This is a genomic window from Dactylosporangium sp. NPDC051485, assembly GCF_040682015.1.
Lineage (GTDB): Bacteria > Actinomycetota > Actinomycetes > Mycobacteriales > Micromonosporaceae > Dactylosporangium.
The window spans coordinates 1-42,031 of the sequence record NZ_JBFAZW010000095.1 but is presented as its reverse complement, the minus strand read 5'-3'; the positions used below and the strand labels follow the sequence as shown (position 1 = coordinate 42,031).

Here is a 42,031-nt window from a genome sequence, read left to right as displayed (position 1 = left end):
GGACAGCCGATGATGAGAGCGATCCCGTCGGCCACCTCGACCCAACCTGGCCGGGTTGAGGTCGTAGATCAAATTCTATAAGTAGCCGATGTGCGCGCACCCGAACGCGCTTGATATAGGTGATCTCATTACGGGGTGATGCTGATAAGAACCGGTTGCGAGGAGGGCATGTGGAGCGCGGCGAACTTTGGTGGGCTCAGATCGACGAAAAGCGGCCCGTCGTGCTGCTCTCGGGGGGCACGGGGCCGGAATTCCTGGCCATGCAGATCGTCGAACCCGCCACTCCGTCGCAGAAGCTCGGTTTCGTCTTGATGTCTGGCGAGCAGGCGGTCGATGTCGACGAGCGACGCCGGATCGTAGAGGAGGCCGGGCCGGACGCACGCGCCATCGGCATCGAGGTCTTTTTCGGAGCCGAGGAGGGCCTGGGGGAGAGCGGCGTGGTTCGCGTGGCGCTGCCCAAGGACGGCAAAATTTTCTGCACCTGGGAGATGACTGTCAGCGTGGAGTTCCTGATCGAGAAGATTGGCGTCCTATCCCCGGCCAAGCAGCACGAGCTGGACATCGCCCTATCGCTCACAGGCGCCGACCGATGACATGATCCTTGGGACATCGAGCCACGTCCCATCTTGGTGACGCGACGACCCGAGCCGGGACCGCCTTGTTCGTCTCCATCTACTTGTCGCGGGCCAGCTCACCGCATCGTCATCCGACATGATTTCTGAGACCGGACAGATCCTCCAGGAACGCCCGGTCGCCGCCCGATACTGCGCCGAACGTATCCATGGCGCGATCGAACAGCCGAACGTCGCACGCTGCCACTCGACGAATCACGCGTCATTTTGACCCGCCAAATGCCAAGATCGCGGGCTGTGAGCGTGCACGGGCCTGCGCCGTGCCAGCTTCGATCTCGGAACCATAACGGATGACCTCGATCGATTGGTCTCGGGTCTGGCCGCCGAGCTGTCTGCGACATAATCCGGCCCATGCGGGGGAGAGCGAAGTGGACCGGGCTCGGCGCGGTAGTGGTAGTGCTAGGCCTCGCGGCGGCGGGCGCGTGGCGGTACGAGGAGCACGTCCACCGTCAGCCGGACTGGCAGATCCACCATACGGCGGTGCCCGACGCGGCAAAGAAGGTCGACGATGTGCTCGCCCAGTTCGAACGCGACCACCTCTACAAGGCCGACGACTACCTGCACTCGGCCGGCCAGCACCCCGACGTCCAGGTCCTCTCGGTTACCGGGCAGACCCACTGGCAGACCGGCGTGACCCTGATACTGAAGGTGACGGGTCACGGTATGGCGCGCGGCTTCGATCACGTGGTGCTCCAGCAGGGCGACGTGCCGATCTGCTTCCGCCTGCAGATGGGCCCGAAGAAGGACAGCCGCGACGACGACGTCGACTGCCCGGCGGGAGCGCCGCTGTCGGTTCCCAAAGACCCGTCCCTGCAGGGCGTCGACGAGCGCCTCCGGAGCGCGCTGAACCCCGTCGGCCCGAACGAGGCCGCCGTCCGCTCCGCGGTGGCCGGACTGAAACTCGACCCGGCCATCCATCAGGATTTCGCCGTTCAGGACGGCGTTGTGGGGGTGGCGCTGCGCGCCAGTCAGTACGATTGCGTCGTCGCTCGCGTCGCTGCCCCGGGGGACGTGACACTCTGGCGGCCGTCGCACACCCAGCTGGCCCCGGGCGAGTTGGACTGCTCCGCCGGGCTGGCATTGAGCAGCGAGTTCAACACCTCCCCGCACTGAGAACTCAGCCGGCGCACTTGATCGGCGCGTAGGTCACCTGGCGAGGCTCTGGAACGCGCTGCAGACCTCGTCGAGTGGGCGCCGGCGCGGTCAGGGTCATGCCCGCACTGTACCGATAAAGCCGCCCCGGACCATCTCGTGGCCGGGCCGGGGCGTCGGTCAGGAGTTCGGACGGTGCGGTGGGTCAGGCCGGGCAGGGGCGCGCCCGATCCCCGCGGGAGTCATGCGTGATCCGTCCATCGAGGACCGTGAGCACCACCCGGTGTTGAAACTCGCGACCCGCGAAGGGCGTGTTCGCCGAACGACTGACCCGGTCGGCCGGATCTACCCGCCACGGGCTTCGCCGTACGACGCAGAATGTGGCCGGCCCGCCGGCCTCCACCGGGCGCCCGGCCTGCCCGCCGATCTGGCCGATCTCGGCCGGACGGGTCGACAGCACGCGTGCCACCGCCGCCCAGTCGACGCTCGTCCCATCCGTGCAGACCTCGGCCGTGACGGCCAGCGCGGTCTCCAGGGAGGTGAGACCGAACGCGGCCTCCTGCCAGGAACCCGCCTTGGTGCGGGCGGGGTGGGGCGCGTGGTCGGTGGCAACGATGTCGATGGTCCCGTCGAGCAGCGCGGCGCGTACGGCGCGCACATCGTGGTCGGTGCGCAGCGGCGGGTTCACCTTCAACGCCGGACCCTGCCGCACCGCATCCGTGTCGGTCAGGACGAGGTGGTGCGGGGTGACCTCCGCGGTCACCGGCAGCCCGGCGCGCCGGGCCGCCCGAACGAGTTCCACAGCACCGGCGGTGGAGACGTGGCACACGTGCAAGCGTCCGCCGGTCGCCGCGGCCAGGGCCAGATCGCGGCCGATCACGGCCTGCTCGCCCTCGCCCGGCCAACCCGGCACGCCGAGGTCGCCGGCCACTCTGGCGTTCACCACGCCGTCGCGGACGATTGAGTGGCTCTGCGCGTGCTGGGCGAACACGCCGCCGCGGCGCGCCATCGCCCGCAGCAACGAAAGGACGAGGGCCGCATCGTCGACGCATCGCCCGTCGTCGGAGAACACGGTGACGCCGGCGTCGGCCAACCTGTCCACGTCCACGAGGTCGCGGCCGGCGAGCCCGATGGTCGCCGCGGCCACGGGATGCACCCGTGCCGCGGCCGTTCGAGCCCATGCACGCACCCGCTCGACGCGGTCGACCGAGTCGGTCACCGGCGAGGTGTTGGCCATCGCGAAGAGGTCGGTGAAGCCGCCGGCCGCCGCCGCCCGTGTGCCCGAGTCGATGGTCTCGGCCTCCTCGCCGCCCGGCTGTCGCAGGTGGGTGTGCAGGTCGACCAGGCCAGGTAGTACCACGTCCGCTTGCGGGCCGGACGATCCGGCTACCGTCGCCGGCACGGGTGTGATCGCCGCGATCCGCGCGCCACGGACGAGGATGTCGACGAGGCCCGGGCGGCCCGCGATGGCGACGCCGGTCAGATGCAGTTCCGGCACCGTGCTCATCCCTCGGCGTCCAGGCGGATCATGGTCTCCAGCACGACTCGGGAGCCGCCCGCGATGTGTGCCGCCGAGGTGAACTCCTGCGGCGCGTGGCTCAGGCCGTTGCGGCTGGGCACGAAGACGAGCGCCGCCGGAGCGATGCGGTTGATCTGCTGGGCGTCGTGGCTGGCGCCACTGGGCAGCACCCGGTAGGACAGCCCGAGCGCGGCACACGAGTCGCGCACCTGTCCGGCGATCGCGGCGGACAACAGCACCGGGGACGTGTCGGCCAGAACGTCGATCTGGGCGCTCGTCCCGTGCGCCCGCGCGATCCGGTCGAACTCGGCGGCCAGCCGCCGGGCGACATCCCGCTGACGCACGGTGTCCACGTCACGGATGTCGACCGAGAAGTCGACCGCTCCGGGGATCGTGGTGATCGAGCCCGGTTCGACCTCGAGCCGCCCGACGGTGACCCTGGTGCCGTGATGTTTCTCGTCGCGAGCCAGCCGGTCGCCGAGCGTGACGCACTGCGCGGCGACCACGAGTGCGTCGTGGCGCAGGTGCATCGGCGTGCCGCCGGAGTGGGTGGCGCGGCCGTGCACCGCGACCCGCAGCCGGGTGCTGCCGGAGATCAGGTCGACCACGCCGATGTCGGCGCCGCGGGACTGCAGCACCTCGCCCTGCTCGATGTGCAGTTCCACGAACGCGTGCCAGTCTTCGGGCCGCCAGCGCGCGTCGTCGATGCGGTCCGGATGCAGCCCGACCGCGCTCATCGCCTCGGCCATGCTCCGACCGTCGCGGTCGACGAGCCGGTCCAGGTCGGCCCGGCCGGTCAGACCGGCGACCATCCGGCTGCCGTTGCACGCCTGGCCGAACCGGGCCCCCTCTTCGGCGGCGAACGCGATGAAACGCCACTTCCTCCGGTGTGTCACGCCCCGGCGGGCCACCACCTCCGCGATCTCCATCGCGGCGGCCACGCCGGCGATCCCGTCGAAGCCGCCCCCGTGCGGGACGGTGTCCAGATGGGAGCCGGTTCCGATCGCGCCGAGGGTGTCGTCGTCGCCGGGCAGCTCGGCGATCGTGTTGCCGGCCGGGTCGGTGTGCACGAGCAGGCCGAGGCCGGTCATGTGCCGGGTGAAGACGGCGTGCGCCTCCCGCTCCAGCGGGGTGTAGGCGAGCCGGGTGCAACCCTCGCCGGCCTCGGTCAGCTGCGCGAAACGGGCCAGGTGCGCCGCGATCCGGCCACTGTCCACAGTGTCCGGTGCCGCCGCGCTGTGGACGGTCGGCGGTGTCATGGCGTGTGGTCCAGACTGGCCATCGCGACGCCGTCCAGGGCCGGGTGGGCCGACGTCACCGGCCTTACCGAGCAGACCGCGACGACCCGGCCGCCGCCGCGCATCATCGCGGCTACGAGCGGTCCGACCGGCTGGTCGGCGGTGACGTCGTTGGCGATGAGGACGGTCCGTTCGGAGGCGATCCACTCGGACGGCTCGTTTCCGTCCAGCAACAACCGACCCAGGTCGATGTCCGCCTCGACGCGGCGGATCCCCAGCTGCCGGGCCACCACGTGGGCGAGCAGCACGTCGAGCGTGGCCGACCAGCTCACCAGCAAGGTCGGACGGTACGCCGCGGCGAGCTGCGCCAGCGCCGCACCGGCACGTTCCACACTGGACGGGTCGGCCCGATTCGTCATGGACATGAAGCTTCTCCTGTCAGGCTGGGAAATATCCGTGCGGCTTGCGGCGCACAAGCGCGATGGTGCGCGGCTCGCCGGCACGGTCGCATCGGCCCGGTCCGCCCGGCTGGTCCAGATGGTCGTCGTCGGCGACTACGACGGCCACCGCGGCGATCACGGCTTCGTGCGCGCGCAGCCGCGGCACGAGCTCTTGCGCCGTCGCCACGCTCACTGCGACGGCCACGACCTGATCCCCCCGGTCGAGCTCGCCGAGTGTCGGCTCGTCGCGCCCGGCGGGGAACGAGACGAAGGGCAGCCCGGTCCACAGTGACACCGCGGCACCGAGCGCCGCGGCGCCCGGCCCACCGGCCGCGATCCGGTCGGCGGTCGCGGGGATGTGCCGGGCCAGCCCCGCCGCCAGCCGGCGCAGGAGCGTCGGCCGGGACAGCCACCGAGCCGCCACGTCGTCATAGCCCGCGCCGGCGGTGCTCGCGGCCCAGAGATCGGCCGCCAGCTCGGCGTCGAGCTCGTCGGGGGACCGCTCCAGTGCGGTCAGGGTGAACGGGCTCATGACTTGGCCCTGGTGTTCGGCGCGCGCCGGGCCCAGCTGGCGTCCAGGCCGGGCAAGCCGATCACATCGGCGTCGCCGGCGAACAGGTCGGTCAGCTCGGCCTCGCTCGGGTCGGCCGTGAACGGCTTGTCGTAGCCCTGTTCCCGGGAGATCCGCTGCGCGGCGTCGAGCACCACTCGCGCCGCCGCTGCGCGTTCGGCCGCGGTGGTGACCCGCGACCAGGCGGCGCAGACGGTCACGGCGGTGCTGACCCGGCCCGCTGGCCCGCTGTAGACGGGCGCGGCCACGGCCCACACGCCCTCATCGAGCTCGTTGTCGCAGACGTCGAACCCGCGCTCGCGAATCAGCGCCAGGTGGTCGATGATCCGATTCAGCTCCCGCACCGTCCCGGCCGTGAACGACGGCCGGGGGAACGATGAGAGCAGCGCCTCGGCCAGGGCCGGGTCCTGGTAGGCGAGGATCGCGCGGGCCGACGCCGCGGCGTGCAGCGGGACTTCCTGGCCGAGGCGGACGAACAGGCGCAGCGGCCGCTTCGTGCCGGCGATGGAGACGGCCACCACCCGGCCATCGATGAGCTGGGTGAGTATGACGCTCTCGCCGCAGCGCCGTTCGGCCTCCATCAGCGCCGCCGGCGGCTGGATCAGGAAGGGCTCGTAGTCGTCGCTGTGGCCCAGCTTGAGCGCGTTGGCGCCGAGCACGTAGCGCTTCGTTGTCGGCGATCGGCTGACGAAGTCCTCGTGCTCCAGGGTGCTCATCAAACGGTGCATGCTGCCGACCGGGATCTCCAGTTGCTGATGCAGCTGCTGCAGCGTCAGGCCCTGCCGGTAGCTCGAGAGGTGATTGAGCACGGCAAGCGCGCGCACGACGACGTGCATCGGTTTCTCCTCACCAGTCTTGCCCATCAGCCTTCCCCATCCCTCGTGTCAGACATGTTTCCGCTACACGAAATAGTTGTTTCCGCACTTCCCGAAGTATCGAAGGCGCTGGACGAGGTTGTCAATGGCCTGCTTACAGCATATTTGCATCGCCTCTTGACAGCCGCTGAACACCTTCCAATACTTGCCCGATCAACGGTGGAAAACTGATTTCCGCCACACGGAAACATGCTTGAGGAGGCCCGGCTTGGTTGACGCAGTCCTAGCCGAACCCACCACCGCCACCCGCCCCGGTGGCTGGCGGCTCGGGCCGATCGCGCTGCTCGCCGGCAAGAAGATCGGCGGTGCGCTGCTCGTGATCTGGGGCGTGGTCACCTTCACCTTCCTCGTCGTCCGGGTCGTCGCGCCCGACCCGATCGGCCTGCTCGTCCCGCCGGGCGCCGGGCTCGAAGCGCGGGAGGCGGTGCGCAGCGAGCTCGGGCTCGACGGCTCGATCCTTCGCCAGTACGGCATCTACCTCCGCGACCTCTCCCGCGGCGACCTGGGCATCTCGTTCGGCACCAACCAGCCCGTCACCAGTGACCTGCTCAACCGGTTCCCAGCCACGCTGGAGCTTGCCGTGCCGGCCCTGATCATCGGTGTCGTGCTCGGCACCGGCCTGGGCGTCGTCGCCGCGCTGCGCCGCGGCAAGCTCGCCGATCACGCCGTGCGCGTCGTCACCGTGGCCGCCCTGGCCATGCCGCCGTTCTGGCTCGGCCTGATGCTGCTGTCGGTGTTCTTCGTCAACCTCGGGGTCCTGCCCGGGCCGATCGGGCGAATTCCCGCCGGCGTCGACCCGCCACCCACGGTGACCGGCTCGTACGTGCTCGACGCGCTGCTGGCCGCGGACACGCACACGGCCGGCCTCGCCGCAGCGCAGCTGGTGCTGCCCGTGATCGTCCTCGCCTGCGGCATCTTTGCGCCGATCACGCGGGTCGCCCGCTCCGGCATGGTGGAGGCCCTGCGCAGCGACTACGTCCGCACGGCCCACGCGTACGGATTCACTCGGCGCCGGGTGCTGAGCACCCATGCCCTGCGCAACGCGCTCCTGCCGGTCATCACCATGATCGCCAACGGGGTCGCATTCGCGTTCACCGGCGCCGTGTTGGTCGAGGGGGTCTTCGGCTGGCCGGGCATCGGGCAGTACGCCCTCACCGCCGTGCAGCAGTCCGACTTTCCGGCCCTGCAGGGATTCGTGCTCTACGCCGCGGTCGTCTACGTCGTGCTCTACGCGCTGGTCGACCTCGCATACTCGCTCGCCGACCCGAGGGTGCGGTCATGACCATTCCAGTACCCACCGCCCCGGCGGGCAGCGCATCCGCCCGGCGCAAGGCCGGCCTGCGCCGATGGTGGCGGCACGGTCCGATCTCGGCGCGGCTCGGCGCGTCGCTGATGCTGCTGCTGCTCGTCGCGGCGATCGCCGGCCAGCTCTGGACGCCGTACGACCCGCACACCCCCGGCGTCGGGGATCCGTTCCTGGCCCCTGACGCCCGCTACTGGTTCGGCACCGACCAGGCCGGCGCCGACGTGTTCTCGATGACCCTTGCCGCGACCGCGACCGACGTCTGGCTGACCGTGGTCGCGGTGGTGCTCGCGTTCGTGCTCGGCGGCCTGCTCGGTGCCGTGGCCGGATACTGGGGCGGCTGGGTCGACTGGCTCATCATGCGCACCACCGAGATACTGCAGTCGTTCCCGGCGCTCCTGCTGGCCATGCTCCTGGTCGCGGCGCTGGGCAACGGGCTGGGCAACGTCATCGTCGTGGTGGCCTTCGTGGGCCTGCCCGGCTACCTGCGGCTGATCCGGGCCGAGGTGATGGCCAGGCGCGGCTGGGAGTTCGCCGACGCCGCGATCATCGCCGGCAACAGCGGCGCCGGCGTGCTCGCCCGTCACCTCGTGCCCAACAGCCTTACCCCGCTCGTGTCCTACGCCGCCATCAACGCCGCCTGGGTCGCGATCGTCGTGTCCAGCCTCGGCTTCATCGGCGTGGGCATCGAGCCCGGCAGCCCGGAATGGGGATCGATGATCGCCAGCGGTCGTGACTTTCCCGATGAATATTGGATATCGCTCTTTCCCGGCGTCGGCATCCTGTTGCTGTCGACCGCCTTCTACCTGCTCGGTGACGGCACCGTCGATCGGGACGAGCGATGAACACTTCCGCGCTGCTCGAGGTGCGAGGACTCTCCGGGGTGTTCCACCACCCGGAGGGCGACACCCCGGTCCTGCACGACGTGTCGTTCGACCTTCCGCAAGGCGCCATCACCGCCGTCGTCGGCGAGACCGGCAGCGGGAAGTCGTTGACCTCCCTGTCGATCCTCGGCCTGCAACCGCCGGGCCTGGCCACCGAAGGCTCGATCCGCTTCGACGGCCGGGAGCTGATGGGCCTCGACGAGACCGGCTATCGCGCCCTGCGCGGGTCGCAGATCGCGATGGTCTTCCAGGATGCCCGCGCGTCGCTCAACCCGGTGCTCACCGTCGGGCGGCAACTGCGTGACGTCGCACGGCTGCACCGGGGACTCTCCCGCCGTGACGCGGACGCGCTCGTCGAGCAGAACCTGGCCCGGGTCGGCATCCCCGAGCCCCGCCGCCGGATGGCCCAGTACCCGCATCAGTTCTCCGGCGGCATGGCCCAGCGGGCGATGATCGTCATGGCCCTGCTCTGCGAGCCGCGGCTGCTGCTGCTCGACGAACCGACCACCGGGCTCGACGTCACCACCCAGGCCGACGTGATGGAGCTCATCGTGGCGCTGACCCGGGAGGCCGGCCTCACCACCTGCCTGGTCACCCACGACCTCGGCCTGGTCGGCGAGGCCTGCGACCGGGTGGTGGTGATGCGGCGCGGGCGCGTGGTCGAACAGGCCGACGCGGCCACCTTCTTCTCCGCCCCGGCCACCGAGTATGCGCGGGCCCTGCTCGCGGCCAACCGGGACATCGATCTGGAGGTGCCATCATGACGAGTCAAGCGAAGCCTCTCCTGACCGTCACCGGTCTGCGCACCGAGTTCACCGTGCGCAGCCGCGGTTCCCGGCGCACCCTGCGCGCCGTCGACGGGGTCGACCTGGTCCTGCGGCCCGGCCAGACGTCGGCCGTGGTGGGTGAGAGCGGCTCCGGCAAGTCCACCCTGGCCCGGTCCATCCTGCGGCTGGTGAAGCCGGCCGCCGGCACCGTGCTGGTCGACGGTCGCCCGTTGTCGGCGTTTCGCCGCCGCCGCGACATCTACAAGGACATCCAGATGGTGTTCCAGGATCCGCGCTCCTCGCTGGACCCGCGCCAGCGCGTGCGCTCCATCCTGGACGAGCCGATGCGGCTGCACCTTCGCCTCTCACCCGCCGACCGGGCCCGTCGCATCCGGGAACTCCTCGCGTCGGTGGAGCTGGACGAGGCGATCCTCGAACGGCGGCCGGCCGCGCTCTCCGGCGGCCAGCGCCAGCGCGTCGGCATCGCACGGGCGCTCGCGGTCGAGCCGAAGGTCGTCATCCTCGACGAGCCGACCGCGTCGCTCGACGCCTCCACCCGCGGCGTGGTGCTCGACCTGCTGGCCCGGCTGCAGCGGGAGAACGACATCGCCTACCTGCTCATCTCGCACGACCTGCACACCGTGCGCCGGATCGCACACACCGTCGCGGTGATGTACCTCGGCCGGGTGATCGAGACCGGCCCGGTCACGGAGGTGCTGCGGCATCCGGCTCATCCGTACACGCAGGCCCTCATCGACGCTGCGCCCGTTGCGGCGCACGGCGGGCACCAACGCACCATCCGCCTCACCGGCGAAATCCCGAGCCCATTCGACCTCAACCCCGGCTGCGTGCTCGCGTCACGCTGCCCGCTCGCCGAGGCGAGCTGCACCACACAGCAACCCTCCCTGGTCGAGTTCCGAACCGACCACCTCGCCGCATGTCCGGTGACCCACCGTCGACCGCGTGGCGATCTCGGTACCCCTCACTGAGAAGAGGATCGATGCCATGGCCCGTTACAGCTTACGCCGCACCTTGGCGTGCTCGATCGTGCTCGTGCCGATGCTTGCCGCGTGTGGCGGCAACGCGGCCGCGCCCAAATCCGCACCGACCAGCCTCGTCGCCGCCTGGCCGAGCGACGTGTCCACGATGGACCCGGCGGACACCCGCACCGACCAGGACAAAGAGCTGGCGATGAACGTCTACCAGAACCTGGTCGGCTACCAGCTCGATGCCTCGGGCGACCACTCGGTGTCCCACGGCCTCACCTCGACGCCCGCGGTGGCGTCGTCGTGGTCGATCGCCGCCGACACGGTGACCTTCACGCTGCGCCAAGGGCTGAAGTTCTACCCGAGCGGCAATCCGCTGACCGCGAAGGACGTGGTCTGGTCGCTGCAGCGCGCGCTGCAGCTCAACGGCGCCATCGAGCTCAACAACAGCGGGGTCTTCAAGCCGGAGCAGATCACCGCGCCCGACGACTCGCACGTCGCGATCCGCTACACCGACAGCGCGGGCGCCGCGATCAAGGCCAGCGACGTCAACCTGGCCACGCTGCGGACCTGCTGGTACGGGATCGTGGACTCGGCCGTGGCCCGCGGCCACGCCACAGCGGACGACCCGATCGCCAAGGAGTGGCTGAAGAACAACTCCGCCGGCAGCGGCCCCTACTACGTGAAGAGCCGCCAGGTCGGGCAGACCGTCAACCTGGCCGCCGTGCCCGGCAACGAGATCAACAAGGCGGCGTTCGAGAGCGTGACGCTGCGGGTCGTGAGCGACGGCAACGTGGCCACGCTGCTCAAGGGCAAGAGCGTCAACGTGGCGCTGTACGGGCTCAGCCCGCGGGACACCAACTCGCTCAAGGGTGACGCGTTCCGGGTCGCGCACGCGGAAACGTCGAGCTATGTCTACCTGCAGCTGGCCTCCGACACCGGGCCCTTCGCCGACCAGCGCGTGCGGCAGGCGGTGGCGCACGTGCTGCCGTACGACGGCATCGTCAAGAACGTCTACTTCGGACAGGCCACCCGCGCCGACTCGTACGTGGCGGCGGCGGCACCGGGCTACGAACCGGCCTGGAAGTCCTACGCGGACAAGGCGGCCGCCACCGATCTGATGGCGAAGGCGGGCAACCCGAAGATCAACACCAAGCTGCGGTACCCCAGCGAGGACCCGACCTACGCCACCGAGGCCCAGCTGATCAAGGACGCCCTCAAGCCGCTGGGCATCGAGGTGACGCTGGAGCCGCAGACGTCGGCGGCCATGTTCAAGCTCATCGTCGGGCGCGCCACCAGCAAGTCGCCCGGAGCGCCCGACGACGGCATGGTGCTGTTCGGCCTGTCGACGTACGTCGAGGACGCCAAGACTCCGGTCAAGCTGTGGAGCGTCACCGGCGGCGTGGTGAACTTCGCCCGCACCAGCATCGCCGAGGTCGACTCGCTGCAGTCGCAGTACGCCATGGCGGCGCCGAGCGACGAACGGACCGCGGCGTACCGGAAGATCCAGCAGCTCGTCGCGCAGGACGCTGGCTTCCTGCCGCTGGTGCTCACCGGCCGGACCATGGTCAGCGCCACCGCGGTGACCAACCTGACCTTCACCCCGGAGCCGGTGATCCTCTACTGGGCGCTGAGGCCCACCACGTGACCTCCGCCGACGGGTGGCGTAGGTCGTCGCGAGAGCTCGCGGCGGCCTACGCCGAGGGCTCGTCCACCCCCACCGAGGTGGTCGAGTCCGTCATCGAACACGCGGCCCGCGTCGACGGGCGCCTCAACATCTTCGCCCACCGGGCGTTCGACGCCGCCCGCGCGCAGGCCGAGCAGAGCACGCGGCGGTGGCGTCGCGGCGAGCCGCTCGGCCCGTACGACGGGGTGCCGATCACGGTGAAGGACAACATCCCGGTCGCCGGCATGCCGTGCGAGTGGGGCAGCCGGGTCTTTGAGGGCAGGCTTGCGCAGCGCGACGAGCTGTGCGTGGCCCGGCTGCGCGAACGCGGATGGGTCATCCTCGGCAAGACCAACGTCTCGGAGTTCACCCTCGGCCGGGGCAACGTCAGCACGCCACTGCACGGCACGACCCGCAACCCGTGGGCCCCGGCCCTGACCACCGGCGCGTCCACCGGCGGCAGCGCGGCCGCGGTCGCCTCCGGCGTGGGCCCGGCCGCGCTCGGCACCGACGGTGGCGGATCGATCCGCTGGCCCGCTGGCTACTGCGGACTGGTCGGCCTCAAGCCTTCGCTCGGCCGGGTGCCGCGGGTGGACGGGCTGCCCGTGGTGCTCCACGACCTCGAGGTGGCGGCGCCCCTGGCGCGCAGCGTGGCCGACGTCGAGGCGCTGCTGCAGGCGATGGCCGGGCCGGACCCGCGGGACCGCGCCTCGCACCTGCTCGCCGCGCCCGCGGAGGCGGATCGCGCGCTGCGGATCCGCTACGTGCCGCAGTTCGGCGAGCACCCGGTGGACCCGGAGATCACCGCTTCGGTCAACACCGTGGCCGAGCGCCTCCGCGCCCTCGGCCACGAGGTCGACACCGGCCCGGCACCCCACGACGTCGCCCGCTTCGACGCCCACTGGCCGACCATCGGCACCGCCGGGCTGGCCTGGCTGCTGCGCGACCACGACGGCTGGCGCGACGTCGTCGCGGACATCTACCCGCCGATGGTGGCGCAGGGTAGCTCGGCGAGCGCGATCGACTACGTGGCGGCGCTGAACGCCTTTCGTGAGCTCTACCTCGAGCTGGCCGAGTTCTTCCGCACCGCCGACCTGTTGCTGACCCCGGTCGCCGGTGCCATGCCCTGGCCGGCCGAGCAGCTCGCGCCACCGCACCAACGAGTGTTCACCGGCATCGCCAACGCGACCGGTGTGCCGGCCATCAGCCTTCCCGGCCCGGCGTCGCCGCAGGGCCTGCCGATCGGGTTCCAGCTCATCGCCGCGTTCGGCGCCGACCAGCTGCTGCTGCGCCTTGCCGCGCAGTACGAGCTGGCCTACCCGTGGGCCGACCGCTGGCCTTCCCCGACACCGCCGACAGCAGAGGATTGAGCACGATGACCGTAGTAATCGACACGTTCGACACCGCCGGACCGGGCGACGTCGACGGCCTCGCCGCGGCGCTGCGGGTCCATGAGGCGGCCTCGATCCGCCGGCTGGCCCTGGTGGTCAAGACCGAGGGCAGCGCACAGATCGACGACTTCTCCCGCGAGTACGCCTCGTACCGGGCCCGCGAGGTGGTGGCGAGCCACGGCGGGGCCGCGCTGCTCGACCGGTCCGTCTTCCTGCACTCGACCGGTAGTTAGGGGGCGATGACGCCGTTCGGCTACCTCATGGTGGACGTCGAGCCGGCCTCCGGCGCCGCCGCGGCCCCGCCCGCGGGCACCGCCCTGGCCCTCGGCATCGGCCGCAGCCGGCCGATCCGTGGTCCGGAGATCGGCACCGTGTCGCACGCCGGGCTGGTCGAACAGGCGGTCCGCGACGCGATGGCCGACGCCGGACTCACTCCGGACGCGGTGGAGCTGGCCGTGGTGAAGACGCCGCTGGTGAGCCACGACCCGCCGGCGGCCGACGCGCCGCCGGCCAGGGTCACGTCCGCGTACGCGAAGGCCGTCGGCGCGCTGGGGTCGGCCGTCGCGCTCGGGGAGGTGAGCCGCGAGCGGGTCGTGCCCGCGGCGTTCGGCACCGACCTCGAGCTGTACTCCCGGCGCACCATGGTGTTCTCCAGCTCCGAGGCCGCCTACGTGGAGGTCCTGGTGCTCGGCAACCGGGCCGGCGCCACGGGATCGCTGCGCATCGCCTCCGGCCTGCTCGCCGACGTCCTCGACGCCGACGGCGTCCGTGCGGTGCTGGCCGCCGCCGGCGCCGAACTCGTCGACGGCGTGGTCGCCGACCCCGGCCGGGTGGCGGCACTGCTGGTCAAGGCCGGATACCGCCATGACGGGACCCTTCGCGGCGCCCGCACCACCGTGCACACGAGCCGCATCGACGCCGACACGCACACCCGGGCGACGATGAGCGGCGTCGCGGGATCGGTGCTGGGCACCGGCCGCATGTTCATCTCGGCCAACTCGGTCCACCAGGCGCCCGACGGGGGCGGCCTGTGCGTCGCGATCGTAGAACCCGCAGCATCACAACCCGCAGCATCCGAAGGAGCCTGAACGTTTCATGCTGCCCCTCGTCACCGACGCACAGGCCCGAGATGCCGTCTCCGCCCAGGACGCCATCCGCATCGTCGAGCAGACCTACGGCGACCTCGGGTCGTCGCGGGCGTCGCTCAGCGATCCCGAGCTGATGCGCCTGGACCACGACGCGCGCGGCTTCGCGCTGAAGGGCGCCGTACTGGACCGGTACGGTGCCGCAGGGCTCCGGGTGATCCCGTCACACCTGGGCGGCGGCAACGGCTGGTGCCTGCTGCTGGAGACCGCGTCCGGCCGGCCGCTGGCCAGGGTCGAGGAGACCTGGCTGCACCGGCTGCGCACCGCGGCCTCGGCCGTGGTCGCCGCGCGGCTGCTCGCCCGCGCGGACAGCCGGGTGCTCACGCTCGTGGGCACCGGCCGGATCGCCGACCTGGTGCCCGCCGCGTGCGCGGCCGGCTTCGCGGTCGAGGAGATCCGGGTGGTCGGCCGGCGGGCCGGTGTGGCGACCGACTTCGCCGCCCGGCACAGCGCCGGCGGCGTCAAGATGGCCGCGTACGACAGCCTCGACGAGGCGGCCGCCGGCGCCGATGTGATCGTCGCGGTGACCTCCGCGACGCAACCCGTGATCCACGCCAGGCACCTCGAACCGGGCTGCGCCGTCATCGGCCTCGGCGGCGGCGCCGAGATCGCCGGTGGGGTGTTGCTGCGCTCCGACCGGTTCTACGTCGACGAGCTCGGTTTCGCCCGTACCGTAGGGTCGGTGGCCGGCTGGCTCGAGGACGGCCTTGCGCTGGGCGAGTTGCGCGCCCGGCTCACCGGCAGCCTCTCGGCCGTCGTCAACGGCGAAGTCCCGGGCCGCACGAGCCCGGACGAGCGAATCCTCGCCGTGGTTCAGGGCGTGGCCGCCTGCGACGTGGCGCTCGCCTGCCTCGTCATACAGCGTCTCGGCCTCGGCTGAAGGGCCCGTGCGGGATTCGGCACCCGTCACCGATCCTGCACGGTGCAAGCGACGCGGGCCGCTCGGCGTCTCCGATCGGCCCGCGTCGGCACCACTCACCCGGCTCGGCCGAGCATCAGGCCGGCTGCCCAGCGACCAGGCCGGCTCCAGCGCACCCTCGGGCTCGGGATCGGGCTTGCGCAGGCGGCGCGGCGTCCAGTCCTTGGTCGTGCGGGCCGCGGCCTCGTTGATCTGCGCCGGGCGGGTGTCCGGTACCGCCCGCCGCGTCGTTGGCATTCGCCGCGGCTTGCTCACCTTCAACGCCGGGTTCTCGCCCTCCGACAACAGCCCATCGGCGACGGCCCGCCGGTACAGGCACCGCAACGCGGAGATCAGATTCTCCGCCGAGCCATGCCCACCGCGAGCGTTACGCCGCTGCACCCGGTTGGCCTTCACGTGCTCGGCCAGCCGTTCGATGTCCGACGGCCGGACCTCATCGATCCGCCGCTGCGACCAGTGCTCGAGAACACGGTTCCAGTACGTGCTGTAGGCCTGGCGACTGCCCTTGCTGACGGCTTCCCGCACGATCGGGATGTACTCGGCGAACGTCGGCGCCGCGGGCCGCCCGGCATCGACGAGATCGGCGGGGGCGGTGCCCATCCGTGCCAGCAGTAGCCGGGCGGCTTTCAGCTCCGCCGGGCCGACCGCGGCGGTCATGACGCGTCTCCGAGACGAATCGCGTGCAGCTGCTCGACCATCGCATCGACGGCCTCCGGTGGATGCACGACGATCATGTCCCGATCCGGGTCACCGGCGAGCAGAACCCGGTCACCAGGCCGCAGACCGCACCGCCGCCGTACCGCGATCGGAATCAGCAGGTGGCCCGGTCCGGCTGATCTGGAACACGCCCTGCTGGCCACGACCAGGCGACCCTGCTCGCGGACGTTCAACCGGGTCCCTGGCACCCAGCCGAGCCCCGCACGACTGACGCGTCGGCGATCCGCCCGCGGTTGTCGAGCGTGGAGACGGTGTACTGCCACAAGCGCCGCCGGCCCTCCGGCAGCGCCGCAACGGGCAGTGGTGGCCGGGCGAGCGGACGCTGCGGCTCACCGCCAGGAGATGACAGGATGAGGGGAGCGACCGGACGCGTCATGACGCACACCATCAGGTGTGCAGATATGCGTATGGCGAGTGTCCAGACCACTTGAACACTCGCCACCAAAGTAGGGCAGGTATGCCACAAAAGTGTGTCGAAGGGGGGACTTGAACCCCCACCCATAGCATCCCTGCATGAAACAGGGATGCATGCGTTTGATGCTATCGACGCAGAGCCATTTCGCCAAGCGGAAAGACGGCTGGTCATCCTTGCGTTGCTGTGACCTGGCCAAGGGCAGGTCGGTCGTTCGAGTGTCTCGCATGCGACGCTCGGGGCGAGGCACACGCACGGCTAATCAAGCTCGTCCGGTCGCACCTTCGCTCAACTAACATCTGTCGCGTGAGCGCCCTCGGTTCCATCGGCTCGGCCGGGGACGGCAGCCCCGAAGATGCCGCTCGACTGCTCTTCGCCGACCCGCGGGCGACGGTCGCATTCAGTCCTAGTGTCCCGCGTCTGAAATCCGTTGAGTAAGTCTATGCTTGGTGTATGCCACGAACGGGACGGCCCAAAGCTGAACTGACGTTGACCGATGCTGACCGGGCCCAGTTGCTGCGTTGGGCGCGACGGGCGAAGTCGTCGCAGGCCCTCGCCTTGCGGGCGCGGATCGTCCTGGCGTGCGCTGAGCCGGGTTCCAGTAACAAGCAGGTGGCCGTCGAGTTGGGGTGTTCAGCGCCGACGGTCGGTAAGTGGCGGGCCCGATTCGTGCGTGACGGCCTGGACGGGCTGGTCGATGAGGACCGTCCAGGCCGGCCCTCATCGGTGGCCCTGGACCAGGTCGAGGAAGTGATCGTGGCGACGCTGGAGTCCAAGCCACGCAACGCCACGCACTGGTCGCGGACGTCGATGGCGGCCCGGTCCGGGCTGTCGCCCTCGACGATCGGCAGGATCTGGAAGGACTTCGGCCTCAAACCCCACCGTGCGGATACGTTCAAACTGTCCACCGATCCGCTGTTCGTGGAGAAGGTCATCGACGTGGTCGGGCTCTACCACAACCCGCCCGAACGGGCAGTGGTCCTCTGCGCCGACGAAAAATCCCAGATCCAGGCCCTGGACCGGTCCCAGCCGGTGCTGCCGATGATGCCGGGCATGCCCGAACGGCGCAGCCACGACTACGTCCGCAACGGCATCACCACCCTGTTCGCGGCGTTCAACATCGCCGACGGCACCGTGATCAGCGAACTGCACCGCAGCCACCGGGCGGTCGAGTTCAAGAAGTTCCTGACCACCATCGACAAGACCGTGCCCGAAGGCCTGGACATCCACGTCGTCTGCGACAACTACGGCACCCACAAGACCCCGGCGATCAAAGCCTGGCTGGCCAGACACCCCCGCATCCACCTGCACTTCACCCCGACCGGCTCATCGTGGCTCAACCAGGTCGAACGATGGTTCGGGTTCCTCACCGACCAGCTGATCCGCCGCGGCGTCCACCAGAGCGTCCAAGCCCTGGAACACGACATCCGCGAATGGATCGCAACGTGGAACGAAGACCCGAAACCGTTCGTATGGAAGAAGACCGCTGAGGAGATCCTGGACTCCCTGGCCCGCTACCTCCAACGCGTCATTGGCGCGACAGCCCAACCTCAACTTATTCAACGAACTTCAGACGCGGGACAATAGACGAGTAAGTCCTAAGTCTGGGTCAGTGGTCGTAGGCGATCAGTGATCTGGTCACGGGTTGGCCGGTGGCGCGGTTGTGCCAGATTGCGGCGGTCATGGCCAGGAGCCGTTGGGCGACGCGGGCGGCGACGCCTTCGATGCTGCGCCCGCCGTGCAGTTCCAGGTCGAGTTGGCCTTTCAACGTGTCGTTGACGGACTCGATGAGTTGCCGGATCGGTTTGAGCAGGTGTTCGCCTGGTCGTGGGGTGCGGTTGCGGTGCGATGGTCGCAGCAGCCGCACTCCACGCTCGGCCAGCCACCGGTCCAGTTCCGCGGAGACGTAGCCCTTCTCCGCGACGATCAGCAGCCCAGGCCGCTCGGCCATCAGCCCTGGGTCGTGCTCCAGGATCGCGGTCAGGACCTGCCGCTCATCGACCTTCGGGGTCGCGAGGGCCCACACGATCGGCAGCCCGGCCGGCGTGCACACCAGGTGCAGACGCAGTCCCCAGAAGAACCGGGAATGCGACGCGCAGTAGCCGTAGCCGGCCCACCCCGCCAGGTCCGAGCGTTGCACCGTCGGCCGGGACCGGCCGCACTCCACCGGCGTGGAGTCCACCACCCAGGTGGTGTCGTCCCAGAGGTCGGTGTCTGCCGCGACGACCCGGATCGCCCGTTTCAGCAGAGGCAACGCCGCCCGCAGCCGCTTGTTGTACCCGGACTGCCCCGGCAGATACGGAAACGCACCGGGCAGATGCCCCGGCACAAACCGCAGCCAGCGGGCCTCGGACCGGACCCCGAGCAGTGCTTGCGCCACGGCTAGGGTCAGGAGTTCCGCGTCGGACAACCGCGGTGGCCGCCCACCTCTGCGTGGCCGTCCGAGCCAGTCGTTGATCTTCACGTACAGTGCGGTCAGAAGGGTGTTGAGGTCTGTCGTCACAAACGGATCTTCAACACCCTTCACCCATGCCCACACCCCGGGGCCAGATAGGACTTACTCGTCTAGGGACGACGCGGAGGCGCGACGCGCAGTCGACGAGTTCGCGCGGCTGTTCGAGACTGCGCTGGGAGTCTTCAAACAAGCCCTCGAAGGAGCGCGCGCCGGCGCCGAGACGCTCTCGGGCGACCGCCTGCAGGGGATCTCCGAGATCATCCAGAATGCGGATGACGCGAACGCCTCATATGTCCGGTTCCGACTGATCGGCGACCGGCTCACGGCGGTGCACGACGGCGGCGAGGTCACCTTGTCAGGTGTCCTGGCGCGTGCCACGCCGTGGCTGTCCAACAAGACCGGCAACGACATTGCTACCGGCGGTTCGGCATCGGGCTGATGACGCTGCGTGCGTTGTTCGACGACCTCGACGTGCAGAGCGGCGCTCACCACATCCGCCGGGGCGAACCCACGATTTCGGCCACCGAACCGGATGGCCTGCCGAGCGACCTGACCGCGCTGTGCCTGCAACTGCGGTCCGGAAGCCTCGGTACGGCCGACCTCACCAGTTGGCTCGACCGGTGGGACGACAGCGCGCTGTTGTTCCTGCGCAGCGTCCGCGAGGTCACGGTCTTGGACCAGCACGGTCAGCCGGCCCGCACACTGCGTCTGTCGTGGCATGACGACCAACCGGCCGGCTGCCGGATCGCCGGGCGAGATGCGGTGGTGCAGCTGCTGATCATCACCCCGCTGCAGAAGATCCACGTGATCGAGCCGTTCGTGTCGTCCCGGCGCTCCTCGAAATGGAGGTACCCGTCCTAGTCGAGACGGCCGAAGTCACCAGTGCGCAGGACTCTCTCTGGACGTCGGGCTCGATCGGCTACCCCAGCCCGAGCTGGCAAAGGTAAAGTTGAAGATTATTCGCTACCGGCTCCCGTGCACCGCCGCCCGGATCACCCGCTCCGCCCGACGCATCCGGCTGCGCCTGCAGCACGGTTGGCCCTGGGCCCTCGCCCTGACCCGGGCCTTGGAGATCCTGCGCCGCATTCCCGTCCCGGCGGCCTGACCCTCGTCGAAACCGCCTCGTCCGCGTTATCGCGAACCACCAACAGCACGCCATCAACCGCACGGGAGACGCCGGCCACCACGCCGGCAGAACGGCCGTGCTCACATCCCGGCACCCTGCGCGCCTCAGGATTTTCAGCAGCCTTCATGAACGATCGGGGCCAGGGAGGTGAAGTTCGCATGGTGGACAGAGGCTCAGGCGGGCTTGACGGCGAGGATTACCTTGGTGTCGCCGGGCCAGTCCCAGAAGGTGCCCTCCGGGGATCGCGCCGTCAGCAGATCCCGCACCTCCCTGGCGAACGACTCGATGCGGTCGCCAAACAAGTGTGGCGCCGCCCAGGACATGGAGAAATAGCCAGACAACACACTTTCTGTGTCCCGTATCAGGTCCGGGATACCAGCAGCGTAGATCACGCGCGGGGTGCCGAAGCGGGTGCGGGCGAGCGCATCCTCGACACGGTGAGCCTGGGTAGGTGGGGAGCCCTGGCCCGCCCGCCTGTCCGGCCCTAGATACTTGCGCACCAACGCCTCTAGCTCATCGTGCGGTATCCGCGGCGGCCCAGGGCTCGGCGGGACAGGTCGCCCATCAGCCATGTGCAGGATCAGGGCCACGGCACCGCCCGGCTCAAGCATGTCGTAAACGGCCTCGCCCACTCGGACCCCATCGGTCCACTGGAACGACTGGCCGAAGGTGACCAGTCGGTAGGGTCCGGGCGCCGCCCCTGGCAGGTTCTCGGCCATCGCCTGGACCCAGGTGATGTTTCCGATGCCCTGCTCCTCCGCGGCCTTGCGGCCTTCGCCGATCATCCCGGCGTCGGGATCAAGGCCGACGGCTCCCTCGAACAGGTGGGCGAGCCGCACCGTCAAGATGCCGGGGCCGCACCCCACGTCCAAAAGCCTGCCGCGGCCATCCAGCCCGAGTTCCTTGGTAAGGAGCGCCTCGAGCTCCGGGGAGTACGCGGGCCTACCGTACCGATAGTGCGCGGCCGCACCGTCATAGATCGAGGGGTCATATCGCACCGTCAGAAGGTACCAGCGCGGCAGCGGCGCCGTTGAGCGTGTCAGCCAGATCTGGATGGCCTAACCTCCGTGAGGGAACCGCCCCCGGCTGTCCTACGAGAACGGCGCCTGTCCTGCGTTGAGGTTCGCTGAGCAGATCCCTGCCTCACCTGCCGGGACGCCCGCCGTCCCCGCCGCTGAACGAGGAGCTCGCCTCGATCGGCATTGGCCGGACCCGCCGAGGCCCGGTTCGCCGGCGCCTCGGGGATCTGGACATGCCGCAGCACCCTGCTGCGCCTGCTCCGCGCACTGCCGGTCCCGATCCCGCAGGCAGTGCCGTCCCGCGGACGTCCTGCCCGACCGCGAAATCCCAGCGTTCACACCGCTGCTGCAACAGGTCGCGGCCCGGCTGGGCAGCCTCAACTGTCCCGCACCGGGTTTGATGGAGACATCGAAGCCTGGAAGGAACATCAGCGATGCTCGTACCGAGGAAGTACCCGGACGATCTGCGTGAGCGTGCGACCCGGTTGGCGGTCGAGTCCCGTCGGGATCCGGCCAGCGCGGTCGGAGCGATCCGTCGGATCGCCGGTCAGCTCGGGGTCCATCCTGAGGCGCTCCGAGTCTGGGTGAAGCAGGCCGAGACCGACGCCGGCGAGCGGCCGGGCACGAGCAGCAGCGACGCCGAGGGTATCGCCGCCCTCAAACGGGAGAATCGTGAACTGCGGCGGGCGAACCAGATCCTGAAGTCCGCAGCAAGTTTCTTCGCGGCGGAGCGGGACCGTCCGTCGCGATGAGGGTCGCCTTCGTCGACTCCCAACAGGTCGAACACGGTGTCCAGCCGGTCCTGCAGGCCCTCCAAGACACGCCGGCACAGCTCAAAACGGCCGTGCACCACACCGGCAGCCACGCGAACGCCGTCGTCGGCATTCAGAACGACGGCTATTCTCTGGGGATCCGTCCGGCGGGAGCAGATTCATCTCCGCGTTTCAGCAGCTCAGACGCTGGTTCCTTGACTGCCTCAGCTTCATCATCTGGACTGGCGAACTGGCGGTGAACAGCGATCACATAGCGCGGCGCTGAGCACTGGAGAGGGCCGAAGCCGTGCAGTGACCTCACTGACCTTAAGAACACGAACATTCGGTTCGGCCGATGCTTCACCCGGCCTGCCTCACGGTGAGCCTCTGGGGACTCATGACGATACTCGTCAGCTTGAAAGTCCTGAGAAGGCCCAAGTTCGCGGAGCCGGCGAGCGGAATCGCGTGGGCTATAGAGCAGTGTGTCAAGTGAGCTGTCATACTCCGCGGGAGTGAGGTAGATGAGCTGTTTCATGAATGACGCGGGATGATCGGTGTGCGGGTTGAAGAAGGCCCCAGCAGTGGTGCAGTCGAGCCTGACCTCACGGCGGAGCGAACGCTCGAGTGCCGACGGTGGGATCCACGGCAGGAACCTGTCGATGATGGCCTGTTCGACCTCGTGATCCAGCAGAGCCTGCTCGACCGCCTGCCACAGGCCAGTATTGTCCACCTGTAGCTCGCTGAAGAGAGAAGTGCGGTGGCCCTCATACTTCGCCACGCTCGCCCAGCCCTTCTCCGCCGCGCTTGGCATCGAATCCGGCTTGGGCAGGTCGTCCACCAATGCATCGAACACCGGCACCGGCAAGATGTCATCCACGATAAGATGCGGAAATGGCACCTCCGTCACATCGGTGCCCCGGATCGACTTCACCAACTGCTCCACCATTGCGCCGTGCGCGACGCGAGCCGACTCGTCGCTGTGCAACCGGTCCTTCTGCTGCATGGTGATCTCCTCCTGCTCTCGCACGGGCGCCTGTTCGAGTCATATGACGCTGCGGTCTGTGCGTACCCGGATGGCCAACGACCATCGGGACTCAGTGGATCGGTTCGGGCCGCTGGCGTGCAGGCAGGGTGTCTCGCTGGCGCAGGGCAAGCCCCCCCGGCGCTGAGGCCGCACGAAAAGGACCTGCTCAACAGGCACCTCGCCGTGCCGTCGACCCTACGCACTGGATCCGCGACCTGGATCCGCGACGTGACCTTCCGCGAAGACGCCCACCAGGCGCACACCGGCAACGGCCCCGCCGTTGCCGCCGTCCTGCGAAACACCGCTATCGGCTACCACCGCAGCAACGGCGAACCCAAGATCGCCAGAGCCACCAGACGCGCCAGCCGCCGCCCCGACGACCTCATCGACGTCGTGACCAGGAGTAACCCGACTACGCAATAGCCCTGCGGACCGCACGTCCCTCGGAGTCTTACCTGTCCTTACGTCCGGAGGCGGCAGGTCGCGGCAAGGAATGCAAGACTAACACGGGTCCGTCCAAAAGCCTGCCCAAATGGGCGAACCTCCACACCCGCTCATCTCCCATTTAAGCCTCCGAAAAGTCCAGGATTCTAGGATAGGAAAAGTCCAGGATTTCTGGGATAGTTTAGCCGCTCACGGGCATGGATGTCAATGTACGAGCTTGAGGGTTGACAGGAGATCTAGGACATGGGAACATCCAGGGAAATGGGGGAAAGCAATTAAGGAAATCTGTAGGATGGCTTGGGAGCTTCTTTAGGATTGTTCTCAAAGACGCCCTCCCGGGTCCGCGATATGATGATTATATGAAGATGGCCACGGCTTCTTGTGTGGAGTTGGTGCGACGGTGGGTCACCGCATTCATCACCATATAATTTTATAATCAGGTGGAAGATCGGGCGACTTCCCTCTAACCTAGGTGGCAAGCGCGGATCTGGAGAGCTGTCGCTTCTCAGGGCCCCGTATTTCGCTCATCTTGGCGTCCCCTACAGGGTCACCCCCCATCGGGCTGCACCCTCGAAGACATTTTTCCGCATTATCGCGCTCATCCATCAGCACGAAACCTTGCGCACTAAGTTTTCGGTTGATGAGCACGGGAATCCGGGACAAATCTTGTCCGCCGCAGGAGAATTTGTTATTGAAATATGGGATCAGAATGGGGAATCTTGGCGGGAGTTGCCGATGAGCTCGAAACTGAACTGACGCAATTTCCCTTCACAGGTTGTGGTGCTCGCCCCGGATCAACCGCTACTGCCTGACCCGCTTCACGAAGCGTGCTCGCAGTGGGGCCAGCTCAACCGTGAGTTCACGCCGCTGCACCGGCAGACCGCAGCTCTGCGGTGACCAGACGATCGAGGACGCTCTCAACAACGCAAAGAGACGTCAATGACGTCCGCAGGAAATGACCGTCCGGACCGCACGAGGCAGAAATGGACAGGTGGATATGGCGCGTGACATCAGGGTGTCGACGGTCGTAATGGCCCATCCCTCCCGACGGCATCAGGCCGAGCAGCTTCAGCGACGCCACGCCGATCTGGACATCCAGATCGTGCTGGATCCTGAACCCGACGGCGAACCGGCGACGCTGCGCACCGCGAAGCTGGCCTGGAACACCGTACGCGAGGACGCCACCCACCAGCTGGTGCTGCAACAGGACGTGCAGCTCTGTGTCGGCTTCACCGCGGCCATGCACCAGGCGCTCCGGGTGGCGCCGGAGGGTGCGATCGCCCTTCACGGCAACTGGGTCATGCCGACGGCACAGGCCGTCCGGCTGGCTGCATTCACCGGCGCATCCTGGACGCAGGTGGTCGACCCACGGTCGCCAACCCAAGCGCTCATCATACCGGCTCCGCTCGCCCGGCAGTTCGCCGGATACGCGGAACGATACTCCGACGACATGCCGGACAACCGCGCCATGTTCGAGTTTCTCATGGAGCACGGCCTGAAGACCTACATCGCGGTGCCCAACCTGGTCGAGCACCGCACGGGACAGAGTCTCCTGCTCAATGACCTGTTCCACGGCATCCGCAGCTCGGCCGTGTTCCCACTGGGACACGACCTCGGCGCAGAGCCGTTCAGCGGTGCCATCGCCGCGCCGCCCGCTGTGGCGCACATGGGCATGGGCGACTTCGAGTCGCTGTGCCACTACGAGCCGCTCGGCCGCGCGGAGCGGTCCACCATGAACATCAACGAGGTCCTGTTCCCGGCCGGGATGACGACACTTGAGCTCGAGGAGGCATTCGCCAGCGACCTCAACTACCATCCCGAGGCCGTCAAGACCGGCTTCGGCCCGAGCCTGCTGTTCCAGTTCTGGCTGACCAGCTTTACGCAGGGCATCATCGCCCGTGGCATGCTGGAGCCGGCCGGTACGACGACCTTCGACAAGCAGCTCGACACCGCGCCCTGGGCCAGGCTCGCGCTGGGTTCGTTCGCCGCCAGTTCGCTGCGGAGGACGTGCCCCGGCGAGACACTCCTCGACACTGCCGCGCGGATCACCCCGCTGTGCATCACGGGGATGCGCGCCGGCTTCGCCGCGATCGAGTCTTGGCCGGGTCTGCGGGCGCTGTGGGATCCTGACGAGAATGCCATCCGTCCAATGTGGAACGCCGGCACGAGGAAGAAGGCATCATGAACCTGAGCGTCGTCATCCCGACGTACGACGCCGGTCCGCAGGTGAGGCGGCTGCTGCTGTGCCTGGCGCAGTGCGAGCTCGACGCTGGCGACTCGCTCGAGGTCGTCGTGGTGGACGATGGCTCCGCCGACGGCACCGAGCACCTGATCGCCCGCCTGACGCTGCCCTACTCGCTGACGTACCTGTTCCTGCCGCGGACCCCGACTTCCGGCCGAGCCGCGGCCCGCAACGCCGGCATCAGCAAGGCATCCGGCGAGGTCGTGGTGATGGCCGACGCGGACCAGATCGTCGAGCCCGGCTTCATCGCCGCGCATGCCCGCTATCACCGGCTGCGCACCGACCTGGTGATGGCCGGTCCGCGGGGGGACCTGGGCGAGGGCGTGGTCGACGATGAGCGCCTCGCCCGAGAGTTCTCCCTCGATGCTATGCCCGAGATCGTCGGCTGGGACGGCCGCGAGCGCGTGATGGCCGAGTTCTCGCAGAACTTCAACAACCTCGCCACCCGCTGGCACTACGCGTTCAGCTGTAACCTGTCGGTGCGCCGTGAGCACCTGCTCGCGGTCGGCGGCTTCGACGAGAGGTTCGTTGGCTGGGGCCTGGAGGACTCGGAGCTGGGCTATCGACTGTATCGCCGAGGGCTGGCGTTCGCGTTCAACCCCATGGCGCTGGCGTACCAGACTAGGCGCGACGTCAACCCGGAAATGTTCACGCAGTGGCGCAGCAACCTCAATTACTTCATCGACAAGCATGAGCAAGCTGCCGAGGTCGCGATCCAGCAGGTCATCTGCCGGGCGTTCGACCCGGCGGACCGCAGCCTCGACTGGCTGGACTGCACGATTCGCATGGAGTTCGCCGCGCGGGCGCTGGCGGGCCGCCTGCGCGAGCCGATCGGCTACGAACTGGTCGAGGTTGACGACGCGAACGCCGCCGCGACGCTTGCCTCGCTGCCGGAGCTGGCAACCGAGCGTGACCTGGTCGTCATCGACGACACGGCCCAGGCGGTGCTGGCCGGACCGGTGCAGTGCATCACGACGGCACGCGAGCTGGAATACTTCCACCGCCCCTCCGCCGCCGCCCGGCAGCGGATCCTTACCTGCTACCGGTCCACCTGACCACCGACCGTGGAGCGTAGGCACGGCAGCGACCTGTCAGCAAGGTAGGCCGCACGGCGAGGTGCCCGTGGCCCGGCTCCGCCCATGACTGGCGACTGCGGAGTCCGGGGAACATCCCACGGCAGGCTTGATGCTGTGGGTGAACCGCAACAGGTCCAGCGGTGGGGGAGTGAGCACCCCCGCCGGACGCCAGCACGCGCTGCCAGTCCGGCGGCGTCATGTCCGCGGCGATGAGCCGGGCGGTGAAGTCGGCATGGTCGGTGAACGCGATGTACGGCAGCCCGAGCTCGACGGCGCGCCGGCAGGCGAGCGTCATGGACGTATAGGGCGCATCCCAGGAGCACTCGCTGTGCACGTGGCTGTCCGCGGGCGGTGGTACCGGAACGATCATTGGCGTCACTCCGCGATTCGCTGCCGGCGCAGGTCGGCCTGCGTGACCAGCCTCGCCCACATTCGGCCCCGTGTGCACCCCGGCAGCGGATCCGGTCCACAGTGGACATCGGCACGTCCGGTGTTCCGTTTGACGCTCCGCCGGACATGGTCGAAGATGCAAGTGAGCCCATGTATGGTGGTCGATTGAGGCATGCGCGCGACAGGGCGGGCGGCTCATTGAGCGACATCGGCGCAGCGCGGCAGTCGCTGCCGCGTGCCATCCGCCGCGACGACGCGGAAAGGCAGGCACAGGCGGACATGGCGCGTGACATTAGGGTGTCGACGGTGGTGATGACGCATCCGGACCGGAGGCACCAGGCCGAGCAGCTGCGGCGACGCCACCCCGATCTGGACATCCAGATCGTGCTCGATCCGCAGCCCTACGATCGGCCGGCGGCGCTGCGCACCGCGAAGCTGGCCTGGAACACGGTGCTGGCAGGCGCCACCCACCAACTCGTGTTGTAGCATGACGCGCAGCTCTGCAAAGGGTTCATCGATGCGCTGCACCAGGCCCTGCGGGTGGCGCCGGAGGGCGCGGTCGCCCTGCACGGCAACTGGGTGATGGCCACGTCACAGGCCGTCCGGCTGGCGGCGTTCACCGGCGCGTCCTGGATGCCGCTGGTCGACTCGTGGGTGCCGACCCAGGCACTGGTCTTGCCGGCTGCGTTGGCCCGGCAACTCGCCGGATACGCGGAGCGGTTCTCCGCCGACAAACCGGACAATCGCGCTGTGTTCGAGTTCCTCAAGGAGCGCGGCGTGCCGACCTACCTCGCGGTGCCAACCTCGTCGAGCACCACACATCGCAGAGCCTCCTGCTTAACGATCCGTTCCACGGCGTCCGCAGCTCGGCCGTGTTTCCGCTGCGTCACGAGCTCGGCGTTGAACCGTTCACCGGCGCGGTCGCCGCGCCGCGCGCCGTTGCTCACATGGGCATGGGCGACTTCGAATCGCTGTGCCACTATGAGCCGCTCGGCCGCGCGGAGCGGTCGACCATGAACATCAACGAGGTCCTCTTCCCGGCCGGCATGACGACGATCGGGCTCGAGGAGGCGTTCGTCAGTGACCTCGACTACCATCCCGAGGCGATCAGGACCGGCTTCGGCCGGAGCCTGCTGTTCCAGTTCTGGCTGACCAGTTTCACCCAGGGCATCATTGCCCGCGGCATGCTTGAGCCGGCCGATGCAACAACCTTCGACAAGCAGCTCGACACCGCGCCGTGGGCCAGGGTCGCGCTGGACTCGTTCGCCCCCGGAGCGCTGCGCAGGACGTGCCCCGGCGAGGCGCTCCTCGACACAACCGCGCGGGTCACTCCGCTGTGCAGCACCGGAATGCGCGCGGGTTTCGCCGCGGTCGAGTCCTGGCCGGGTCTGCGAGCGTTGTGGAACCCCGACGAGAACGACATCCGGCCGCGTTGGAACGCCGGCACGAGGAGGGAGACGCCGTGAACCTCAGCGTCGTCGTGCCGTCCTACAACGCGGGTCCACGGCTGCGGCGGCTGCTGTGCCTGGCCCAGTGCGAGCTCGATGCTGGGGACTCGCTCGAGGCCGTCGTGGTTGACGACGGCTCCACCGACGGCACCGGCGACCCGCTGGCCGGCCTCGCGCTGCCGTACCCGGTGTCGTAGATGTTCCTGCCGTGCATTCCCGTCTCCGGCCGGGCCGCAGCCCGCGACGCCGGCATCGGCAAGGCTTCCGGCGAGGTGGTGGTGGTGATGGTCGACGCCAACCAGATCGTCGAGCGCAGCTTCGTCACCGCTCATGCCCGCTACCATCGGCTGCGCACCGACCTGGTGGTGGCCGGCCCGCGGGGCGACCTGGTCGATGGCGTGCTTGACGATGAGCGCCTCGCCCTGGAGTCGTCCCGCGATGCGGTGCCGGCAGTCGTCGGCTGGGACGGCCGTGATCGCGTGATGGCCGCATTCTCCGAGAACTTCAACAACCTCGCCACCGGCTGGCACTACGCGTTCAGCTGCAACCTGTCGGTGCGCCGGAAGCATCTGGTGGCCGCCGGCGGCTTCGACGAGGAGTTTCGCGGCTGGGGTCTCGAGGACTGCGAGCTGGGCTATCGGCTGCACCGCCGGGGGCTGGCCTTCGCGTTCAACCCGAGGGCACTGGCATATCAGACCAGGCGCGAGGTCACCCCAGAGATGTTCGAGCAGTGGCGCGGCAACCTTCACCGTTTCATCGACAAGCACGGGTACGCGGCCGACGTCGCGGTTCAGCAGATCATCTGCCGCGCGTTCGACCCGGCCGACCGCAGCCTCGACTGGTTGGAATGCATGGTGCGCATGGAATTCGCCACCCGGGCGCTCGCCGGGCGGCTACCGGAGCCGGTCGGCTACGAGCTGGTCGACGTCAACGACGTCGACGCAGCCGCCACGCTCGCCCGGCTGCCGGAGCTGGCGGCGGAGCGGGACCTGGTCGTCATCGACAACACAGACGACGCGACGCTGTCGGGCCCGGTGCAGTGCATCACGACGGCGCGCGAGTTGGAGTACTTCCACCACCCCTCCGCGGCCGCAAGGCAGCGGATCTTCGCCCGCTACCGACTGGCATGACCCGGGTCAGGTACCGGCGAGGCGGGCGACGACCGGGGCCATCGCATCGAGCGCGGTATCCGGGATCGTGACCCGCGTCGCTCCCCACCGCTCACGCCGGGCAAGCAGGACTTCGGTGATCCGCTCCGGTGATCCGACGAGTAGGCTGGGGATCGCGTCGAGCTGGTCCTCGCGGATGCCGAAGGCGGCGCTGAGCCGCGTGATCGCCGCACCGGGGTGCGGCAGGACGTGGCATTCGTGGATGGCGAGGTCGATCTCTGGCCGCCCGGACCGGCCGGCAGCGGCGGTCTGGACCCAGCGAATCCGCTCGTCGATCTCCGCGTCCCAGTATGTGGATCGGCGGCCGTCGGGATGCCTGCTCGGCGCGATGCTGACCGTGTCGGCCCTGCGCGCCGCGAGCTCGATCAGCCGCCGCCGTGAGCCCCCGATCAGCAAGGGGATCGGGTTTGCCGGCGACGGCACGCTCGTGACATCGGAGACGGACAGATAGCTCCCCTCGTAGGCGACCGAACCGCCGGCGAGGAGCGCGCAGATGACGTCGACATACTCGACGAACCGCTCGAAGCGCTGCGGACGGGTGCCGAACGGTATCCCGGTCCGCGTGTAGTCGCTGCGCCGCCAGCCGGCACCGAGCCCGATCTCGGCGCGGCCGCCGCTGAGAGCGTCCAGTGTCGCGAACTCCTTGGCGAGGACGACCGGGTTGCGCAGGTCGTGACACATCACGTAAGTGCCGAGCCGGAGCGTTGTGGTGGCGGCGGCGGCCATGGCGAGGGAGGTGAACGGCGCGAGCCGCTGATGGATGTGGTCGGTCATCGCTAACAGGTCGTAGCCGGTGCCTTCGACCTTGCGCGTCAGCTCGCGCCATTCATGAGCGGTCCTTGTGCCGCCTGTCGCGACGCAAAAGCGGAACGGGGCGGACCCGCCGTCAGCCGACACCGGCGTCCGGCAACTCGGCGATTGCCACGGCGTGCCGCTGGATCACGTCGACCGCATGCGGGAGATAGCTGTCCGGGAAGCGGACGCTTTGCATGAGGCGGTGGCGTTGCACGTCGCGCTGGAACTCCTCGGAGGACAGATTCCGCGCGCGAAGATAGGCCACGCGGGTCTGAAAATACGCGATGTAGCGGTCGATCTGCTCCGGGTCGTCGCGCGAGGCGCTCCAGAAGATGCCGTACTTGCGGACTTTCTGCGATCCGTCCTGTGGAGTCCCGCGGTGCATCACACGGCCATCGAAGACGATGAGGTCGCCGGCCTTCGAGTCGATCGAGAGGATTTCCGGGTAAGCGCGGAGCAGGAATTCGTTGTCGGGGAATGAGCCGTCGGCCGCCCACCCGTGCGATCCCGGCCTGACGTCCAGACCGCCTCCGGCGCCGGGCAGGTTGTCCTGCAGATAGACGACGCACTGGACGTGCCTGAACCGCGGGTCGTAGAGGTGCCTCGCGTCAGGCAGGAACTTCGGGGAGAATCCGTTGTCGACATGCCACTCCGTGCGACGGTTGAGTCGGGCGACGTAGTTCGGGTAGTAGGCGAGGCTTCCGCCGAGCCAGACGGTCAGCGCCTGGATGACCCGCTCGTCGAAGACGAAGTTCATCTCAGGCATCCGCAGCAGCGCCGTGGCCTCGATCTCATTCTCGGCGTCGGCGTCGGCCAGCAGATAGGCGTCGCAGCGCGCCCGGGCCCGCTGGACCTCGTCTGCCGAAAGGACACCGCGAACCAGCAGGTAGCCATCCCTTTCCAGCAACGGGATTCCGCGATCCACGCTATCGAGCGTGATGCTTGGTGCGCTCATCGGTGGCCCCCCGGCTCCTGACCTGTCGCCACGCAACAACATCGACCGTCGGCTCTACCGTACACCGAGTCAAGCGCCACTTCCAAGGTGTGCCGACATACGCTGTCGAGCCCGTGATGGCAGGCCGATCCACGTTCGACGTTCGACGTTCGCAGTATTGATGGGAGCCGTTGGCTCGACCGGCGCGGCGCGGCGGTGATAATGTCGCGGTTCCAGGCCCGGCCTCAGATTTGGCGTGGCTCCACAACCACTGCCTCCGTGTTTGTCCTTGCCGGGCGCGGTCATGGGACGGGGGAGGAAATGATCGTTCTCGGCCTTGCGGGAGGCTTGGGCCACGACCCGGCGGCAGCATTGGTGATTGACGGCCGGCTGACGGCCCTCGCGGAGGAGGAACGGTTCACCCGGAAGCGGCATGCGTGGTTCGAGCTCCCGGTGGAAGCGACGGCCTACTGCCTGGCTTCCGCGGGCATCACGATGGCCGATGTCGATGTTGTCGCGACCAGTTGGATGGAGGCTGACCCGGCCAATGTTCAGCACGACATGCAGGCCGCGCTGCTCGCCCACCCGTACTTCGCCGGGGGCCGGCGACCTCGTTGGGAGCAGGTAACGCATCCGGTCGCGCACGCCGCGGCAGCCTACTTCACGTCTGGATTCGACGAGGCAACGATCATCAGCGCCGATGGAGTGGGCGACAGCATTGCCACGCTCATCGGCCACGCCCGTGGCAGCGCCATCACGGTGCTGCGCCGATTCCCGGTCAGCGACTCGTTGGGTCTCTTCTACGAGGGCTGCACCCGATATCTGGGCTTTCGTTTCGGGCAGGAGGGTAAGGTCATGGGCCTGGCTTCCTACGCCGAGCCCGACGAGGACTGGATGCCTTTCGCGCTGGACGAGGATGGCGGCTACCGCAGTGGCCTCAGCCCGCTCGGAGTGGACCGGCCGAACTACGGTCCACCGATCATCAACGCGTGGACGGCCCGGGTGGCGGAGCGTTTCGGGTCGCCGTCCCCGCCTCGCTACGCCTACAATCGGGCCACCGCGCGACTCGACCCCGCGGTGATTCCGGACGAACGGCAACAGCACGTGGCGGCCTCGGGTCAGCGGGTGCTCGAGCGGGTGCTGTTGCACCTGATTGCAGCAGCGGTGCGTGAAACAGGTTGCCGCAACGTCGTTCTCGGCGGAGGCGTGGCCCTCAACTGCACCGCCAACGGCGCCATCTGGCGGTCAGGGCTGATCGACCGGCTCGCGCTCTTCCCTGCGAGCGGTGACGCCGGCACCAGCGCCGGTGCAGCACTCGCGGTCGCCAACGTGGCCGGCGAACGCCACATGCAGGCGCTGGACTCCGCGAGCCTCGGCCCAGAGTTCCACGACGACGACATACGCGACGTCCTGCGGAACGCGGGCGTGTCCTACACCGATGTGGATGACATCACGGAGAGCGTCGCCGACCGGCTGGTCGACGGGCAGGTGGTCGCCTGGTTCCAGGGCCGCTCGGAGTTCGGTCCGCGTGCGCTGGGGAACCGTTCGATCCTGGCGTCACCGTCGCAGCGCCCGATGCACCGCCGCGTCAACGCCATCAAGAACCGCGAGCAGTGGCGCCCTCTGGCGCCCAGCCTCTCGTCTGCGGCCGCCGACAAGTACCTGGTCGATCCCGGACCGTCGCGTTTCATGATGTCCGCGTGTTCCGTCCGCGAACCCATGCGCGAGGAGATTCCGGCGGTGGTGCATGTCGACGGGTCCTGCCGTCCGCAGATTTTGGTGGACGGCGCTCCGGAGCGATTTCGCCGGCTGCTCGACCAGCTTGCCCTCCGCGGCCACCCCGAAGTCGTCCTCAACACGTCGTTCAACCTGGCCAACGAGCCGATCGTGCACTCGCCGAAGGACGCCCTGCGCGCGTTCTACACCTCCGGCCTCGACGCCTTGGCCATCGGATCGATGCTGGTGACCAAGCGCTAGGGTCTGGCCCTCACTCGAGGAGAGGAACGGAACATGAGCAATGGCTCCATCCCGCTTCGGGTCGCTCTGGCAGAGCGACACACCAACGACAGCCGCACGTACAAGATCCTGATGTCGATCGTCAGCGATACGCTCGAGTTCGCGATTCATCCGTCCGAGTTGCGCGCGGTCGCCAAGGCGCTCATCGAGCAGCTCGAGATCGGTCCTGACCTGGATTGGATCATCGGTTTCTCGCAGGGCGGAGTCCCGTTGGCGATCGCCGTGGCGTATGAACTCGACATCCCGCTCCTGATCGCCTACCGGTCGCAGATGCCACTGCCAGACGCGATCACATTCCGGGAGCCGCACGCTTTCGACGACACGTTCTACCTCTACGGGCTGACCCAGGGCACCGTGCTGCTGATCGACGATGAGGTCGACAACGGCAACACCTTGGCGAACGCTGTCATCGCGTTGCGCGACAATGGCATCCGAGTAGCCGATGTCGCGGCCGGTGTGGAGGCACTGCACAGTGGCGACTCGCGCGGCCGGCGACGCCTCGACGACTTAGGGCTGAACCTGAAGGCAGCGTGCAGGTTCGAGATCGACTCGCCAGCACCCGAATTTCTGCGGGGGACATGGACCGAGAAGGCGGCGGCCGCGAGACGCACCGAAGGTCTCCAGGCACGCTGATTAGGCACGCCCGTTGAGCAACCGCTCTAGGACGACCGCGACGCCGTCTTCCGCGCACGGTGGCGCCACGTCTGTGGCAGCCGCCTTCACGTCTGGATGACCGTCTTCCATTGCGAAGCTGCGACCGGCCCACCGCAGCATTGGAATGTCGTTCGGCATGTCGCCGAATGCCACCACCTCTTCACGCGGGATCCCCCGTTCGGCCGCGATCGCGGCCAGGGTGGAAGCCTTGTTGGTGCCCCATGCAGATAGCTCCAGGAGGTGCCGGCGGGGGTTGGCATGGACCGGATCGGCCACTCCGACGAGTTCGCGTCGGGCCGTGGTCAGCAGATCGTCCACCGAGGGGGGGTGATCGTAGGCGTCGGCGTGGACCCGGCACAGAATCTTAGTGACGGTCGGTTCGGCCGAGAGCAGATCTGTCAACGGTCCTTCCGCCAGCAAGTGCATAGGGTTGGCTTGCCGGAAATAGCCAGGCTCACACAGATAGCCCTCTATCGTGTCCAAGGCTAGGCTGACGCGCGGGAACAGGCGGCGCAGGATGCCTGCCGCGGCCGGGATTGCCGACGGCGAAAACGCGTTGATCTTCGTTACCCTGTCGGCGTCCAGGTCCAAGACTACGGCGCCATTGCTGCAGATAGCCTCACCGCGCCGGCCGGTCAGCGACACGACCGGCGCCATCGCGCGCACGTTCCGTGCGGTCACGAAGATCGTCTGGACGCCGAGACGGGCGCACATGTCCAATGTGGACAACGTGCGTCGCGAGATGGAGCCATCGTGTCGCACGATCGTGCCATCCAGGTCACATGCGACCAGCAACACCACGGCCTCCCTCGACGCATGCGCTCATCACCGGGGTTTACGACCGAGCACCACTTCAGTATCGCCGGGCCAGTCCCAGAAGACGCCCTCGGGAGATCGGGCCTTCAGCAGCTTACGCACCTCGCCGGCGAACGCCTGGACGCGGTCGCCGAACAGGTGCGGCGCGGAGAACGATGTCGAGAAGTAGCCGGACAGCACGCTTTCGATGTCCCGCACGAGATCGGGAACGCCGGGAGCGAAGATCACCTGCGGCGTGCCGAACCTGGTGCGCGCAAGGGCTTCGTCGACCCCGGGCGTCCGGACCGGTGCGCTGCCTCGGCCCGCTCGCTTGGTCGATCCGAGATACTTCTCCACCAACGCCAGGATCCGCGTGGGGGATCGGCGGTGGCCCGGGGCTCGGCGGAACGGCCCGTCCCTCGACGGTGTGCTTGACCAAGGCCACGACGCCCCCGGCACCAACATGTCATACACCGGCTCACCAACTCGAACCTGGTCGGTTCAGTGGAATGACTAGCCGAAGGTGACCACGCGGTAAGGTCCCGGTGTGGCCTCGGGAAGCTGCTCCGCCTGCGCCTGAACCCAAACGATGTCGGCGATGCCCTGTCGCTCCGCGGCCCGGCGGCCCTCGGCGAGCATCGCCGCATCCGGGTCAAGGCCGACAGCTTCCTCGAACAGGTGCGCCAGTCGCACCGTGAGGCTGCCAGGGCCGCACCCGACGTCGAGGAGCCTCCCGCTGCCATCCAAATCGAGCTCCTGCGTGAGGAGCTTCTCAAGCTGAGGTGAGTAGCCGGGTCTACCGTAGCGATAGTGGACAGCCGCGCCCGCAAAGGTCGAGTCGTCGTAGCCCATCGTCGCAGAATACCAGTGGGCCCGGGAGTCGGCAGACAGGGGCCGCCGTTACGGTGACTGTCCATTATGGACATCGTTCGACTTTTTCGTCGATGTTTCGTATGCAGGTCGCAGGCGATCGCGACAGCGATGCACCAGGCTTGGTTGAAGGCGAGGTAGTAGGACGGTAGCCGGGTCAGGCCGAGGTGTTTCGCGTCTTTGATGACAGTTTCCACCCTGGCGTGGCTGCGGTGGAAGGCGTCCAGTTTCGGGTAGTGGTGGCCGGGCAGGTCGGTCGCGACGGCCTCGAAGCGTTGCCCGCGACGTTGCTCGATCTCGGAGGCCGGACATCGGAACTATGGGGTGAAAGCCAACAGTTGCTTGACGAGCCGGACGATGCTCTCCGCAGAGAACTCGAGCTCGGCGAGCAGTTCGGCGCGCGAGCCGTGTGGAAGAAACTCGTCGGGCAGCGTATGGCTGCCGACACGCGTGTACCGGTCGGCCTGCCGGCTGTGCAGTTCGTAGGCGAGGTGCGGAGCGATCCCGCTGTACGCGCTCACTTCCTCGACCGTCACGGCGAGCGGCACTGTGCCCGCATGGCGAACCAGTGCCGAATCGATCGGGTGTGTCCGCCTGAGCCGCCACACCGAGCAATCGATCGACTGCTCGGCGAGAATGTCCGCCGCAGTGAGGGTGAACGCTGTGGTCGAGCCGTAGCCGACCAGACAGGCATCCCTACCGGCCCGGACCAATCCAGACGCTACCGCGGGACCGGGCGACGCCTTCGGGTAACGGATGGCCACCGGACCGTGGTCGCGAGCCAGCAGATCGCGCACGAGATGTTGCAGATCCTCGGCGCTTGCTGGACAGAAGATCTCGATACCCGGGATCGCTCGCAGCATCCCGACGTCGAACATCCCGTGGTGTGACGGTCCGTCCGGCCCAGTTAACCCGGCCCTGTCCAGCAGGAAGACGACCGGCAGGTGATGCAGCGCAACGTCGTTGAGGACCTGGTCCAGGGCCCGGGTGAGGAAAGTCGCTACGACGGGGAAGAACGGCCGTCGTCCTTGACTCGCCAGCCCAGCAGCCATCGCCACGCAGGCCTGCTCGGCGATACCGAGGTCGTGGTGCCGGTTCGGGAAGCGATGCTTGAACTCGTCCAGCCCGACCGTGCCTGACATAGCCGCGGTGAGTGCGTGCACGCGCGGGTCGCCGGCCGCGGCTTCGCACAGAACCCGGCCGGCGATCTCTGACCAGGACATCCCACCGGACCCGCCGCCCGCATGCGCGTGTGGCGTCACGTCGTGCATGCGCTTAGCGCCATCGGCGAGCGCCGCAGGCCAACCGGAGCCCTTTTGAGTACGCACGTGCACGACACACGGCAGTGAATCGTTCAGGGCCTGCGCGAACATGGCATCGAGTGCGCGAATGTCATGGCCGTCGACCGGTCCGTGATAGACGAATCCCAGCGACCGGAAGAAGGCGGCAGGATTCGCAGTCGTCGCCGCGCCGTCGATCGGCTCACCGAAGGTCAGATGCGAAGGAGTAGGTGCATACGAACGGCCATTATCGTTCACAACCACGATGACCGGCGCCCGCTGGTAGCCGATGGCGTTCAACGCCTCAAACGCCACACCACCAATAACTGCTCCGTCGCCGACCACGACCACCGTTGGACGTTCGACGGCAACCGCGACACCGTACGCCCAGCCGGGCCCGACCGAAGCATGGCTGTTCTCCAGCAGGTCATGCCGCGACTCCGATCGACTCGGAAAACCCGACAGGCCTTCCCGGGTCCGCAAGCTGCCGAACCGACCCGCACGGCCAGTCAAGATCTTGTGGGTGTACGACTGATGACCGGTATCCCAGATGATTCGGGTCTGCGGAGACCTAAATGCGCGGTGCAAGGCGATGGTCAGCTCAACACTACTGAGGTTCGCGCCGAGATGACCGCCCGTCTGGACGATGGTTCGTACCAGGAAGGCCCGGATCTGCGCGGCCAGGTCCGCGCACTGAGCGAGGCTCAGGTTCGCCAGCTCCTCCAGCTCAGGCACGTCGCCGAGAAGGAGATCGACGGCGTCGGCGGTCCTCTGAGTCATCCGGCGTCCAACCCGAACAGGGCGACGCGCAATCGACCGGCGTCTTCGAAGACCCGGATAGCGTCCAAGCCGGTGACCACGGCGTCCGCGGCGGTCAGCGACTCTCGCGCATGCGTTGTCGTAACCGCGACCGAGCGGATGCCGGCGGCCCGCGCCGCTTCGATGCCGGCCGGCGCGTCCTCGACAGCGATCGCGTCACCGGCGTCGACGCCGAGCCGCCACAGAGCACGCAGATAGCCTTCTGGGTCAGGCTTGCCCGACGCAACATCCTCGTCCGTGACTAGTACACTCGGCGTCGGCAGACCGCCGGCGGCCAAGCGTGCGGCAGCCATCCCCCGAGAACATCCGGTCACCACGGCCCACTGTGGCGGACTCAGATCCTCGATCAGCCGTGCCGCACCGGCCATCGGGTAGGCCGGCTCCGGATCAAGTTCTTGGATCCGGAGCACCCGTTGGATATGTTTGTGCAGTTCGTCGGCCGAGACGTCGGGTAAAAGGTGCAGGATCGTTGCCGCCGCCGAACGGCCGTGCACGACGCTTGGAATCTCGTCGGCTGGCACGCCGGCCCACCGTGCCCAGTCTTGCCACCCGCGCAGCACGGCGGCAGCCGAGTCGACCAGCGTACCGTCCAGGTCGAGCAGCAAGACCGAACAGCTGCCGCTCCAGACCGGCGCGGCCGCGTCCTCGAAGTCCAGGCTCATCCGACACTCACCGGCGCCTGCTGTTCGAAACCGTGCACGACCCAGATCCCCCGCCAGGCCGACGGGTCGGCGGGGAGCACCAGCTCTACCAGCGCAGGACCGCGTACCGCGCTCGCCCGCCGAAGGGCTGCAGTCAGCTCGGCGACTGCCTCGTCCACAACGTCGAGCTGCTCTCCGACCGACACGGCGACGCGTTCCGTGTGCACTCCAAGCGCCCCGGCAACCTCGCTGTAGCGGAACTGCGGGGCATTGTCGAGATAGCGGCGGGGTATGTCGCCGTAGCTGGCCACGGCCTGCTTCTTGAGCGACACGGACTCGCCGTTGTTGCATACCAGGATCACGAAATCGGCCCGCTCGTCCACGGCGGCCACGAGGGCCTGATAGGAGTTGGTGAACGCCTGATCGCCTAATATGCAGAGCACTTGGGCGGACGGCTCGCCGAGCGCCAGGCCGACGGCATACCCCAGGCCGGCTCCGACGAATCCGCCGTGTCCACCGAAGACCCGTAGCCCCCCCGGCAGTTCGTCGTAGTGCTCGCAGACGAGTCCACCGAACATCGAGCTGTCGTCGACCATGACCGGACGTGACCAGCTGCCGAGCAGATCAGAGATTGCCCTCACGATCCGGTGGCGGGCCTCCTGGACGTTCCGGGTGGCCTGCTCCGGGCCGATAGTGCTCTGCGTCCGAAGCTCGGCAAGCGACCAGGGCAGCGGCACGTCAGTCCCACCCCGGGTGTCGAGGGCATCGGCGAACGCTGTAAGTACAGCAGTGGGATCCCCTTCGACCATTAGATCGTCGTCGCTGAGGTATTCGTTCTTCAGCACCTTGGCCGTATCTGTGGTGATCGCGATCTTTCGACAGGTCGGTAGGTTCCCGACGACACGCTGGTAAATGTTGCGGTCCTCCACCGTGATGAACAAATCGCACTCGTCGAGCATGGCCCGGTGCGCGGAGCTGTATTGGTTGAGCCAGCCCGCAAAATGCTCCACCTCGCCGAACTGGAGCCGCTCGAACAGCATCAGTCCGCGCCGGTAGCGAAGCTGAACGACCGCGGCACCGAGTAGCCGACTGAACCGGTCGAGCGCCGTCCGGATGCCCTCACTGCGCAACGCGTAGTCATCGATCAAGATGACCGGCCGCCGGGACGCCCGAAGAATCCCCATCACCCCGGCGTCGAGCTCCAACCCGTCGTCCACTTGCGGCGTGGCCTCGTCCAGAACCGACAGCGGAACCCACCGGGCTTCCGACACGTCCTGCGGGATGCCGAACAGCACCGGCCCCCACGGCTTGCGGGCGGCGGTAGCGATGGCCTCGCGAAGCTTGCCCGCGAGGGTCGCTGCCGCGGTCACCCGCTCGCCGGCGTCGATTGGCACGGCGGGCGCCTCCCAATTCCATCGGGCGAACGCGCCCAGCGTCTCCAGCAGGTCGGGCTCGTTGTGCGGGGGGAGGAATTGGCTCGATCCGGTGGAGGCGAGCCCCACGATGAAGACGGTGCCGACCTCGTTGCGTCGGGCATCGGCCAGGGCGCCGGCGGCGTTGGTGAGGCCACGCGCACCATGCAGGATGGCAGCGCCGGTGTTGGGTCTGATCAGTGATGCGCCAGCGGCCATGAAAGCGCTTTCCTTATCACCACGACCGTTCGTAAGGGTGATGCCCGGGATCTCCTCAATTGCGTCGCACAGCGGCAGTTCGGAAGTGCCGGCATAGCCGAAGACCCGCTCGACGCCGGAGGCGGCAAGCAGCACGCCCACCAGCTCACCCGCGGTTAGCAGAATGTCGGGATCGCTCAGTCGGTCGACCACGGCATCGGCCCGCGCTCCGAGGCTTGCCTCCGATGCCGTCGGTTCCAGCCGCCGCAGAGTCCGTTCCACGGCCGCACGTGCCGGTGGGCGCCCGGCGGCTAACAGGCAGGCGCACTGCAGCACATCCAGATCGCCCGTCGGCTTGCGGAAAGCCCGGAGGACCGCCTCCTCTGGGGTATCACCGTTTGACTCGATCGCATCGAAGATGTTGTCGGCCAGGGTTCGCTGGATCACGGCCATGTTTACTCCCCACATTCATCGCGTCGGATCGAATTGACCACAGTGGTTGGGCGGATGGCCGAGCAGTTCGACGTCGCAGTGCCGGAACTTGTCCTTGATGCATGGCAGCACCGAGGTTGTGCCCTGCCACTCCGGGTCCCAGTCCCGGAAGTGAGGCAGGTGATAGCAGACGAGTTCCGCATCGAAGCGGAAGTGGCCGGGTTCGCAGCCGACGTGCCGGAAGACCCGGTAGACGAACTCGTTGTCCTCGTAGGCCGGGCCGACCAGGGCCTCGTCAAACTTGCCCTCCCTGCGAAAGGTCTCGGCAGAGATAGACATGTTGTGCGTAGCGACTAACAGCCACAGCGTCCGCGGGTAGTAGTCGATTTCGTGGTCCGACAGGCCACGAGCATCGCGCTTGTCCTCCTCGAACGGCACAGGGTCGTTGGCTGACGTGCCCTCGGCGATCTCGCTGAAGCTCCACCAGCTCATCTCGACACGCCGACTTATGACTAGCGCACCGGGATACTTGGCGAACGAGCGCTGATGCCGGGCTATCAGATCACGCGGTGCCCAGGAATCGCCATCCAGGATCACCGGGTGGTCGCCGGACGCCACAGAGGCGCCGCGATTGCGGGATGCGGCTCGGCCGAGGCTCCGCTCGCTGCTGGCCAGCTTGAGGTAGAGCCGGTCGGCGAAGCTCCGGGCGACCTCGGCGGTCCGACCGGTCGACGCATCGTCGGCTATCACGACTTCGAACTCGGCGACGCCGTCTTGCTGGCCGGCAAGGGCGCGAGGTGTCCAGTCTAGGTAGTCGGGCTGGTTGCGGACCGGGATTACCACCGAGGTAGCCACGGTGGAGTCCTTTCTAACAGGCACGATTTAGCTGCTGCGGGCAGTACCTGGCCGCAGCAGCGAGGCGCCTTCCAGTTAGTCATGTGGAACGTCAAACGCCGGGCTTCGAATCGTTGCCCCTCCGTCGGTAACGAGGAATATCCGATAGGATGTTGCCGCTTAGTAATTTGATTCATTGAGAGGATTGCCAACCGGTACTCGTGAATGCCTCCCCGATCGACCGGATTCCGTGAATGGTTCCAAGCAATCCACCACTACGTGGCCACCACATTAGATGCCGGTAGCCTGCCACGCACCCGTCGCCGATCGCCGAGGCCGAGTTGCGCGGACGCGTGCCGGACGGCTGGCGGGAATGCTCGGGCCGGCGGGATTTCGCAGCGTCGGCGAAACATGCTGAAGAAGCCATTTCCGAACGCGCGGAAGCGTGAGCGAGCGCATTGCCGTCCCCCGATTGACGAAGCCTTAACCCATCAAAGGGTACCAATGCAAGCAAGGGCGAACAAGTAGCCGGCTCAACGTAAGTACTCGGAAATCCTGTGAAGGGCATGCCGATGGCCGGCGTGGCCGAGTCGCCGCGCCGGGGTGGGCGTGTTGGTGTGGGGGTAGGTCGGCGTGGGGTGGTGGCGAG

The 42,031-nt window shown here is 68.1% G+C and carries 42 protein-coding genes and 1 pseudogene; 25 read left to right on the top strand and 18 right to left on the bottom strand.

From position 1 onward, the window contains the following. The first annotated feature begins 170 nt into the window (after positions 1-170). Together AB0M46_RS38880 and AB0M46_RS38875 are read left to right on the top strand one after the other, a co-directional pair. On the top strand, positions 171-593 hold the full coding sequence (locus AB0M46_RS38880; protein WP_363344678.1) for a hypothetical protein: 423 nt from the start codon (positions 171-173) through the stop codon (positions 591-593). A gap of 390 nt (positions 594-983) precedes the next feature. Then, positions 984-1,745: a hypothetical protein gene (locus tag AB0M46_RS38875; RefSeq protein WP_363344676.1), complete on the top strand. Its 762-nt coding sequence runs from the start codon at positions 984-986 to the stop codon at positions 1,743-1,745. Positions 1,746-1,929: 184 nt separating this feature from the next. On the opposite strand, the gene AB0M46_RS38870 is transcribed toward AB0M46_RS38875, so the two are convergent. The 5 genes from AB0M46_RS38870 to AB0M46_RS38850 are packed head-to-tail and all read right to left on the bottom strand — an operon-like array spanning position 1,930 to position 6,328. Next, on the bottom strand, positions 1,930-3,222 hold the full coding sequence (locus AB0M46_RS38870; protein ID WP_363344674.1) for a dihydroorotase: 1,293 nt from the start codon (positions 3,220-3,222) through the stop codon (positions 1,930-1,932). Between the two features lie 5 nt (positions 3,223-3,227). After that, complete coding sequence (locus tag AB0M46_RS38865) at positions 3,228-4,502, bottom strand: Zn-dependent hydrolase (RefSeq protein ID WP_363344672.1); 1,275 nt, start codon at positions 4,500-4,502, stop codon at positions 3,228-3,230. After that, positions 4,499-4,906 carry a hypothetical protein gene (locus AB0M46_RS38860; protein ID WP_363344670.1) on the bottom strand — a complete coding sequence of 136 codons (408 nt, stop codon included), beginning with the start codon at positions 4,904-4,906 and terminating at the stop codon, positions 4,499-4,501. The genes AB0M46_RS38865 and AB0M46_RS38860 overlap by 4 nt, the downstream gene beginning before the upstream one ends. A 13-nt stretch (positions 4,907-4,919) precedes the next feature. Continuing rightward, positions 4,920-5,453, bottom strand: a complete 534-nt coding sequence (locus AB0M46_RS38855) for a hypothetical protein (RefSeq protein WP_363344668.1) — start codon at positions 5,451-5,453, stop codon at positions 4,920-4,922. Next, positions 5,450-6,328 (bottom strand): IclR family transcriptional regulator C-terminal domain-containing protein, encoded by an 879-nt coding sequence (locus AB0M46_RS38850; RefSeq protein WP_363344666.1) that lies wholly within the window; start codon positions 6,326-6,328, stop codon positions 5,450-5,452. The genes AB0M46_RS38855 and AB0M46_RS38850 overlap by 4 nt, the downstream gene beginning before the upstream one ends. A 247-nt stretch (positions 6,329-6,575) precedes the next feature. Here AB0M46_RS38850 and AB0M46_RS38845 point away from each other — a divergent pair, with 247 nt between their 5' ends. From AB0M46_RS38845 to AB0M46_RS38800, 10 genes and pseudogenes are all read left to right on the top strand, one after another. Next, positions 6,576-7,649, top strand: coding sequence for an ABC transporter permease (locus AB0M46_RS38845; RefSeq protein ID WP_363344664.1), 1,074 nt, complete (start codon positions 6,576-6,578; stop codon positions 7,647-7,649). Next, positions 7,646-8,515 carry an ABC transporter permease gene (locus tag AB0M46_RS38840; RefSeq protein WP_363344662.1) on the top strand — a complete coding sequence of 290 codons (870 nt, stop codon included), beginning with the start codon at positions 7,646-7,648 and terminating at the stop codon, positions 8,513-8,515. Before AB0M46_RS38845 ends, AB0M46_RS38840 begins: the two co-directional genes overlap by 4 nt. Beyond that, positions 8,512-9,318, top strand: a complete 807-nt coding sequence (locus AB0M46_RS38835; RefSeq protein ID WP_363344660.1) for an ABC transporter ATP-binding protein — start codon at positions 8,512-8,514, stop codon at positions 9,316-9,318. The genes AB0M46_RS38840 and AB0M46_RS38835 overlap by 4 nt, the downstream gene beginning before the upstream one ends. Then, positions 9,315-10,310: an oligopeptide/dipeptide ABC transporter ATP-binding protein gene (locus AB0M46_RS38830; protein ID WP_363344658.1), complete on the top strand. Its 996-nt coding sequence runs from the start codon at positions 9,315-9,317 to the stop codon at positions 10,308-10,310. Before AB0M46_RS38835 ends, AB0M46_RS38830 begins: the two co-directional genes overlap by 4 nt. A 16-nt stretch (positions 10,311-10,326) precedes the next feature. Beyond that, positions 10,327-11,955 carry an ABC transporter substrate-binding protein gene (locus AB0M46_RS38825; RefSeq protein ID WP_363344656.1) on the top strand — a complete coding sequence of 543 codons (1,629 nt, stop codon included), beginning with the start codon at positions 10,327-10,329 and terminating at the stop codon, positions 11,953-11,955. Further along, positions 11,952-13,343, top strand: coding sequence for an amidase (locus tag AB0M46_RS38820; RefSeq protein ID WP_363344654.1), 1,392 nt, complete (start codon positions 11,952-11,954; stop codon positions 13,341-13,343). The genes AB0M46_RS38825 and AB0M46_RS38820 overlap by 4 nt, the downstream gene beginning before the upstream one ends. 5 nt (positions 13,344-13,348) lie before the next feature. Then, positions 13,349-14,452 (top strand): annotated as a pseudogene (locus tag AB0M46_RS38815) (ring-opening amidohydrolase). 7 nt (positions 14,453-14,459) lie between these two features. Beyond that, on the top strand, positions 14,460-15,389 hold the full coding sequence (locus AB0M46_RS38810) for a hypothetical protein (RefSeq protein WP_363344652.1): 930 nt from the start codon (positions 14,460-14,462) through the stop codon (positions 15,387-15,389). A gap of 719 nt (positions 15,390-16,108) precedes the next feature. Further along, positions 16,109-16,264 carry a hypothetical protein gene (locus tag AB0M46_RS38805; protein ID WP_363344650.1) on the top strand — a complete coding sequence of 52 codons (156 nt, stop codon included), beginning with the start codon at positions 16,109-16,111 and terminating at the stop codon, positions 16,262-16,264. Positions 16,265-17,010: 746 nt separating this feature from the next. Beyond that, the gene (locus AB0M46_RS38800; RefSeq protein ID WP_363344648.1) at positions 17,011-18,144 is read left to right on the top strand and encodes an IS630 family transposase; all 1,134 of its coding nucleotides are present in this window, start codon (positions 17,011-17,013) and stop codon (positions 18,142-18,144) included. Positions 18,145-18,166: 22 nt separating this feature from the next. Here the strand turns inward: AB0M46_RS38800 and AB0M46_RS38795 are convergent, their stop codons facing one another. Next, positions 18,167-19,060, bottom strand: a complete 894-nt coding sequence (locus AB0M46_RS38795) for an IS982 family transposase (protein WP_363344646.1) — start codon at positions 19,058-19,060, stop codon at positions 18,167-18,169. Here AB0M46_RS38795 and AB0M46_RS38790 point away from each other — a divergent pair. The 3 genes from AB0M46_RS38790 to AB0M46_RS38780 all read left to right on the top strand — a co-directional run bounded on the left by AB0M46_RS38790 (position 19,011) and on the right by AB0M46_RS38780 (position 20,117). Further along, positions 19,011-19,451, top strand: coding sequence for a hypothetical protein (locus AB0M46_RS38790; RefSeq protein ID WP_363344682.1), 441 nt, complete (start codon positions 19,011-19,013; stop codon positions 19,449-19,451). The two genes, AB0M46_RS38795 and AB0M46_RS38790, sit on opposite strands and share 50 nt — an antisense overlap. After that, positions 19,451-19,873: a hypothetical protein gene (locus tag AB0M46_RS38785; protein WP_363344644.1), complete on the top strand. Its 423-nt coding sequence runs from the start codon at positions 19,451-19,453 to the stop codon at positions 19,871-19,873. Before AB0M46_RS38790 ends, AB0M46_RS38785 begins: the two co-directional genes overlap by 1 nt. An 88-nt stretch (positions 19,874-19,961) precedes the next feature. Continuing rightward, positions 19,962-20,117, top strand: coding sequence for a hypothetical protein (locus AB0M46_RS38780; protein WP_363344642.1), 156 nt, complete (start codon positions 19,962-19,964; stop codon positions 20,115-20,117). 194 nt (positions 20,118-20,311) lie between these two features. Here AB0M46_RS38780 and AB0M46_RS38775 read toward each other — a convergent pair whose 3' ends face one another. Further along, entirely contained in the window at positions 20,312-21,142 is an 831-nt protein-coding gene (locus tag AB0M46_RS38775) for a class I SAM-dependent methyltransferase (protein WP_363344680.1), read from the bottom strand. 449 nt (positions 21,143-21,591) lie between these two features. On the opposite strand from AB0M46_RS38775, the gene AB0M46_RS38770 reads away from it, so the two are divergent. Further along, on the top strand, positions 21,592-21,909 hold the full coding sequence (locus tag AB0M46_RS38770) for a transposase (protein ID WP_363344640.1): 318 nt from the start codon (positions 21,592-21,594) through the stop codon (positions 21,907-21,909). 145 nt (positions 21,910-22,054) lie between these two features. Here AB0M46_RS38770 and AB0M46_RS38765 read toward each other — a convergent pair whose 3' ends face one another. Next, on the bottom strand, positions 22,055-22,912 hold the full coding sequence (locus tag AB0M46_RS38765; RefSeq protein ID WP_363344638.1) for a hypothetical protein: 858 nt from the start codon (positions 22,910-22,912) through the stop codon (positions 22,055-22,057). Positions 22,913-23,161: 249 nt separating this feature from the next. Here AB0M46_RS38765 and AB0M46_RS38760 point away from each other — a divergent pair, with 249 nt between their 5' ends. The 3 genes from AB0M46_RS38760 to AB0M46_RS38750 all read left to right on the top strand — a co-directional run bounded on the left by AB0M46_RS38760 (position 23,162) and on the right by AB0M46_RS38750 (position 26,674). Further along, positions 23,162-23,356, top strand: a complete 195-nt coding sequence (locus AB0M46_RS38760) for a hypothetical protein (RefSeq protein WP_363344636.1) — start codon at positions 23,162-23,164, stop codon at positions 23,354-23,356. 1,018 nt (positions 23,357-24,374) lie between these two features. Beyond that, positions 24,375-25,562, top strand: a complete 1,188-nt coding sequence (locus AB0M46_RS38755) for a hypothetical protein (RefSeq protein ID WP_363344634.1) — start codon at positions 24,375-24,377, stop codon at positions 25,560-25,562. Further along, positions 25,559-26,674 carry a glycosyltransferase gene (locus AB0M46_RS38750; protein WP_363344632.1) on the top strand — a complete coding sequence of 372 codons (1,116 nt, stop codon included), beginning with the start codon at positions 25,559-25,561 and terminating at the stop codon, positions 26,672-26,674. Before AB0M46_RS38755 ends, AB0M46_RS38750 begins: the two co-directional genes overlap by 4 nt. Here the strand turns inward: AB0M46_RS38750 and AB0M46_RS38745 are convergent. Next, positions 26,652-27,065, bottom strand: a complete 414-nt coding sequence (locus tag AB0M46_RS38745; RefSeq protein ID WP_363344630.1) for a PHP domain-containing protein — start codon at positions 27,063-27,065, stop codon at positions 26,652-26,654. The two genes, AB0M46_RS38750 and AB0M46_RS38745, sit on opposite strands and share 23 nt — an antisense overlap. A gap of 101 nt (positions 27,066-27,166) precedes the next feature. On the opposite strand from AB0M46_RS38745, the gene AB0M46_RS38740 reads away from it, so the two are divergent. The 4 genes from AB0M46_RS38740 (at position 27,167) to AB0M46_RS38725 (ending at position 29,663) form a co-directional block, all read left to right on the top strand. Then, on the top strand, positions 27,167-27,571 hold the full coding sequence (locus AB0M46_RS38740) for a hypothetical protein (protein ID WP_363344628.1): 405 nt from the start codon (positions 27,167-27,169) through the stop codon (positions 27,569-27,571). A 386-nt stretch (positions 27,572-27,957) separates the two neighbouring features. Then, positions 27,958-28,551 (top strand): hypothetical protein, encoded by a 594-nt coding sequence (locus AB0M46_RS38735; protein WP_363344626.1) that lies wholly within the window; start codon positions 27,958-27,960, stop codon positions 28,549-28,551. Next, positions 28,548-28,730, top strand: coding sequence for a glycosyltransferase (locus AB0M46_RS38730; protein WP_363344624.1), 183 nt, complete (start codon positions 28,548-28,550; stop codon positions 28,728-28,730). The genes AB0M46_RS38735 and AB0M46_RS38730 overlap by 4 nt, the downstream gene beginning before the upstream one ends. Continuing rightward, positions 28,731-29,663 carry a galactosyltransferase-related protein gene (locus AB0M46_RS38725; protein ID WP_363344622.1) on the top strand — a complete coding sequence of 311 codons (933 nt, stop codon included), beginning with the start codon at positions 28,731-28,733 and terminating at the stop codon, positions 29,661-29,663. Positions 29,664-29,669: 6 nt separating this feature from the next. Here AB0M46_RS38725 and AB0M46_RS38720 read toward each other — a convergent pair whose 3' ends face one another. Further along, complete coding sequence (locus tag AB0M46_RS38720; RefSeq protein ID WP_363344620.1) at positions 29,670-30,599, bottom strand: TIGR03621 family F420-dependent LLM class oxidoreductase; 930 nt, start codon at positions 30,597-30,599, stop codon at positions 29,670-29,672. Further along, positions 30,589-31,452, bottom strand: coding sequence for a phytanoyl-CoA dioxygenase family protein (locus AB0M46_RS38715; RefSeq protein WP_363344618.1), 864 nt, complete (start codon positions 31,450-31,452; stop codon positions 30,589-30,591). Before AB0M46_RS38715 ends, AB0M46_RS38720 begins: the two co-directional genes overlap by 11 nt. 300 nt (positions 31,453-31,752) lie before the next feature. Here AB0M46_RS38715 and AB0M46_RS38710 point away from each other — a divergent pair, with 300 nt between their 5' ends. Both AB0M46_RS38710 and AB0M46_RS38705 read left to right on the top strand, forming a co-directional pair. Beyond that, positions 31,753-33,408, top strand: coding sequence for a carbamoyltransferase C-terminal domain-containing protein (locus AB0M46_RS38710; RefSeq protein WP_363344616.1), 1,656 nt, complete (start codon positions 31,753-31,755; stop codon positions 33,406-33,408). A gap of 33 nt (positions 33,409-33,441) precedes the next feature. Next, positions 33,442-34,080 (top strand): phosphoribosyltransferase, encoded by a 639-nt coding sequence (locus AB0M46_RS38705; protein ID WP_363344614.1) that lies wholly within the window; start codon positions 33,442-33,444, stop codon positions 34,078-34,080. Here the strand turns inward: AB0M46_RS38705 and AB0M46_RS38700 are convergent, their stop codons facing one another. From AB0M46_RS38700 to AB0M46_RS38670, 7 genes are all read right to left on the bottom strand, one after another. Then, the gene (locus AB0M46_RS38700) at positions 34,081-34,899 is read right to left on the bottom strand and encodes an HAD family hydrolase (protein ID WP_363344612.1); all 819 of its coding nucleotides are present in this window, start codon (positions 34,897-34,899) and stop codon (positions 34,081-34,083) included. A 27-nt stretch (positions 34,900-34,926) separates the two neighbouring features. Beyond that, complete coding sequence (locus AB0M46_RS38695) at positions 34,927-35,253, bottom strand: hypothetical protein (RefSeq protein ID WP_363344610.1); 327 nt, start codon at positions 35,251-35,253, stop codon at positions 34,927-34,929. A gap of 156 nt (positions 35,254-35,409) precedes the next feature. Then, the gene (locus tag AB0M46_RS38690) at positions 35,410-35,748 is read right to left on the bottom strand and encodes a class I SAM-dependent methyltransferase (protein WP_363344608.1); all 339 of its coding nucleotides are present in this window, start codon (positions 35,746-35,748) and stop codon (positions 35,410-35,412) included. Positions 35,749-36,083: 335 nt separating this feature from the next. Further along, positions 36,084-37,826, bottom strand: a complete 1,743-nt coding sequence (locus AB0M46_RS38685) for a 1-deoxy-D-xylulose-5-phosphate synthase (protein WP_363344606.1) — start codon at positions 37,824-37,826, stop codon at positions 36,084-36,086. After that, positions 37,823-38,527 (bottom strand): HAD-IA family hydrolase, encoded by a 705-nt coding sequence (locus tag AB0M46_RS38680; protein WP_363344604.1) that lies wholly within the window; start codon positions 38,525-38,527, stop codon positions 37,823-37,825. Before AB0M46_RS38680 ends, AB0M46_RS38685 begins: the two co-directional genes overlap by 4 nt. Further along, positions 38,524-40,569, bottom strand: a complete 2,046-nt coding sequence (locus tag AB0M46_RS38675) for a thiamine pyrophosphate-binding protein (protein WP_363344602.1) — start codon at positions 40,567-40,569, stop codon at positions 38,524-38,526. Before AB0M46_RS38675 ends, AB0M46_RS38680 begins: the two co-directional genes overlap by 4 nt. A 15-nt stretch (positions 40,570-40,584) precedes the next feature. Then, on the bottom strand, positions 40,585-41,403 hold the full coding sequence (locus tag AB0M46_RS38670) for a glycosyltransferase (RefSeq protein WP_363344600.1): 819 nt from the start codon (positions 41,401-41,403) through the stop codon (positions 40,585-40,587). Between the last annotated feature and the right edge of the window lie 628 nt (positions 41,404-42,031).

Excerpts from the sequence above, each read along its gene's own strand:
- AB0M46_RS38875 (WP_363344676.1), top strand. The coding sequence starts at position 984 with ATGCGGGGGAGAGCGAAGTGGACCGGGCTCGGCGCGGTAGTGGTAGTG.
- AB0M46_RS38865 (WP_363344672.1), bottom strand. The coding sequence starts at position 4,502 with ATGACACCGCCGACCGTCCACAGCGCGGCGGCACCGGACACTGTGGAC.
- AB0M46_RS38860 (WP_363344670.1), bottom strand. The coding sequence starts at position 4,906 with ATGTCCATGACGAATCGGGCCGACCCGTCCAGTGTGGAACGTGCCGGT.
- AB0M46_RS38855 (WP_363344668.1), bottom strand. The coding sequence starts at position 5,453 with ATGAGCCCGTTCACCCTGACCGCACTGGAGCGGTCCCCCGACGAGCTC.
- AB0M46_RS38850 (WP_363344666.1), bottom strand. The coding sequence starts at position 6,328 with ATGCACGTCGTCGTGCGCGCGCTTGCCGTGCTCAATCACCTCTCGAGC.
- AB0M46_RS38840 (WP_363344662.1), top strand. The coding sequence starts at position 7,646 with ATGACCATTCCAGTACCCACCGCCCCGGCGGGCAGCGCATCCGCCCGG.
- AB0M46_RS38835 (WP_363344660.1), top strand. The coding sequence starts at position 8,512 with ATGAACACTTCCGCGCTGCTCGAGGTGCGAGGACTCTCCGGGGTGTTC.
- AB0M46_RS38830 (WP_363344658.1), top strand. The coding sequence starts at position 9,315 with ATGACGAGTCAAGCGAAGCCTCTCCTGACCGTCACCGGTCTGCGCACC.
- AB0M46_RS38825 (WP_363344656.1), top strand. The coding sequence starts at position 10,327 with ATGGCCCGTTACAGCTTACGCCGCACCTTGGCGTGCTCGATCGTGCTC.
- AB0M46_RS38810 (WP_363344652.1), top strand. The coding sequence starts at position 14,460 with ATGCTGCCCCTCGTCACCGACGCACAGGCCCGAGATGCCGTCTCCGCC.
- AB0M46_RS38800 (WP_363344648.1), top strand. The coding sequence starts at position 17,011 with ATGCCACGAACGGGACGGCCCAAAGCTGAACTGACGTTGACCGATGCT.
- AB0M46_RS38785 (WP_363344644.1), top strand. The coding sequence starts at position 19,451 with ATGACGCTGCGTGCGTTGTTCGACGACCTCGACGTGCAGAGCGGCGCT.
- AB0M46_RS38770 (WP_363344640.1), top strand. The coding sequence starts at position 21,592 with ATGCTCGTACCGAGGAAGTACCCGGACGATCTGCGTGAGCGTGCGACC.
- AB0M46_RS38765 (WP_363344638.1), bottom strand. The coding sequence starts at position 22,912 with ATGCAGCAGAAGGACCGGTTGCACAGCGACGAGTCGGCTCGCGTCGCG.
- AB0M46_RS38755 (WP_363344634.1), top strand. The coding sequence starts at position 24,375 with ATGGCGCGTGACATCAGGGTGTCGACGGTCGTAATGGCCCATCCCTCC.
- AB0M46_RS38750 (WP_363344632.1), top strand. The coding sequence starts at position 25,559 with ATGAACCTGAGCGTCGTCATCCCGACGTACGACGCCGGTCCGCAGGTG.
- AB0M46_RS38745 (WP_363344630.1), bottom strand. The coding sequence starts at position 27,065 with ATGATCGTTCCGGTACCACCGCCCGCGGACAGCCACGTGCACAGCGAG.
- AB0M46_RS38725 (WP_363344622.1), top strand. The coding sequence starts at position 28,731 with ATGTTCCTGCCGTGCATTCCCGTCTCCGGCCGGGCCGCAGCCCGCGAC.
- AB0M46_RS38715 (WP_363344618.1), bottom strand. The coding sequence starts at position 31,452 with ATGAGCGCACCAAGCATCACGCTCGATAGCGTGGATCGCGGAATCCCG.
- AB0M46_RS38710 (WP_363344616.1), top strand. The coding sequence starts at position 31,753 with ATGATCGTTCTCGGCCTTGCGGGAGGCTTGGGCCACGACCCGGCGGCA.
- AB0M46_RS38705 (WP_363344614.1), top strand. The coding sequence starts at position 33,442 with ATGAGCAATGGCTCCATCCCGCTTCGGGTCGCTCTGGCAGAGCGACAC.
- AB0M46_RS38690 (WP_363344608.1), bottom strand. The coding sequence starts at position 35,748 with ATGGGCTACGACGACTCGACCTTTGCGGGCGCGGCTGTCCACTATCGC.
- AB0M46_RS38685 (WP_363344606.1), bottom strand. The coding sequence starts at position 37,826 with ATGACTCAGAGGACCGCCGACGCCGTCGATCTCCTTCTCGGCGACGTG.
- AB0M46_RS38680 (WP_363344604.1), bottom strand. The coding sequence starts at position 38,527 with ATGAGCCTGGACTTCGAGGACGCGGCCGCGCCGGTCTGGAGCGGCAGC.
- AB0M46_RS38675 (WP_363344602.1), bottom strand. The coding sequence starts at position 40,569 with ATGGCCGTGATCCAGCGAACCCTGGCCGACAACATCTTCGATGCGATC.